This is a genomic window from Ochrobactrum sp. Marseille-Q0166, assembly GCF_014397025.1.
Taxonomy (GTDB): domain Bacteria; phylum Pseudomonadota; class Alphaproteobacteria; order Rhizobiales; family Rhizobiaceae; genus Brucella.
Map to the genome: position 1 here is coordinate 914,999 of NZ_JACJUO010000002.1, position 57,671 is coordinate 972,669.

A 57,671-nucleotide genomic window follows, 5' to 3' on the forward strand; every position below is an offset into this window, starting at 1 on the left:
AGCCATAATGCCGATAATTCCGGTCAAATATAGTACCAAGATGCAGCCGAAAATTGATGCAAATGCAAAGCCAAACAGTTGTATTAAACTAGACTGGGATCGCTTTATAAGGCGTTGAGCTAGAAAGCCGGTAGTCAACACAGCAGGAAGCCAACCGATAAAAAAGCCAACAGTAGGACCCGCATAAACGGCTAGTCCGCCTCTGCCGCCGGATAGTACAGGCATCCCGATCGTTACGAGAGCCACCACAAGCAACACGGCGACCACACCACGCTTTGCCCCAAGTACCATCCCTGCGAGCATAACGCCAAATGACTGTGCGGTGATTGGCACCGGAACAAAGCCAAGTGTTATGGGTGGTATTAAGCCTAAGGCCACTATAATGGCAGCAAATAAAGAAACAAAAACAAGATCTTTGGTATTCATAGGTTCATTTTCCGCTTCGATAATTTTAAGGCGTTATCGCAAGTTTCTTGCATCAATAGCCTGTGCTATCTGATCGGCTTGCTGCAAAGTTAATATGATAAGCGATGGCAGTATTGTGAACATTCGCAATTTCAAGCCGCGCGCTTTGTGTGCGTCTCGTATTGCTTCATACCGTGTCAAGATTTCTGGTACAAATCGTAAAACCAATCCCAGCGCAAGACCAATATCTTCCGCATTTCCTAAGCCCATGCGTTCGATAGGCTTTGAAAAATCTGTAATCGCTTGAACAAAATCGCCTATTTTGGTCGTTGCAGTTATCGTTGCAGCGAGCAGCATTAAACTTGTTAGCCGCAGTAATTGAAGAGCTGCCTGTTCAAAGGTTCCAACCAAAAAACTAAAAAAGGCAACCAGAACAATGGTTAAAAATATAGGAATTAAGCGCTGTATAGCCTGTATAAATGATTGCGAAATTGAGAAATATAAAATTCCACCGAAAATAAAGACTATAGTTAGTATTAAAATACTTTTGGAAATAAATATAGCGGCTCCTATCGCAAAAAGCGAAACTAATTTCAGTTTGATATTTGTACGGTATAGAAATCCGGTGCCATCAATGTAAAGAGAGCGGATCAATTTGCTATTTCCAAGTATTTAGCTATCGCGATAGAGGGATGGGCATCCTCAACTATCCGACCTTCATGAAAGACCAGCACACGATCATATGATTCAACGAGCGACAGATCGTGAGTTATGACAATCGTTTGTTGCGGTAGTGCATTAATTATTCGCTCGACCTTTCCACGGTTTCTTAAATCAAGCTGATTGGTTGGCTCATCAAAAATAATCAACTCCGGTTCCGTCACGAGGACTGATGCTAATGCTGCGAGTTGTAGCTCACCACCAGAAAGCTCATGCACCCGACGGGAGGCGAGATATTCTGAATTTAACCTTGAAAGTACAGTTTTACACATCTCCGCACGTAAACTTTTATCAACTACAAGCTTTCTGAGACCAAATTCAATATCATCTTGTACGATAGGCATTATGATCTGGTTCGCAGGGGTTTGAAAGATATAGCCTACGCAGCGATGCGAACGCGTATCTTCGAGCGTGATTTTTCCGGATGATGCCTTTTCGAGGCCTGCTATAAGGCGTGAAAAGGTGGATTTTCCGGATCCGTTTAGGCCAACAATACCTATTCGCTTTTCAGATATGGATAGAGTTACCGGGTGAAGCGCAGTATGTTCTTGATACTTAACGCATGCCTTTTCGAAACGAATAATCACCCTTTGTGCCTCTTCGCGATCTTGTAATCCACTGAATAGAAAATGCACTATTCACTGGCTGGTTGAGTATCGCGACATGAACTGAATGGCAATAAGCAGGTTTTTGCTATTACCATTCATGCTTTATACAAAATCTATACATATGAGATTTGACGTCGAAAATCTGCCTTATGAAGTATATTTATATATAAAATTAATAAAAATAGAATATATTCATGCATAATTGAATGCGCATTATTATATATTTTTTTATTTACCATTTTACTCGAATTCCTATGTTTCCGATAATATTATAATTATTGCCAAATCTTCTAATACCGGAATTTATTTATCCTTCACCATAAAGCGAATACTTATTATTATCCCAGTTATAAGATCCACCTATTTCAATTCCTCCCCAAGAAGATTGTTGCGCACTTGAAATTCGAATTCCGGAAACATCGAGAGAGCTTTCTTTGATAAAATCATAGTATATATTGAAAATACCATAAATATTCATGCGGTTCATCATGCCGAATTTATTCTACCAGAAAATTTCATTGTTAAGTGATAAACCAAATCGGCTCTGCAACCTGTCTCCTTTATTGAGGGAAACATTTGATCCAAAGCCATCTACAAAGTCGTCGAAGGCAATATTGGAATAAACGAGCTGAGTTTGCGGGTTGACAGACCAGCTAGATGACATTTCGATGTACTGACCAGCTTCGATGGATAACGTATATCCAAAGCCATTGTTTCCGTTTTGCAATGACGGAGCACCAATTGCTTGTGTAGTCAAATCGCTTTTATACCATGTTGTTTGAACTTGGCCATCGATATAGAAACCGCCGTTGCTATACCAAGTCAACGTTCCGCCTAAGCCATAGCCATCCGTAGATATGTCACCGTTTGCATAATTGCGGGATTTTACATCCGCTTTGCTGTGAACATATTGCAGTATCACGCCGCCTAAAAGACTGCCACCAGCTGGTTCGGTCAGAAGGCCTTCGATCCCGGTTTGTAGTTTTATATAATTTTGGCGGTAATCTGCGCCTGTCGTAGACGAGTGGGAGTTAACATGATTAAGAGCTCCTTCCATACGTGCCCAGATGCCATTCGTCTCGATTGCTATGTTGGAGTTTCTTGGCGTGGCGTAGGTCGGGTTAATATTGTCAGGTTCATTCGAGATCGAACGATTTCCGTTGTTGAACCAGACGCGTTTACTTATGCGCTGTTGCAACGAGGAAGCTTGGTTCAAGCCTTGAAGGATTTGCGGGTATGCCTCATAGATCACTACACCTGGCTGATACTCCGGAATATTGGTATCAACGCCAGGGACTTCTGGTGAAGTCGGTATCTCTTTTAGTGCGGAGCGCAAGTACCAATCATTGGCGTTCGTCGTGGTGCCATTGCCCTGATGAAGACGATAAGCATATGCGCCAGCTACAACCGCCTGCGCGCCATCTTGTGTGGTGAAATTACCTTCCAATGAAAATGCATCATCTGATGCACCTCCCACTTTGATGATTTTAATGCCTTCTGTCGTTGCGGCTAACCCATTTAAGTTGGTTACGTGGACGGTTGTTTTCGCTGCGCCGAGATAAGCATTTCCTGTGATGATCAGTTGATCTGCTGGCGAATTATCGTTGCCGAGTTCTGCATCAATTGCGAGTGCGCCGCCTTCACTGTGATAATCACCGTTGATAGTCAGTGCGCCAATTGAAGCGCCGGGCGCAATAGTGCCGTCGGAGAAGTTCGTCGTAGTGCCGACAGTTCCGCTACCTTGTAGTAAGCCGCCGAACACATTCATGGTGCCGCCAACCACTCCATCAACAGTCAAGGCTCCTCCGCTTATGTTTATCTCCCCAGCGTAAGTGGTACTATTTCCATCTAATATTTGAGACCCGGAAAGAAGCTTGAATGTACCTGTCCCTGAAAGAGATCCAGAATATGTATCGTTGGCATGTGATACTGTGAGGGAATTTACGTTGACCTCTACGAGGCCATCGCCTGTCAAACTGCGAATACTAACATCGGTTGCTTCTGATATATCGAAAGCTCCCCAAACATTTAATCGGCTGGACTGAGAAATGTCTCCGTCACCCGAAAGCGATAGCGTTCCGTCGGCAATTATTGTCTCACCGGTATAGGTGCTCGCACCAGACAATGTGAGTTTTCCTGTACCTGTTTTATTTAATGAACCGAATCCGAAAAAAACGCCCGCCGATGAAAATTCGGTTCCAACGGCGGTTTCAATCGTTCCTCCCCCCCCCGTCAAAATGACGTCACGGCCCGTTGTTTTATCAGCAGTGGTTTGCAGTGTGCCACCGTTGAGCGTCAGAATACCTGTAAGGTCACCCAGGCTATGATCGCTTGATATTGACAAAGTTCCTTGGCTAATAAACCAAGGGGTTACTTCATTGGTCGAATTATTCAGGTTCCATACCGAGGAGTCGGATTTCTCAAAAGATTCAAAGCCAATATATTGCTGTCCAACTCCGAGAAGACTGGTATCAAATATTCCATCTGTGATGCCGGCCAAAATGAGACGATCACTATCTCCATTCGCCAGGATGCCACCGCTGATTGTAGAGGTAGACCACAGTGCCAGAGTATTTTCACCGCTGGTGAAATGAATGGCCGGATCTGATATCGGTGTCCACCCTGTAGCTGTTCCTCCTGCACCGGCACCAATAAATCCGGCGTTGACGATTGTTATATTCACGCCGTTTATTCCAGCTCCTCCGGTGCCAGGTGTAAGAGGTGTTACTGCTGATAAACCAGCCCGGCCTATCCCTCCATCGCCGCCTTGAATAATGCCTGTTTCAGAATTGAAGATTCTTCCGCCAGCCAGCATTTCAATGGCAGCGCTGCCGTCCCCTCCACCAGAATTGAGCCCTCCGCGCCCTCCTGCGCCACCTTTTATCGTGCCGCTATTTTCAATCGTTGATTTGGATGAAAGCATGATTCCTGCAGCGCCTTGCCCGCCGGCAGAGCTAAGCGCGGTGCCGCCTCCGTTGCCGCCGATGATTATGCCACCAGCTTCAATGGAAACGTCTGCAGATGAGAATATGCCGACACCCCCGCCTCCGCCAGCTACTAAGCTGCCGGCTGTTCCGTTCCCCCCAAAAACACTGCCTGTTCCTAAAATTATAATTGCTGCGGAACTCTGAATGCCAGCACCACCACCACCGCCGCCGCCAGTAGAGTTGACGTTCGTGATGCCCGTTTCGCCAGTATCGCCGTTGCCGCCATGGATTGAGGTGAATACTTGAGTGGCTGTATCAATTACACTGCCAACTGAACCCGTCGCGCCTTTTCCGCCAATAGACATCGTCCCTGCGACACCGCGGGACCCTCCGGCAGCGCCGTTGCCAGTGGTCGTGTCTGTTGCTCCGCCACCTCCAGTTCCTGCACGAGTTGAAACGCTGGCATTGCCACCATCTTTGCCCATTGCTTCCGTTAATGAACCGTTAATGAACCGTTAATGCCTCCCAGTCCGCCAGCGCCACCGTCGACGATGCTGGTGCCGTTTCCGCCAGCAGCGCAGACCTGGTCAATTGGTGCCGATAGGCCAATCATAACGGCAAGAGCAAAAGTAGAAACATTCGACATTGCAAAACGCCAGTGGTAGCGAATATTTATGATTCCCTCTTAATGAAAATAAGTATTTTAGTATCTAAAAGTTGCTACATATAAATACATTATGTAATTATTAATAATAATTTATTTAAAATTTCAAATTTACATTAAATAATAATATATATAGATTATATCGTGTATATTTAATATTAATTAGAAGGCTGGATATGGTCATTATGTAAAATTGTTGCCGTAGATTTTTGTGGGTCTTGCGTATTGTTATATTTACCCGGTTCTTCCCTCGGCTGTTTAGCTCGTAAAATAAGCAGAATTCGATCAGCTTTCGCAAGTTTCCGATCTGTCATAATGGAATGCCTTTCATCAATTTCATAAACTGCGGAGGCTACGACTTTTTATTAAAATGCGGCATCTTGTCAGTCGGCCTTGATTGACGTATGCGAAACCCATAATAAACCGCCAAAATAGTATCTTGTTTGTTGGCGCTATGCTTCAGCGCCCTTCACATCATAAAGTTGGGATTGCGATGACCCTTTACCTGGATTACCTGGCTGAAATTAAAAGCAGAGAAACACAAGGGCTCGCTCCGAAGCCGATTGATGACGGGGCTTTGACTGCAGAAATTACTGCCTTGATCGACGATAGCGCGAGCGAACACCGCGCAGGCGCTTTGAATTTTTTCATCTATAACACATTGCCGGGTACAACCAGTGCTGCGGGTGTCAAAGCCGCATATTTGAAAAAAATCATTCTCGGTGAAACAGTCGTTCCCGAAATTACACCGGATTTCGCTCTTGAGTTGCTCTCGCACATGAAGGGCGGGCCATCCGTGGAAGTGCTGCTGGATATTGCGCTTGGCGACAATCCTTCGATTGCTGCGAAGGCTGGCGATGTCCTGAAAACGCAGGTTTTCCTTTATGATGCGGATATGTTTCGCCTCCGGGATGCCTACAAGGCCGGCAATACTGTCGCCAAAGACGTTCTTGAGAGCTATGCCAAAGCAGAGTTCTTCACCAAACTTCCTGACGTAGACCATGAAATCGAGGTCGTGACCTTCATCGCTGCTGAAGGCGATATTTCAACGGATCTTTTATCGCCTGGCAATCAGGCGCATTCTCGCTCTGATCGTCAGTTGCATGGTCAATGCATGATCTCCCCGCAAGCACAGCAGGAAATCGTGGCACTGCAAAAGCAGCACCCTGACAAGCGCGTGATGATGATTGCCGAAAAGGGAACGATGGGTGTTGGCTCGTCGCGTATGTCGGGCGTCAATAACGTCGCTTTGTGGACCGGTAAACAGGCAAGCCCTTATGTGCCTTTTGTCAATTTCGCGCCGATTGTTGCGGGTACCAATGGTATTTCACCTATTTTCGCAACCACTGTTGATGTCACGGGTGGGATTGGCATTAACCTGAAAAACTGGGTCAAAAAGACGGGTGAAGATGGTAAGCCGATCCTCAACAATGACGGTAATCCTGTTCTTGAGCAGAAATTCTCGGTCGAGACAGGCACCATTCTGAAGATCGACTCGAAAAACAAGAAACTGCGCGATGAAAACGGCAATGAACTTGTTGATGTTGCCTCTTCATTTACGCCGCAGAAAATGGAGTTCATGAAGGCTGGCAGCTCCTATGCTATTGTCTTCGGCAAAAAGCTCCAGACATTCGCGGCGCAGACACTTGGCGTGGAACCAATACAGGTTTTCGCGCCAAATAAGGAAATCACTGTTGAAGGCCAGGGCTTGACCGCTGTTGAAAAGATTTTCAACCGCAATGCTGTCGGCGTCGCACCGGGCAAAGTCCTGCATGCAGGTTCTGACGTGCGTGTAAAAGTGAACATTGTCGGATCCCAGGACACAACCGGTCTTATGACTGCGCAGGAACTGGAAGCAATGGCTGCGACGGTGATTTCACCGCTGGTCGATGGTGCCTATCAGTCGGGTTGTCATACGGCATCGGTCTGGGACAAGAAGGCTCAGGTCAATATTCCGAAGCTGATGAGCTTCATGAATAATTTCGGCGTTATCACGGGCCGCGATCCGAAGGGTGTTTACCACTCTATGACCGACGTGATTCACAAGGTCCTGAATGATATCACCGTGGACGACTGGGATATCATCATCGGTGGTGACAGTCACACACGCATGTCGAAAGGCGTCGCTTTTGGTGCAGACTCCGGCACTGTTGCGCTTGCACTTGCAACCGGTGAAGCCACTATGCCGATCCCTCAGTCGGTAAAAGTGACTTTCAAAGGCACGATGCAGCCTTACATGGATTTCCGCGACGTTGTTCATGCAACGCAGGCACAGATGCTTAAGCAGCATGGCGACAACGTTTTCCAGGGCCGTATTATCGAAGTTCATCTCGGGACGTTGCTGGCTGATCAGGCCTTCACTTTCACCGACTGGACAGCAGAAATGAAGGCCAAAGCGTCGATTTGTATTTCCGAAGATGAAACACTGATCGAATCGCTTGAAATTGCCAAGTCGCGCATCCAGATCATGATCGACAAGGGCATGGATAATGCCGCACAGACCTTGCAGGGTCTGATCAATAAAGCTGATGCTCGCATTTTCGAAATTCGCTCGGGTGAAAAGCCTGCATTGAAGCCGGACGATAATGCAAAATATGCTGCAGAAGTTGTTGTTGATCTCGATGAAATCAATGAACCGATGATCGCCGATCCAGACGTCAACAATGCTGATGTTTCACGCCGTTATACTCACGATACCATTCGTCCGGTTTCCTATTATGGTGGAAATAAAAAGGTCGATCTTGGGTTTGTAGGTTCGTGCATGGTTCACAAGGGCGATATTAAAATCGTCGCCCAGATGTTGAAAAACATCGAAAAGAAACAGAGTAAAGTCGAATTCAAGGCGCCGCTTGTTGTTGCGGCACCGACCTACAACATCATTGATGAACTGAAGGAAGAGGGCGACTGGGAAATACTCCAGAAATACTCAGGCTTTGAATTTGATGATGCGAAGCCGAAAACAACGAACCGCACGGAATATGAAAATATTCTCTATCTGGAGCGTCCGGGCTGTAACCTGTGCATGGGCAATCAGGAAAAGGCTGCGAAAGGCGATACGGTCCTTGCAACATCAACCCGTCTTTTCCAGGGACGTGTCGTTGAAGATACGGCTGAGAAGAAGGGGGAATCCCTCCTGGCATCCACGCCGTTGGTCGTTTTATCTGCAATTCTTGGCCGCACGCCAAGCATTGAAGAATATCGTTCGGCGGTCGAGGGTATTAACCTGACAAAGTTTGCGCCACCAAAGACGACACCTATCGATTCCTTGTCTGTTCATTATTAGAGCGCAGCTAGAAAATCTTGAAATGCCTGCGCGGGGAAATCAGCTCACTGAACTGATCTCTGATCCCGTATGATCAGAAAAAGACGCCGGTTAAAAGAAAATTTGGAGCGCCGGCCTGACCCCGTCAGGTCGGCGCTCTAACGTTTTGCGTTGCCCGAAGCTTCTCGCGCGATGAGAGAATGCGGGAGAAGCTTTGAAGTTAATCACACGATTGAATGCATTTGATGTTCCCGAGATTTTTCGGGAATTAAATTCTTATTATTACTGTTATATCTTTTTACTTAAGTATATCAGACAAAGGTTTATGCGATTTTTCTGCTTTGTTAAGATTTAATCCATCTAAAAGGTCGAGGATATGGGCTTTCATTAGAAATGAAGCTTCATTGGGCCTGTGTTTTTCTATAGAGTCGACAAGCGCATTATGGGCATGGCTTTCACATGTTGTTTCTCTGCGTTGCCAATATAGAGCGATAATCAGTGACGAGCGTGGGAGGAGTTCAGTGACAAAGCCCCGCAAAATTGAATGGCCAGCTATCTCGGCGAGATCAAGATGGAAGCGTGCTGATAGTCTTATTGCATCACTATCACGTCCAGCATGAAGCGCTTCATGTTCGTCTTGTAAATGCTTGCGAAGCTTTGCAATGTCACTGGGAGTTGCGACCTTTGCGGCAATAGCCGCAACCTCCGGCTCAATCAGTGTACGCGCTTCGAAAACTTCCCGAGCTTCGTCGCGCGATGGTTCGGCAACAAAGGCGCCGCGATTGGGTTCAAGTCTGACAAGGCGATCATGGGCGAGGGCCTGCAAAGCGGAACGTACGACCGCGCGGCTCACCGAATAGATCGTTGCCAGCTCATCCTCCGGAAGTTTGGTTCCTGGAAGCAACTGGTGGCTGACAACAGCATCACGCAGGCCCTGATAAACCGGATGCCATCGTGCGCCTCCGTTTCCGGCCTTTGTTTCGCTATTGTCGATTGGTTGATTATCAAGAAAGTGCATTTGCATCCGGATAGAAACTGGGCGGAGCGGTTAACGCTTGCGATCAGAGTACTTTTAGAGTTGGCCTAATTACATATCTAAGCCTGTTTATCGTGTGTCAATAAACGCAGCGATCAGATCCATATAATAAAGCCTAAGATTTGCAGTTTTTTTCGAGGACTGTCCTTTCATTTGCCGGGTGAATACGGTTCAAAAACGCCTTGGAATAACTTGGAAATGGGGGGCACATAGCCTCCGCGCTTGGAGGTTTTGAGGCCGAGTGCCACAAGGCTCTCACAGAGTTTAACAGCGGCTGTCACGCCATCGATAACTGGCAAGCCGTGCTCTTCTGACAAAGATGCCGCCAGATCAGCCATTCCTGCGCAGCCGAGAACTATAGCCTCTGCATGATCTTCGTGGATTGCACGCGCAATTTCTTCAGAAACTCGCTTGCGTGCATCAGAGCCTGGTACTTCAAGCTCCAACACGGCGACATCACTCGCGCGAACACGTACACAACGTGTCGCCAAGCCGTAGCGCACAAGATTATGTTCAATTGCCGGAACAGAGCGAGAGAGGGTCGTTACCACACTGAACTTTCCAGAAATTAGGCTCGCTATGTGAAACGCTGCCTCGCCAATTCCGATCACTGGCATGGTTTCCGCACAACGAGCCGCATCAAGGCCGGTATCATCGAAGCAGGCTATAATGCAGGCATCGGCGGTTGCATGTTTCTGTATTTCACCAATCATTCCAGGGATTGCAAAAACCTCATCAAAATAGCCCTCAATGCTGGGGGGGCCATCTTTGGGATTGACGGCAATAATATTGGTACCGGGCTGCGCAATGCTGCGCGCTGCCTCGCCGATCTTCCTTGTCATAGAAGCAGTCGTATTCGGGTTGACGACAAGTATGTCCATTTCCTCAAACCATCGTTCTTATCATTGTTGATGGCTTGAAGCGCGCTGCGTTTTAGATGGCCTTGTCGCGCTTCAAGTTATTATTTTAAAACGAAAGCCTTGATTACCGGCTTCCTGAATACCCCAAGCATGCAAAAGGCCTGAAGCAGAATTCAAGCAGCTGTGCCTTGCCCCCACGACACAGCTGCTGACCTGGTCGGCGACTAGATTTCGCCGCCCAGATAGAGCTTTTTGACGCGTTCATCCGAAATGAGTTCTTCGGAATTTCCAGAAAGTACAATCTTGCCAGTAGTGAGAGCATAGGCTCGTTGAGAGATACGAAGCGCCATACGCGAGTTTTGCTCTACAAGTAGAACGCTCACCTTTTCGTCGCGATTGATTGCAACAATGGAACGTGCGATGTCCTGCACAAGCTTTGGCGCGACACCCAACGAGGGCTCATCAAGAAGCAGCAATTTGGGCTTGGCCATCAGCGCGCGCCCGATGACAAGCATCTGCTGTTCGCCGCCACTCATCGTTCCCGCGGCCTGCGAGTAGCGTTCTTTTAGACGAGGAAAGCGCTCCATAACCATTTCGAGTGTGCTGGCAATTTCCGCTTTGCTTGAACGGGTGAAGGCCCCCATAAGAAGATTATCGCGCACACTCATATACGGAAATACGCGTCGTCCTTCCGGCACCATGGCGATGCCCATTTCGACAATCGCGTCCGAGCGTGTGCCGTCAAGTCGGCGGCCCTCGAAATAGATTTCACCCTTGCGCAGCTTGTTTAATCCGGTTATCGCCCGCAAAATCGAGGATTTTCCCGCGCCGTTTGCACCAATCAACGCGACTGTTTCCCCCTCTTTGACCGTCAGCGAAACGCCTTTAAGGGCATAAACATGATCATAATAGAGTTCGGCATCAGTGATTTTCAGAAGCTCTGTCATGATCAGTATCCAATCGTTTCATCTTCTGCGCCGAGATATGCTTCTATGACTTTCTCATTCTCCTGAATTTCTTTTGGCGTGCCTTCCGCAATCTTTTGGCCAAAGTTAATCACGACAATTCGGTCCGAAATATTCATGACGGCTGGCATGTCGTGTTCAACGAGAAGAACGGTAACGCCACGATCACGCACAGCGCGCACCATTTCCACTGCCTTGACGGTTTCATCATGGTTCATGCCTGCAAAAGGTTCATCAAGCAGAAGAATTTTGGGTTTCGTCGCCAAGCCGATGGCAATGCCGAGTGCTCGCAAGTGACCATGTGGAAGGTTCTGCGCAACTTCATTGCGTTGATGTCCAAGCCCCAGAAAATCAAGGATTTCATCAGCAGAATGGCCAAATTCTTCCTGATCCTGTCGTGCAAGGCTTGTTCCAATGTAGCAACCGAGGAAACTTGCCTTCGCGCGCAGGTGATGAGCGACAATAACGTTCTCGCGCACTGTCATACCCTTGAAAATTGTTGTTTCCTGAAACGTGCGCACCACGCCCTTTCTGGCAACAATATGTGGAGCAAGGCCGGATATGCGTTCTCCACCAAACAGGACTTCTCCGGTCGTGGGAGTGATAAAGGATGCAATCAACTTGAAAAGGGTCGATTTGCCTGCACCATTTGGTCCAATTACCGAGAGGATTTCCTTTGACTGAACTGAAAATGAAACATCATTGACAGCAACAAGACCACCGAAACGTTTGGTCAAACCTTTGACTTCAAGAAGCGCACTCATGATTTTGTTCCTTTCTTGCCGGACAGTCGAAGGCTGAGCAGTCCATTTGGCAGGAACAGCATCAGAATGATCAACAGGCTCGAAAAGATGAGGAGCTGAAATTTGCCGGTTTGGAAGAGAAAATCCCAACCGAAATAGAGAACAAAGGTGCCAATGATTGGCCCGAAAACATAGCCAAGGCCGCCAAGGAAGCAGTTGAGCATGAAGTTGACCGAGTCGGTCACCGTGAAGCTCGAAGGATAGATCGACTGCGAGATGGCCACGAACATAGCGCCGCCAAGCCCGCCCAGGAAGGAGGAAATGGCATAAGCCAAGACTCTGAGATAGGTAATGTTGACACCGATGGAGGAGGCAAGTTCCTCATTCTGCTGCAATGATTGGCAAAGCCCACCAATTCGCGAATGGATCAGGCGATAAAGACCCGCAAAACATAGAACCATCAACACAACCGAAACAAAATAAAAGGCAGCGCGCGGGTTCTGCAGCGTTGCAAAATCGGGCAGAATGGTAAACCCGAAGATGGATATGCCGCCTGGCATCGGAATGCTGACGATACCCTTTGCACCGTTGGTAATCGGCAGAGCCATTGCGAGTAGACGGGCAACTTCTGTCAACACAAGTGTAACCATCGCGAAATAGACGCCACGAAGGCGTAAGATCGGAATACCGATGAGAATACTTGCGAAAGCGCAGAACAGTCCGGCCAAAGGCAGCGTCAACCAGAATGATACGCCATACTTGACCATAAGAATGGCCGAGACATAACCGCCCATCAATGCGTAGGCGCCCTGACCGATATTGATCCGGCCTATATAGAATGTGAGCCAGACACCACCGCTGACGATAGATAGCAGGGCGACCGAAGTGAGCGTATAATAGAGGTCGTTACGGCCTGTGGCTTCAATCAATAGCGGAATAGCTATCAGTACCAGTGCGAGGAAGGCGACGACGCCAAGAATCTTTGTTGTCTTTGTCATAGTCGCCCCCATCAGCCCCAAGGTTTGCCCATTAGCCCGTTCGGGCGAAGGCTGAGGAAGACCATCAACCCGGCAAATATGACGAGATAAGTAATATCGCCATATGGTCGCAGGATTGTCAGGCCTACGGATTCAAGCATGCCGAGGATGAAGCCACCGGCAATCGCACCGCTGACAACGCCCGCACCGCCAATCATCACCATCATGAAGGCCTTGATGGAAATTGCTCCACCAATGCCGGAGTTGACACCAGTAATGGCAACCAACAAGCCACCGACCAAACCTGCCAGCATTGCCCCCAATGCGAAGCCGATCATGGAATAACGGTCGACATTCACGCCCATCAACTGCGCGGCAACGCGATCCTGGGCGAGCGCGCGCATGGCGCGACCGGGTTTCGTAAACTGCATGAAAAGAACAAAGGACGCGATGAAGATTACTGCGAGCGCACCAATTAACATGCGATCATAAGGCATGATGAGCCAATCGGAAACGTACACACCATTTATGATTTTGGGTACGCCACGCTGTTTTTCTCCAAACAAAAGCAGAATGATTGCATCGAGAAAGAATGCAACGGCCGCCGCAAGCAGCATCGTACTTTCATCACGTAAACTTCGCTTGATAACGGGCCTGAACAAAAGCTTTTCTATCAAAGCTCCGACAATCATCAACGTGACGGCAGAAGCAATCAATGCCACAACAAACGGCAAGCCAAGCTGGCCATAAACAGTGTAAGTCACAAAGCCGCCGAGCACATACATTTGTCCGTGCGCGAAGTTAAGAACGTTCATCAGTGCGAAGATCAGCGTCAAACCCAACGCGATCAGTGCATATTGCGCACCGAGATACAGCCCATTGGCTATGATTTGTTCCATGAAGGCAGACTCCCTCTGTGGAGACAGGGCAATGCCAAAGTCTCCATGACAGATATTTACGGCGGGGAGGCCTGACGCACTTTTAAAGACGTTGCGTCAGGTTATTCAGACAGTGCGTTTAATGAGCGCGCGTTTCAATCTGATTGAATCAAATCGCCGCTCTAAATTATTGTTTAAACGCACATCTTTATCCGAAAACCGTTTCACACTTTTCGGGATACGCGCTAGTCCACCTGAGCCACAAACAGTGTCTCAAACTTACCGTCCTTGTATTCAGTAACGACCATAGGAATGCCTATCTGGCGCTTCTGGCCAAAAGAAGCCGTTCCGACGTAGGTCAGCTTTGCATCGTCACCCTTCACAAAGGGATTTGGTGCAGAGAACGTATCCATGGTTTTCTTGAATTCTTCGACATTCGCGATTGCGGCGGGATTGGCCTTCATCGTCTCAACAATGTAATCGAGCGCATAAACCTTGGTATTGGACTCGTCATTATACTCACCATAAGCCTTGGTATAGCGGTCAACGAATTCCTTCATTGTGTCTGATGCGATTTCCGGCGTTGATGCACCACCGACGGAAATAAAACCGTTTGCCAGTTCGCCAGCACCCTCCTCGAGCACTTTAGCATCCTGTGCAGTTTCGGTGGAAATGAAACCTTCATAACCCAGTTCTCGTGCAGCACGGATCAAAAGCGGAGCATTGCCAGGCGCAACACCTGAAAGAACGAGCAAGTCAGGCTTCTGCATGACGATCGGCGTCAGAACCGGCGTGAAATCGCGGGTGTCGTTCTGATAAGCGTCGCTTGTTGAAATCACTTCAAGGCCGAGCGCTTTGGCAGCTTCGATACCGCTGTCGCGCTGGCTGAGTGGATCGGACTCATTGGCCGCCACGAAAGCAACGCGTTTCACCCCTTTGTTTTCTTTGAGGTATTTGTAAATGGCTGGGCCAGACTGATAATTGGCAATCATGCCAAGAACGGCATTGGATGCAGGTGGGGTGTAAAGCTCTTTCGGGAATGAATAAGGGAAGTAGATGATCCCTTTGGATTCAGCCACAGGGCGCACGGCAGCTGCTCCGTCATCCACATTCGGGCCAACCACATAGTGGATGCCTTCCTGGGCCATTTTTTCCATTCCGGCAATTGCGCGTTTAGGGTCTTTCTGATCATCAAAAGTGACGATCTTAATCTTGTAGGTGTCGTCACCTATCTTCACACCACCAAGCTCATTCAGCCAGTCGGCACGTACCTGCATGGAGCGTACGTTTGAAGTCCCCCACGCTGCAGCTGGACCACTGGTTACGCCCACAAATCCAATTTTGAGTTCTTTGTCTGCCGCTTGAGAAGCATTGGCGGAAATGAGCGCAAAAAGCGAGACAGCGCCCAGCGCCACAGTTTTTATAACTGCGCGTCTGTTAAACATTGATATTCCCCTTATTTAGATAATTCTTCTCTCGTTTTGTGGAGAAGAACATGCGCAATTGAACGTCACTCCTAATAAATTGTCAACAATATTTATTAAGATCATGAACAATTTCATGGGAATGTGGCGACGATTATAAAGCATGTGCTTTTATATGGCGCCGATTGTGCCGGAGGGTAATCCGACCGCAGTGAAAGGAGGATCGATAAGATTATGCTTAAAGTAAAATGGTTTAGCGCGTGCCGTATGTGATCGTATCTGCTGCGATCACTGCATCTCTTTGTTTTCACGCGTGTCGTTATAGGGTCTGTGCGGGAACGGAAATCAGTCCAGTGAACTGATTTAGTTGCCAAGGCGGTTCCCAGTTTCGGGACGCGCTCTATTCGTATTCACCTTCGTTGCCTTATCAAAATCCCAAAATGGGCGGCGTTGGCAATTTCAATGAGTTTTAATAGCCAGCGTTCAATAGAAAAGCGCAGCCTGAAAACTGCGCTTTTTGTATTCAAAGGTTGTTAGTGAGCGCTTGCGCCAAGTCGTTTTCGAGATCAACTGGATCTTCGAGACCTATTGAAATGCGAATTAAGTTGGGGCTGATACCAAGATCGATTTTCTGATCGTCGGGTACAACGGCATGGGTTAAAGTATATGGATGCTGAATGAGGCTTTCTACGCTTCCGAGGCTGACGGCGAAATGAAAATAGCTTGTACTGTTGAGAATACGCTCGACTCTCGTCAGATCTCCATCGACTTCAATAGAAACGACGCAGCCGAAATTAATCATCTGGCTTGCCGCAAGTTTATGCTGAGGATGGCTTGTCAATCCGGGATAAATAACCTTACGAATTCCGAACTCTTGAGCGCGGTTTTCTAAGGTTTGAGCGATTTTCAGTGCAGATGTCGATTGTCTGATGCTTCTGATTTCAAGCGTTTTAAGCGACCGTTGAAGTAAAGCACAATCCATCGGGGACATGACTGATCCCAGTGCATTTTGTAAGTATTTAATACGTTCCGCCAGATTAGCTGGAGACTGCTCAGAAACAGCAATGACACCACCTAAAAGATCGGAATGTCCGTTCAACATTTTGGTTGCCGAATGGACGACGACGTTGATTCCATGCTCAATTGGTCGCTGTCCGGCAGGAGACGAAAACGTACTGTCGCATACAGTTATAGCTTCCGCTTCTCTTCCAAGCTTTGCCACCAACGAAAGATCAACAATACGCAAGGTCGGGTTGGAAGGCGTTTCAAACCAGAGCAAGTCTGGTTTGTGATCAGATATTGCCCGTCTAAGCGCATTCTCATCTGAAAAATCTACAAAGTTAACTTTGTGACCCGCTGTTGTCGGCCGTACGTCAGCTAAAAGTCTGTAGACGCCGCCATAAAGATCATTATGCGCTAAGATTGATGAGCCTGCAGGCAGGGTTTCAAGCAAAGTGGCCGCTGCGGCCAATCCAGAAGGAAAGGCAAAAGCTGCCTTTGCACTTTCAAGATCTGCAAGACAAGCTTCCAGGGAATTTCGTGTTGGATTGCCGCTACGGCTATAATCGAACCCCTTGCTTTTACCAATGCCGTCCTGCACGAACGTTGTTGCATGATAGATCGGAGGGATGACCGCACCCGTTAATGGATCAGGTGACTGGCCGGTGTGAACCGCACGCGTTGCAAAGCCAGCTTGATTGCGGAGGAGTTTTTCTGTCAACGATCTTGCTTTCCGTCGTCTGAAGTGTTGCAGATATAGCAATAATGGTCAGTGTATGTTTTGGAATTGGTAATTGTATCTTTCGCTGTCAAACGGTCTTAATATTCAATTAATTCACTGGTGTCCTTAAGATACAAAGGATGCCCCGGTGAGCCATTATTGGTGATTTTAAGCGCATGGAGACGAATTCCGGCGGCTCTAAGTGCATCCGTGACTGCTTTGCCATGATGTGCAAGTTTCTTATGCAGTGAACCATAAGCCATAACAACAACCGCAGCATCTTTCGCTTGATCCACAATGGTTTGCAGATTTTCCTCTGTGCAGGGAACAATGCCGCTTTCCAGCAACATCTTGGGATCGGTTGCTCGATAATCCATGACATTGCATTTCACGTAGCGGCCATAGCCCCAACGTCTCGTGAACTTCTGTTCTTTAAATACAGTGGGATCATCTACATTGAAGTCCGCGGTGCTGGGATTCATGCCTATCCAAAGGATATAGCCCGGATTATCAGCTCCATCCCATTCGCGGATCAACAAACGTCGATATCGACCGCACTTGGAAAATATAGCATCACTTCGAATATCGGGTTTGACTTTGAGGCGAACCTTCCCCCCCGGATCGTGAGAGGCGTGATTTTCTATATTTTTCATTTTCTCTACCATGTGGCTGAGATTGCAGTTTTTGTTGCCAATTTCAATGCTTGGCATTTTGATTAAAGGGCATTTCGATCTGATCCAATCATATCGAAATGCCCTTTAAACGGGCTTTCCAGTTGGGCCACCTGGTTCCTATCTCATCTTGAGGCCTTCTGTAGTCCAGCGAGATCGGAGACAATGGCTGCCGCTTCATTCTGCAACACATCGTCTGCATTTTTTCGAGCTTTTTCGAGAGCAATGTCCGCAGTCAGGCTTCGTTCGTTTGACTGCAATCCATCGTCGCTGCGCGAATTGACTTCGTCAGCATCTTCGCCTTGAGACTTTAAGCGCTTGGCTTGATTTTCCATCTCTGCTCTTCGTTCATTTTCGTTGAGCGATACAGTTGATTTTTCACGTTGAGCTTTCAGCACTGCGAGATCATCAACAAATTTCTGGAAACCGCTGTTGTCTTTGGTACGTTTATCGTGAAGCTCTTGTAGCTGCGGAAGCAAAGCTTTGGCTTTATTAAAAGATTTGTATTTGGCGGATTTTATTTCCGTCCATGGCAATGCGTTGTCGAAACTGGATTCACCCACTGTATTCAAATCAAAAAGTCCAGGTAATTCGATGTCCGGCGTTACTCCGCGCAACTGAGTTGTTCCGCCATTGACCCGGAAAAATTGGGCTATCGTCAACTTCAGTTCGCCAAATTTAGGCTCAGAGTTGCGTGCCACTTCGTCAAGGTCCACAACCGTTTGCACGGTACCTTTGCCAAAACTTGGTTCGCCAATAATGACGCCGCGATCATAGTCTTGTATTGCGGCAGCAAAAATTTCTGAAGCAGAGGCTGAGCCACGGTTGATTAATACACCCAGTGGGCCGTTCCAGGCAGGAGCTGGAAGCTTGTCGCTCTCCACTCTGATTTCGCCATTTGCATTGCGTTGCTGGACGACTGGGCCTTTGCCGATGAAAAGTCCGGTCAGGTCGATGGCTTCACTTAATGATCCGCCGCCATTGTTTCGCAGGTCGACCAACACGCCATCCACTTTTTCTTCGGACAGTTCTTTGAGAAGTTTGGCAACGTCGCGGCTTGCGCTTCGATAGTTCTTGTCGCCTTTTCTTCGTGCTTCGATGTCTTCGTAAAAAGCTGGAAGTGTAATCACTCCAATTTTTCGTGTCACATCACCATCTTTGACAGATAGCGTTTTTTTCTGCGCAGCTTGTTTGTCGAGACTGATCTTGTCTCGGACAAGACTGATGATACGGTGCGGCGCATCAGGCCCAGCGTCGGCAGGCAATATTTCCAGACGAACGACAGAACCCTTGTCACCTCGGATGAGTTTTACAACTTCATCAAGGCGCATCCCGACTACTTCCTTGATCGGGCCATTTTCGCCTTGTCCCACACCGAAGATGCGATCACCGACAGCAAGCTTCCCCGAAAGCTGTGCCGGGCCGCCAGCTGTTAGTTCTCTGATCGTTGTAAAATCGTCGCGCTCCTGAAGAACGGCACCAATACCGACAAGCGAAAGCTTCATTGAAATATCAAATTCAGCTGAAGCATTTGCCCCAAAATAATCTGTGTGAGGATCTACCGAGGTTGTATATGCAGCCATGAAAAGCTGAAAAACGTCGTCGGCTTTGGACTTGTTCGCACGAGACAAAGCATTTTCGTAGCGCTTTGACAGGGTTTCACGGATGGATGCATCGTCTCTGCCTGCGAGTTTAAGACGCAACCAATCATTTTTCACGCGCTTGCGCCAAAGATCGTCACGTTCTTTTTCCGACTCTGGCCACGGGCCTTTATCCCGTTTGGTCGAATAGTTTTCTTGTTTAGTAAAATCAAAATCTTCTTTGAGGAGATTTTCTGCGTAAGCCATACGATCAGCAATACGCTGACTGTAGATATTATAGATAGCGAAGGGGATACTTAGGTCTTGCTGTTGGATAGCATCATCGATTTTTGTGCTCTCAGTCTTAAAACTATCAACATCAGACTGCAGGAAAATTAGCCTGTCTGGATCGAGAGCATCTATATATCGATCCATTATTTTGGCGGATAATTTATCGTCTAATGCAACGGGCTTATAGTGAAAGCGCTGAAGGAACTCTGCTGTTAAATGAGCAGCTTCTGCCTGTTGCGGCGATGGTTCAAGTGCTGATGGCGAGCTCGCTTCTAAAGCATTGGCTGAGGAGGCGAACGCCAGCATCAGGCAAAAGAAAACAGACTTGATACGTATCACCTTATATCCCGCTTCTTGTGATTTTACTTTTCTGTAGCAAACTTATTTGCAGGAATTGAGACGCTTTGGCAATCTGTCTATTGAAATGTTAACTCGCAGTTCCTTGCGCTAGGCTTATAAAAAGCGACGTGGATTGGCTGCAAGATAGAACGTGTTGATCAGCGTGTTGATATCAAACACTGGCAAACCGGATTCCGCCGCAACATAAGATGAAAACGGACACATATTGGTGCATTCAAACAGAATAGCGCCCGGATTTTCACAGCTCGCCATGAAATCCCGGGTCATCTCCAGCATTTCTTCCTTCAACACTTCTGTGTCAAGATAATCTCGACCCTCAATATAGGTCTGCGGAAACTCGGCATTCTGCTTCATTCCCTGCACATGCACGGGGATTACATCAGACGACCAGCCAACGCCTTTGAAATGTGCATCATTCATGTGCTGCGCTCGCTCGGTGAAGACACCGATGACTTTTCCCGCTGGCAGCATGGCGTGAATAATCGGCGCCTGCATCAGTGATGACGTGAGGACCGGAATATTGACCGCTGCGGCAATATCTTTCTGGAACGGCCCCAAAAAACCACAGCTCGTAGTAATGGCGCGTACTCCCTCCGCCTCAAGTTCGCGTGCTGCATCGATGAATGGTTCGATCAGTTTTGGATCAGGATTGTTGCCCATAATGCGGGTGGCATGTGCACCTTTTACTGTCTTGTAACGCACAGGAAAATCATAGGACAGCGCATTGCCGATATCCCCAGCAGGACGAGGGAAAATCGTGTCCAGCATCAGCACACCTATCTGCTGGCCATAATTGGTGAAGCCACCTTTGAGCATCATAGTTTCAGTCCTTCGAGTACGGGATAATTAACAGCCGAAGCGCGCTGGCGAAAAGGCACGAACATTGTCAGACGGGGGCACGTTGTTGATTTCATCGAGAACGATCTCAGCGGTTTTGGGGGCTGCAGCGATCCCGATATGACCGTGACCGAAAGCAGCAACGATCCCTTGATGGTGCAAGAGTTTCCCAATCACTGGAACGCCATCTGCAGGCGATGGGCGATGCCCCATCCAAAGCTTGAGGTTCTGCAGATCCAGCTTTGCCAGATTGGGATAGCTCGCCAATGCGTGCTTGAGCAGCACCTCCGAACGTCGCCAGTCGGGCGCTTTCTCCACCGTTGCCAGCTCCACCTGACCAGATAGACGCAAACCCATATTGGTCGGTGTATTGCCCATCCGCCCGGTGCTCGGCATGATCGGGATATCAAAGGGAAGCTCGGCCATCGGCAATGTTACATGATAGCCGCGCTCGCTTTGCATCGGCACGTATAAGCCGAGATCACGCATGATGCGCCCGGAATGAATGCCCGCCGCAAGTACGATATGATCGGCGGCAATACTTTCATTGTTCTCGAAGACGACGCGCGGCGAAACACCGGTAAGCACCCTGACGACATTCTTGCGGATCCGATGAACGCCCGCTTTTTCTGCCTGTGTCGCGATACCCGCTACATAGGTTCCGGTATCCAGACAATGGGCGCCTTCGCGCACATGAATGGCAAAGCGAAAATTGCCTCCAAGCGCCGGAATACGTTCACGCAGTTCCGCTTCCTGCCATTCGTCGAACAGAACGCCGTTATCACGGCGCAGCTGCCAGCTAAGCGCTTCAGCTTCAAAGGCTACACGATCAGGATAGGCGTAAAGTAAGCCTTTCTGCACGATGAGATGTTCCTGCCCAGTCTTGCTAGCCAACTCAAGGTGGCGTTTCGGTCCATCATTAAGCAGCCAGTTGAGCTTGGCCGCAGTTTTTGTCACCCGCGATTTTGTGGCCCCTGCGAGCAAGAAACGCATGAGCCATGGTGTCAGCCTTGGAACCGATTTCCAGTCAAGGGTCAGTGGCCCGTTGCGATCAAGCAGAAATCCGGGAACCTGTCGCCACAGGCCGGGCATACTCATGGGAATGATCGAGGCCGGACTGATCCAGCCACCGTTTCCGTAGCTTGCACTTTGCTCGCCGCCCGGTTCTGAGCCATCGCACAGCGTTACTTTCAAACCGGCTTCAGCGAGCCGCAAAGCGGTGGTGGAGCCGATAATGCCAGCCCCGACGACAATAACTTTGCCTGTCATGACATTTATCCGTTCTGCGCGTGCATTTATGCGAGACCGCCGTGGAAATGGCTCAGAAACTCTTGGGTTGCGGCTTCATGCGGCTCATTGATCACCTGACGGGCATCACCGGTCTCAACGACGTAACCGTCCTGCATGAAGATGACCTTGTCAGCGACATCACGAGCAAAGGCCATTTCATGGGTCACAAGGATCATCGTCATGCCCTGCTCGGCCAATTGCCGAATGACTGCCAGAACTTCACCGACCAATGCCGGATCGAGAGCCGATGTTGCCTCGTCAAACAGCATCACATCGGGGCGCATGGCGAGCGCCCTTGCAATCGCAACACGCTGCTTCTGGCCGCCAGAGAGCTGTTCTGGTCTGGCGTCAGCACGGGCCGCAAGGCCGACCTTTCCCAGCAGTTTCATGGCCAGTTCGTGGGCGGCCTTTTTATCCTGTTTGAGAACAGTGACGGGTCCGATCATGACGTTATTAAGAACGCTCATATGCGGAAACAGATTGAAGTTCTGGAACACCATCCCGGTATTGGCGCGGAATGTCGCGAGATATTTGTCCTTAAGCGACACATTCCCAGAAGAGAAATCAATCTTCTGCTCACCAATTGCGATATAACCCGCATCTGGCAGCGAGAGCAGATTGAGACTGCGGAGCAATGTCGATTTGCCGGACCCGCTTGGCCCGATAAGCGCAACTACTTGCCCACGTTCGACCGTGAGGCTGATATTGCGCAGCACCTCGATGTCGCCGAAAGATTTTTTCAGCCCACGCACTTCGATCATCGGTTCAGCATTCATGGCTTATCTCCACAAGGCTTGCTTGCTTCACTCGGCTCATCATTTTAGCCTGCCTTCCAGCCCATGGGCGAGCCGTGTCAGAGGGAAGAGAACTGCGAGATAAAGCACTGCAATCAGGGTGTAGGTTTCAAGCGGCCGATAGGTAGCCGAGGTTACAAGCTGGCCCTGATAAAGAAGATCAGGCACAGCAAGGACCGACAAAAGAGATGTGTTTTTCAGTTGAAGCACGGACTGGTTGACCAGTGGCGGCACCATGCGGCGAAGTGCTTGCGGCAAGATGATCTTACCCATGAGCTGGCCGCGGCGCATACCGATTGCACGCCCTGCATCCCATTGGCCCGCATCAATGGAAACAATGCCACCACGAATGATTTCCGCATAAAATGCAGCACCATAGAAGGTAAGCGTGATGAAAGCCGCCATCGCCGGCGAAATTTCAAAACCAATCAACATGGGAAGTGCGTAATAGCACCAGACCAACTGAACGAGCACCGGTGTACAGCGAAATATCTCAACAACCGTCATAATGGGCACGGTGATGATTTTCTTGCCGGAAAGCCTGCCAAGAGCAAAGACTGTTCCAACGAATATGCCCGAGAGTACGGTTACAATTGTAAAACCGACTGTATAGGCCAGGCCCTGGAGGAATAATCCTCGATATTGCCAAAGGCCGGAAAAGTCCCATTGATAGTCCATTAATTCACTCTTTCTGACATACCGGCGAAGGCACGGGAAGACGTTGAGCTGAACAGCCAATGCCCCAGCGACAGGACATCGAACACCGGCAATCCACATGCTTTTGCGACCACTTGTGCAAATGGCGGCATGTTTGTGCACTCAAGAACAACGGCACCAAGATCCGGTTCGAGTAGTTTCAGCTCTTTTGCGGCCTTTATAATCTCGGTTTCGAGAGCCGAGCGATCATAAGTTCCGCTGCCTTCAATCAACTCGTGAAAGGCTCCACCGCTTGGCATGCCAATCCTTGGAGTGCCGATGCTCGCGCCACAAGCGGCGAAAATTGCATCGTCAAGGCTTGCTTCATCATAGGTGATGACTCCCACCGTGCGCCGCGGGCCAACCAATGCGCTGACCATCGGCAACTGAAGCAGGCTGGAGGTTGCAATCGGCACCGACAGTTTTCCGCTCAAAGTGCTCTGGTGGCGTGCCATGAAGCCGCAAGAGGTAACGAGCGCCCTGCATCCTTCAGCAATCAGAGCCTCGCCAGCAATGACAAAATCTTCGATCAGCCCGGCGCCACCCTGACGAATGATCTTGTCGGGCGATGCTCCGCTAACCTTCTTGAACCTTACCGGCATCTCCCATGATGTCGGGTTGCCGACATCTCCAGGCGGACGCGGAAAGCCGGTGTCAAGCATGATGACACCGAGTGATCCTTGCTGATGCTGCATGATGGTTGACGCGTCAGAACTTTAAAGTCGGCGGTAAGTCTGATGGCTGAACACCCACGAGCGAAAGGCTGTTGACAATCCATTCATTGACCTTGCCCTCTTCACGACGCTTCTTAAGCCAGACATCGACGTAGTCGCGAAACTCGCCATTTGCATCCTTGCGCACCCCAATCGTGGTTGGCTGGCTATCGAGTGGCTCAGGAACAAATACTTTAAACTTGTCACCGAGCTTATGCGCGGTCACCACAGACATCAGGGCAACCTGCACGATCGCATCTGCCCGGCCAGACTGTAGTGCAATGACAGTTTCGTCTGCACCTTTGAGGGCAACAAGCGTACAATTGGGCAAGGTTTTGCGAGCGAACAGGTCTTGCGTAGAGCCGAGATCAACCGTCACACGGATTTCAGGCTTGTTTAACTCTTCCCAAGTTTTGACGTCGCGGTCTTTGTTTGTGATGACAGTAAAGACATTGTCCATCATAGCTTCGGTGAAGTCGACAGATTTGGCGCGCTCAGGATTATTGCTGAGAGCAAACATTATGTCGATCTTGTCCCCCTGAAGATCCATGACGGAATTGCCCCAGGTAGTTTCGACCATTTCCAGTGGCACGCCAATATATTCGGCAAGGTCTTTGCCCATGGAGACGCAGAAACCATCCCATTCGCTGGTGGCAAGATTTTTCTGATAGTAAGGTGGAGTGCCATTAAATACACCAATACGCAACGCACCACGATCCTTGATCCTTTGCAGCGTCGCACCTCCCTCAACAGCCCAAGAAAGTCCAGGTGCCAGCATAACCGCTGTACCACCCAAAAGCGTTGTCTGGATAAACTCTCGTCTATTCATTGTTGTTTCCCTCGTTTTGGAATCGGCTTGACTATGCACCTAAGAATGCAATGCTGCCTTCCCTATTAATTTTATTTGATAGAACGACTGAATAACTGATGTTGTCGACACCCTCGATTTGTGCGAGTTCCTCGATAAGGGCCTCCAAATCTTCAAGAAATCCGACATGCACATGGCAGAAAATATTTGCGGGTCCGCTAACCGCGTCAGCAGTTAAAATTTCAGGATAGGATCGCAAGGTTTTAAACAGCTTCTGCAGTACGCGTTGCGAAGCATCAATAAACATATAAGCCGAAATACTGCCATCATCTCGCGTGCGTCGTACGATAGCGCGATATCCTAAAATAATTCCGCGACGCTCAAGACGACCAATGCGCTCCTGCACGCTCGACCGAGCGAGGCCTACGCGTCGCGCCAGTTCACTTGCTGGCATGCGCGCATTTTCTTCAAGGATACTGACCAGATTTCGGTCGATACTATCACCGTAGTCCATCGTGGCCCCTTATATTTCTTTTTCATGAGAATGCGGCCCTTTCTCATCAAATAAAAGCATTGAAAATTGGATTAAGCATGACTTAAACTCATGATCAAATCTTAAGGAACCCCGATGCGCCGCTTTCTTCCGTCGCTTTCAGCACTCCACGCGTTCGATGCTTCCGTGCGCTACTTGAGCTTTACGCGTGCATCCGAAAATCTCGGCATGACGCAAAGCGGTGTTAGTCGCCAGATTCAGAATCTTGAATCGTTTCTTGGGCTTAAACTGTTTGAGCGCGCAGGTCCGCGTCTGGTTCTGACAGAAGAAGGGCAGAGTTATCACGAGGAAGTCTCGCGCATTCTTGCAAAGCTTGAAGAAGTGTCGATGGATGCGGTGCGCGGCTATAAAACGCAAAGCCTGCTTAAGATCGGGCTGTCACCAACTCTGATGCGGAAATGGGCGCCGGGCATAATCAGCACCATCGCCAGAACACATCCGCAAATTTGGTTTGAAGTGTTTCCCTGCTCCCATGATCTTGACTGGAGCAAGTCTGATCTCGATCTTGCAGTACTGCGTGGTATCGGCAATTGGGCCAATGTTCGCAGCCATCTGCTTTTCCCGGAAGAACTCGTGGTGATAGGCTCCCCCGATATTGTGCCTGAAAATGGCCTGGTCGGAGATGTCGAGTTACTCGATTTTCCGCTGATTCAGAATTCGAACAGGCCGAGCCTTTGGCTGCATTGGCTGCGCGGTGCAGGTATTCATTACAACAAGCGCATTTTTGGTCCGCGTCTTCCAACGCAAGACGTTATCATCGAATGCGCTGTGGCGGGTATGGGGCTCGCCATTGCGCCCAGAATTTTCGTACAGGCGGAGTTACGCTCAGGAAAACTCAAGCTTGCACTTGATCGCGTGCAAACATCGGGAGAAAGCTATTTTCTGTGTGCAGCGCAGGCGCGTCAGGGATCAAAAAATGTGCGCCTGTTCCGCGATGGGTTTATTGCAGAAGCAAAACGCCACAGACATTCTCTGTCTGCGGCGTCGCAGGTTCAGGTGTAAGAACGCTCAACGGGCTTGAGATTGAGCGGGTCTTCGCCGCGTTTTAAAAGCCACGAATAGACCGGCGGCACACGGTCGGCAATCGATTCGACATGGACATCGATAAAGCAGGGTCCGTCTTTCCAAGCAAACGCTTCCGCCATCGCAGTGTCGAGCTGATCAGCGGTCTTTGCAGTCCAGGCTTTTAGTCCATAAGCCTCTGCAATTGCCTGTCCTTTTGGCGCCAGAAAATCCACGCCGAAACATTGATTGTGCCCTTTGAGACGATGCAGACCTTTGATCCAGCCAAATGTCCCGTTGTTAAAAAGTACAAGGATTGCAGGTACTTGCAGTCGTACCAATGTTTCAAGCTCTCCAACCGTCATGCCGAATGAACCATCGCCAAACAATCCAATCGGTCGCTTGTTGGGGTCGGCGCGCCACGCACCGACGGTCGCGGGCAGAGCTGAGCCTAAGCCCCCGAAAGCGCGGGGAATGGCGAAGCGGGTTTCACTATCGTTGATCTTGAGAAAACGGGTCATATAAGGTGTCGGCGTACCAGCATCGGAATAGATCAGTGCCGGTTTTCCCGACTGGCGCAATGCTTCGTTAAAGGAACGCACGGCACGCTCAGGGCGCAACGGAATACGCTCGTCGATGAGAGCTCCTTCGGCATGTTCCCAGAATTCGCGGCGACGCTCATTGAGCTGCTCAACCCAACTTTCGTGTTTCTGGGGCTCAATTGTTGGCTCAATCTGCAACAGCTCATTCAGAACCAAGAACGCATCGCCTTGAATGGAGAGCAGATTTTCATAATTATTGGCCATTATTTCAGGCGAAATATCAATCTGCGCGAGGCGTCTGTTGAGCGTGATCTTGGGGAAAGTCCAGCCGATTGTAACAACAGAACCAATGCGGGAACCAACAAACAATGTGAAGTCAGCATTTTCCAGCGCCCAGTTTGCATGAGGATGATAACCATTATCCCCGATCACCCCAATCGCCAGTCTATGGTCGTCATCAATCGCGCCTTGCCCTGTCATCGTTGTACACATGGGAATGTTATAAAGTTCAGCAAGCTTGGTCATCAGCTCACCAGCATGCGCACGGTTGACCCCACCACCTGCGACAATCAATGGCCGTTCGGCCTTTGCAACAAGCTCCAGTAACTCATGGAGCTTTTGTCTAGGTGGAAGAGTCGGGAAAGCAGGGAATGTTTTGCACTCTTCTTCAACATGCAAAGATATCCGCGCCGGATCGACCTCGGCTAGCAACATATCCTCAGGTATCTGCAGATGCACAGCACCCGGTTTCCCAGAACAGGCGACACGAAACGCGCGGCGGATGATTTCTGGTAGTTTCTCCGCAGATTTCACTTGCACTGAAAGCTTGGTTACTGGTTCAAAGAGCTTTGCGCAATCAATCTCGGTCAGAACACCGCGCCCTTCGCCCGGCAGCGGAATATCAATCGTCAGCAAGATAACAGGGATGGAAGAGCCGTTGGATTCAGCCACGGGCGGCAGCGAATACATGGCGCCAGCGCCTGACGGGCATTCGAATACACCCGGCTTATTGGAAAAGCGTCCATAGGCGTCAGCCATGTAACCCGCAGAGCGTTCATCACGCGCCATGACATGGCAGATTTGGCCTTCCTGCTGCTGCAGTGCTTCATAGAGTGGCACATTTGTATCGCCCGGTACACCGAAAATCGTCTCAACGCCGTAGCCAATCAACATCCGCACCAATATATCCGCGCCGCGCATTCTCTACTCCTTTAGAATCGTATTGGTTAAGCTTAGGAGTAAAGCTGTTCGGGCTGGACCGGCGTTGCGTCGGTTGGTGTATGATATCTCCGGCGATATGCCGATCGATTTCGCCGCTTTGCAGGAACTTTAACTTCGTAGGATTGCTTGAGACATAATGGCTCATAGCCGGGTTCCACTTCGGGCGTGTGAGTGCTTACGTATCGCATGACGGTCAAGGGGGCTGAGGTGTTTCTTGAAACACATTTGCTCGACGTGAAGCGACATAAAGTATATCGGAGAATGGACAGAATGGCTGACTTTGTTTAGCCAGTCTACTTCAGATGTTACGCTAGTAAGCCTTACATCGCTCATCGTGACATTGGTTGGTAAATGTTAAATAACAGCGACTTCTTAAAGGTGTGGTTTTGAAGCAGCGTTTGCGTGCCGTTCTTGATGATATAGAAGCAGAATTTCGAAAGGTCGAGATACGTGGTAAAGTAGCTGACTACATTCCTCCTCTTGCAAAGATCGACCCTGAAAAGTTTGGCATAGCAATTATGTTGCATGACGGAACGTTGATTTCTGCGGGAGATGCAAAGGAAAAGTTTTCAATACAAAGTATTTCTAAGGTCTTCGCACTTGCGCTTGCTTTAGGTAAAAGAGGCGACAGCATCTGGGGACGCGTAAATCGTGAGCCATCAGGGGATCCATTTAATTCGAGCGTCTTGTTAGAACTTGAAAAAGGCATCCCTAGAAATCCTTTTATCAATGCTGGTGCGATTGTTATTTCAGATATTTTGTTGGGATCGCATAAGCCACGTGAGACAATCGCAGAAATAGTGCGTTTTGTTCAGTCCGTAGCCGATGATGATAATATTTATATCGACCGGTTTGTCGCAGAGGCCGAGAACGAAACAGGCTTCAACAACGCAGCACTTGCCAATCTACTCAAGGCAAATCAGAATCTGGACAACGTTCCGCCACATGTACTTGGTGTATATCATCATCAATGTGCATTAGCGATGTCGTGCGAACAGCTTGCGCGGGCTGGTCTTTTTCTTTCTGCCTCCGGTCGTAATCCGGTCAGCAATCATCGTATTGTAAGTATGGAGCGTGCGTTACGGATTAATGCACTTATGATGACTTGTGGTCATTATGATGGATCGGGTGATTTCGCTTTTCGTGTGGGTGTGCCAGCAAAGAGCGGTGTTGGTGGCGGCATACTGGCAGTCGTACCGGGTATTGCGTCAATCGCGGTTTGGTCTCCTGGCCTGAATCAGCATGGAAATTCTCTCTTGGGTACTTATGCCTTGGAGAAGCTTTGCAGGCAGATGAACTGGTCGGTTTTTGGATAGTAAATAGTCGACTTCTTGACCTTTAAGTACCTTCTAAATGCATTATTTTTCGAGTTCCGCATAGACCAAGTAGCGCAGTGGCCCTTGTGTAACAGCGTCAAAGGGATAACAAGTCGCCAGAACCACATGCGAACCGGACGCGTGAATGTCAATCTGGGCTTCATCCCAGCGGGTGATAGTCATATGAGTGGCGCGATAAGTGAATATCTGGCCATCATCCCGGGTGATGCGAATGAGATCGCCTTTCTCGATATCTTTGAGAAAAGCAAAATGTGTATCGCGGTGTGCTGCATAGACCGCCGTTCCTTCTTCACCAGCCTTAGGTGTATTTTGTAAATGGCCCGGACCGAAAGCAAGAGCCTGTCCGCTTGCGCCGTTGAGAGCAATTGCAGATGCAGCCAGTCGTGGCGCTTCGATACGGGCTACCGGCCAGGTATCGGCCCAGCTCCACGGTTTGATTTTGTCTCCTGATGCAATGCTTTGTGTGAAAGACCGTTCCAGAAGGATTTGTGCTGCATAGGCTTTTGCGTGAATCCAGAGACCTTGGCCGAAAAGCACAAGACCGCAGAGCATTATGGCAACAGACAGAAGGGTTAGGGGGGAGCGCAACCAAGCGCGCTCCTTTGACTTCTTATTCTGGGTAATAACAATACTCATTATGCATTCCTCCTGCGGCGCGAGAACCAGAAGATCAGGAAACCGATGAAAACGACGCCCAGACCCTGCAGCATGTTAAGTGTGGCTGGTGTTGCGGTTTGTGGCAGAGGTGTTGAGGGCGATGGAAGGCTCGGCATGCTGGCACGTTCTTTACCGCGCATCTTGATCGTCTCCTGATCAGTATCAACATTGCTAGGCACGCTTCGTTCTGCACGAATGCCAAACAAAGTCTCGAAATCCCATCCGGCAGGAAGTTCCAATGGAATATCAGCTCGGGTGAGGGGCGTGTTCGCAGGACGTGCTGGTGTCTGGTCGACAGCGACAAGGCTTGTGAGGCGCGTCACCAGATGGTGTTCCAATGCGAGATTGAGGATACGCGTGTCGGCTGCCAATGCTGAAATCTTGCCGAGCTTCACGTCCACTTCTGCATCATCGATTTTGCGACGAGCCCAAATTTTCGAAATGCCTTCCGCAGGGCTTGCTGCATCAAGCGACAGGGTGATCATCCAGGGCCGGCTTCCAACTGTACCTTGAACGGTGATGGTGCCAGTTGCATTTTTTGTGCGAGCAGCAATCACCAATGGTTCGCCATGATAGATATCTGGTAAAATGCCGGGTGTCAGGTTTGCGCCTTCTTGTGAGAAGTTGACCTTTAGATCAGTGACAGCGGGATTCTGCAGCTTATCAAAGAGCTCGCGCATACGCTGTTCCAACTCTTCAGAAGAACCGATATGAGTGAAGGTGCCGCGACCAAGTTCCGAAGCCTTGCTCATCAGGTAAGTATTGGGTGCTGACCCGATGCCGACCATGAAGAGGCGCGAGCGGTCACGGCGCGATGCGATGACATCGAACATCTGCTGTTCGTTGCTGACTTCGCCATCAGTCAGGAACACGATCTGGCGCAAACCATCTTTCTGGTGGCTGTCATCAAGAGCCGCGTGCAGTGCGGGCAGCATTTCTGTTCCGCCGACAGCTTCGAGGCTGGCAACATACTGGCGGGTATCATTGATATTCTGCTGTGTGGCATCGACGGAATCCTCAAAGAATTTGGTCAGCGTGTCGTCAAAGCGGATGACGTTGAAACGGTCGCCGGGATTGAGATGCGAGAGGCCATAATCGAGACTGGCTTTGGCCTGTGTCATCGATGTTCCTCCCATCGAACCTGAATTATCGATGACGAAGACGATCTCACGCGATTGCGCTGCATTGGTTTTGGTAAGCGGAGGGGTCACATAGGCAAGCAGATAGTCCTCATTGCCGACCCGTTCACGAAACAGCCCGACATTCGGCATATCCGTTTGGGCTGCTTGCCATTCGAGGACGAAGTCACGATCGGCTGTGGCTTTTCCATCGAGAACGATTTTGGCGGTCTGCTCGTTCTGTCGGTCAATTCGCACAGGATGATAAAGGCTTTTGATATCGGTTGCGGGGAAACCGGGTTTGAGATCGACCGTGATGGTTACCGGATTGATGCGCTCCTCACTCGGCTCCTCACTGGGCATGATGAGCGGTGTTTCAATTGCGCTGTTGTCCGGGCCGGGCGCTGGTCGCGTTTTAGGCTGTCCCCAACCAGCGGAAAGATCGGCGCTTTGTTCGATGGGATCGCTATTTTCAGGATTATAGCGCGGCGCCACAACAAGCGGCAGGCGCAGAGAAAAGCGATTGTCGCTGAGACGCACGGCCTGCTGATATTCGATCTGGATGACGACTTTCTCGTGCGGACCCAGATTGGCGACAGCATTGGTGAAGATGTTTGGCCGCTGCTGCTCGATGAGCGCAGCCTTCTTGCCTTCGCTCTTGGCTTTTTCGTAGATTTCGCGTGCAGCCTCCTTTTCCTTGATGTCGGCAACGATAACCCGGTCACCTACGATCATTTTCAGGGAATAGACTGCGCTGTCTTCTGGCAGCGGGAAAACATAGAGCCCCTCGACCCAGCCATCGGTCGGATTTTCAAAAATCTGGCTGAGGCGGGCGCGGGCGGTTGGACCGCTGACATTGATATTGTAATCAGTGCTGAGGCGGGGGGCCTCGACGTACTGACCCTCTTCGCTGCTTTGCAGCAAAAGGCTTCCGCTTTGTACTGCATTCGGCGTCAGATAGGCCGGCTTCTCAGCGCGGGCCGAAGCCACGTTGAGAAGCGAAAAAACAACAGCAAGGATTGGCAGTATCAGCATGTTTACAAACCAGATGAGTTTGCAGAACTGCGAGAGGCTGATTGCCCTTTCGCTGCGATAAGAGTTTCTGATGGCAGGCGACATGATGCGCTCCTGTATCTATTGGATAACTGGAGACAATTTTTGCCAGAGCGGTGTTTTAGTGCCAGCGTAAGCTTTCCCAAGTTTTATCCGGACTTTGCCGCAAGCCACCTTGCCGGCTCCGCTTATGTGTGGAATTGTGAAGGAAAGTACGGATTCAGGAAGTTCTCATGTCTCAGCAAGATGCGGTTTTGCCCGATCAAATGAATAGTCGTGTCGCTGAACGTGTGCGTGAAGAGATCGCGCGGCGCAGGATTTCCCGTCAGCAACTGGCAGATGAGGCGCGCATCAGCCTATCGACACTTGAAAAGGCATTGTCCGGGCATCGACCTTTCACGCTTGCCACCATCATCCGGCTTGAGCAGGCCATGGGGTTTGAATTGCGCGATCAGCCGGGAGCGGAAAAGCCTAACCCCGTCGCGCCGCATGGACATGCCGCAGAAGAACTGGGCGCCTATTCGCGTGCTGCCGTCTCATGGCTAGAAGGGACCTTCCTCACGCTTCGCCCTTCCTTCGGAAATCGATCCGATATTTTCGCTTATTGTACGGAGATTAGCTGGGATGTGGAGAACACGCATCTGAAATTCGAAGAGCGCGAGCGTACAGACACATCTTTTTCGCAGCATGGACGTGTTTCAGTACCAAATCTCTCAGGCCATGTTTATCTTGTAACCAATACGTCTGGCCAATATCGAATGGCTGTTCTGTCGCGCCCAAGCATCGCCGGTGAAATGTACGGCATTCTTACGACATTGCGGTCAGGGCAGGGCGCTCAACTGACACCTGTGTCCGTGCCTCTTGCACTTATTCCGATCCGGGTTTTTGAAATGCCCGTTTTCGGACGCGTCACGCCGGACCACGCAGCATATGGCCAATATTCAGGCTTTATCAGCAAGACACTGGGCGATGGATATGCAAGTTTCGTGTCATCAGAATAGTCCGAACTTTTCGCCTCAGTTACTGAGATAAATCAGCCCATTGTCCTCGAATTTTCGTACATCTGTCGGACGACTGTAAAGTTGAGTGCGCAGAGGCTTACGCGCTTCAGTGAAGAAGCGCGAAGCAATACCTCAATCAATTGAACTTACCAAAATCAGAAAATCCTTTGGTGGCAATGATGTTCTCAAAGGAAACTTTCGTTAAGCTGCCTAAATAAGTCTGGCTAGAACATTCCGCAGTGACGATTGCCAATGTGGCGCAGACCAATTGAATACGTCCTGAAATTTTGTAGTCGACAGACGCGAATTGGCAGGGCGCGCAGCTTTGGTTGGATAGTCAATTGTGGCGATATCAGCAACAGTTGCAGTTGGCCCTCCAAGCTCAGCACTTTCACTGAATATTGCTCGTGCAAAGCTGCTCCAGTTCGTATCGCCAGTACCAGCAAGGTGGTAAATACCATAATCGGAAAAGTTAGGCGTATCTGCCAAATGATCCGCCACCTTAATAATTGCGTCAGCGATGTCGAATGCACTTGTCGGGTTGCCCCATTGGTCAGAAACGACAGAGAGAGTGTCGCGCGTCTCAGCCAGCTTTAGCATTGTCTTGACGAAGTTCTTGCCGAACGGACTATAGACCCAAGCCGTTCTTAGAATGACATGCTTAGGATTGGCTTTGATAACGAGTCCTTCGCCTTCTAACTTCGAGCTACCATAAACACTTCTAGGACCGGTAACATCGGTTTCAACGTAAGGGACATCGGCGTCGCCGACAAACACATAGTCCGTCGAGATGTGAATGACGGGAACACCGCAAGCCTTTGCTGCTTCGGCAACCGCCTTGGCACCTAAAGCATTTACTGCAAAAGCCAATTCCGGTTCGTCCTCAGCAAGATCGACCGTTGTATAGGCGGCAGCGGAAACGACGAGGTCCGGCTTTAACATCTCAATCGCAGTTCTTACCGTTTCAGGCTTAGCCAGATCCAGTTCTGGACGACCCAGAGCAATCACCTGCAAATCGGGTCGTTGCGATGTTCTTTCCAGCAAGCTCTGAACGACTTGTCCTTGGCGCCCAGTGACAACGATCTTCATGCGCTGGTCTCTTTCGCAGCGTTGCCCAAACGCTCGCCGGAATAACTACCGCTGCGAATTGGCTCCCACCACCAGCCATTATCGAGATACCACTGAATGGTTTTCTCTAAGCCAGTTTCAAATGTTTCTCGCGGTTTCCAGCTCAATTCACGTTCGATCTTTGAAGCATCAATCGCATAGCGACGATCGTGGCCAGGGCGATCGGTAACGAAATTAATAAGGTCTGCATAGCTTTTGCCGTTTGAACGGGGACGCTTCTTATCGAGAATGTCGCAGATAGTTTCGACCACGTTTAAGTTGGTGCGTTCTGCCCGGCCACCGATATTATAGCTTTCGCCCAGCTTACCTTTTGTCGCAACCAGTGCCAAGGCGCGGGCATGATCCTCGACATAGAGCCAATCGCGCACATTTGCGCCTGCGCCATAAACAGGAAGAGGTTTCTCATCGAGTGCGTTTAGAATGACCAGAGGGATAAGCTTCTCTGGAAAATGAAACGGTCCATAATTGTTCGAACAATTGGACAGAACGACCGGTAGCCCGTAAGTTTCATGCCAAGCACGCACCAGATGATCGGATGCTGCTTTTGAGGCTGAATAAGGCGACGATGGTTGGTATGGTGTGTCTTCCGTGAAAATACCGCTATCAAACGGTAGGTCACCGAACACTTCATCCGTTGAGATATGATGAAAGCGGAAAGCTGATTTTCGCGGTTCTGGCAGCTCACGCCAATAAGCAAGCGCGGCATTCAAGAGGCGGAACGTGCCGACAATATTCGTTTCGATGAAAGCTCCAGGACCATCAATTGAACGGTCAACGTGACTTTCGGCTGCCAGATGCATGACAACGTCGATTTCATTGGCGCGCAAAGCTTCCAGTACACCAGTGTCATCGCAGATGTCCGCTTGGAGAAACCGGTAGTTTGGATGATTTTCAATCTGTCGCAGAGACGCGAGATTGCCCGCATAGGTAAGTTTGTCGAGATTGATTACATTGACGTTCGAATCGCCCGCAAGATGTCGACATACCGCAGAGCCAATGAAGCCAGCACCACCCGTAACAAGAAAGTTCATTTTATTCCTCAATCGAAAACTTCAGCATCTGTGAGATGTGGCGCATTTTGATCTTTGTCTGAAAGCTGCACACCAGATGAAGGAATTGGCCAATCGATATCAATCGTCGGATCATCGAAACGGATCGATCGATCATGCTCCGGAGAGTAATAATCGGTCACTTTATAAATTACTTCGGTATCTTCAGTGAGCGTTATGAAACCGTGAGCAAAACCTTTTGGCACCAGAATTTGGTTCCACTTTTCAGCAGAAACTTCCAATGATACCCATTTGCCGAAAGTTGGGGATTTTTTACGAATATCAACCGCGACATCAAGAATTGCACCACGAATGACACGCACCAGCTTATCCTGGGCAAAAGGTGGAAGCTGATAATGCAAACCACGAAGCACACCCTTTGCAGCGGAATAAGAATGATTATCCTGAACGAAGTTAAAGTCGATGCCGGCCTCTGCCAGCGCTTTGACCTTGTATGTTTCGGAAAAGAAACCGCGATCATCACCAAACTTTCGCGGAATTATTTCAAAAACGCCATCTAAACCTAAAGGGCGAACTTCCATTAATCTTTTCCTAGTTCTTCAACACGTCGACGTAAATAAGCTGCATACTCAGTTTTGCCAAGCTTGCTGGCGCGTTCCAATACAGCGTCACTGCTCAGCCAGCCTTTATCAAGGCCGATCTCTTCCGGACACGCTATCTTAATGCCCTGGCGTTTTTCAATGGTTTGAACAAATGACGATGCTTCGTGAAGGCTGTCGTGTGTGCCGGTATCCAGCCAAGCATACCCGCGTCCAAAACGTTGAACGGTTAACTGACCTCTTTCGAGGTAAACATTATTGACCGTCGTGATTTCAAGCTCACCACGAGCGGAAGGTTTGATGGACCGCGCAATATCAACCACTTGATTATCGTAGAAATAGAGTCCTGTTACAGCCCAGTGTGATTTTGGCTTTTCAGGCTTCTCTTCGATTGAGATCGCCTGACCAGTATGGTTGTCAAATTCTACGACGCCATAACGCTGCGGATCATCCACGCGATAAGCAAATACAGTGCCGCCTTGCATTGGTTTTGAAGAGAGCTGCGAGAGTTCCGAAAGTCCATCACCGAAATAGATATTATCACCGAGGATCATAGCAACACTGTCATTGCCAATAAATTCTCTGCCAATGATGAAAGCTTCCGCTAGGCCATTTGGATGTGTCTGTTCAGCGTATGAGAACTCCAAACCAAAATAGCTTCCATCGCCGAGCAGCTTTTGGAAGAGAGGCAAGTCGTGCGGTGTTGAAATGATCAAAATCTCCTGAATGCCTGCTAACATGAGGACACTCAGCGGATAATAGATCATCGGTTTATCATAGATCGGCAAAATCTGCTTGGAAACAGCTAGCGTAAGCGGGTAGAGCCTCGTTCCGCTACCCCCTGCGAGTATAATGCCCTTCATATGGTGTCACTTCCGTGCATCTTGTTTCCCTATTTTCAAAATTTGAAGCTTTGCATTAGCATCAACGTTTGATTGTGACTACGTGGAGATACAGAATTCGTCCATAAAAATAAGTGTTAGCCTGTGAATAGGGCAAAAAGCATTCATGTTTTTAGTCATATCAGTATTTTATTTAGAATATCTTACAACCAAAACATGTTCTTGCAATTCATCTCAGAAAGTAGAGCATTTAAATAATGTAGCCTCACGCCTTGAAATAAGCATTGATTGCCTCAATATTTAAGCTTTTGCTCTTTATAAACGAAAAAGTACCCCAAATTTCGCTCATCGATACACCTTAATTGCAGTGAGTAACCTCTCTTAAACTTGTTCGACGCGATTGACGATTAGAATGACGAGTTTACAAAGCTACCAAATATCTATTACACCAAGATCATTCTTGGTGCACGGCCAGTTTTTGAAGAATGGTTGTTAAGCCTGACATACTATCGAGTATCGCGAGAACGATGCGGCACTAAGTCCATTTATCTTATGGTTGGCATCACAGACCGGTTTTCATCTATCTTTCACCGCGTTAAAAATTGCCTCTCGGTCTGTTCTTATGCGATCGTCATGAGTATGTTGGTGGGTTCTAACTTGAAGTGCGACTTGCAAATGATAACAAAGAGTTATCCAATGCAAGGAACCTGTCATGGACCGTACCTATTCGCATATTGATTTGGATGAACGTCGCAGAATAGCACGCTGGCGCACTGCAAAGCTTTCCGTTGACGTTATTGCTGAGAAGCTTGGAAGGCATCGCTCGACGATTTTTCGTGAACTGAAACGCAATCAGTTTAACGATGACGAGATCAAGGATTTAAACGGCTATTATTGTACGATTGCTGACCAGAAATGCCGTGAGCGTCGCTCGAAGCAACGAAAACTTATTCGTTATGATCAGCTCCGGCAGTCCGTGATCCAGCACATCAGCGATGGGTGGTCACCGCAACAGATTGCCGGGAGAATGCGGTTGGAGCGGCATCCCGTTTCTGTCAGTCATGAAACGATCTATCAGTTTGTGTATTCCACCGACGGTCGAAAAAAAGAGCTTTGGAAATATCTGCCCGAACGCCGTGCCAAACGACGCCCACGTCATGCCCGACGTCATCAAGGACGCCGCTTTCCACCGGAATTGAGCATTCTTTATCGTCCAGACATGGTCGCCAGACGCAAGCAGTTCGGACACTGGGAATGCGACCTAATCCAGTTTCGCAAGAGGTTTGGCAAGGCCAATGTGACGTCTCTGGTTGAGCGGGTGAGCCGCTTTACGGTGTTGCTACGCAACAATGATCGTCAGTCAAGGCCGGTTATGGATGGGGTGATTAGGGTACTCCAGCCCCTGCCCCAAATGGCCCGCCGATCGATAACTTTTGATCGTGGTACCGAGTTTACAGAATGGTCCTATCTGCAGAATGGGATAGGGTCTCAAACATGGTTCTGTGATCCGCAGTCACCCTGGCAGAAAGGCACTGTTGAGAACTCCAATAGGCGCACAAGACGCTGGCTTCCCCGAGACTTTAATCCGCTCACCCTCAGTGATCGCGACCTCGCATTCATCTGTCATCGCCTCAACAATACACCGCGCAAATGTTTGGGGTACAAAACACCTGCAGAAGTCTTTCGGCAGAAACTCTTCGCAAACAGACATCGTTTTGCGTAAACTCAAACCGAAAAGTCGCGCTTCAGCCTGACCTCACAGAGGGAGTATTCAGCACTTCAGTCAGATCTCTTTGAATGGGATGGACGAGTAAAAACGGTTGACGCAAAATAGGCTTGTTCACAAACTATTCGGCGTCGGTTAAATCACTTGCCGATCGCTTGTCGTGTCGTCCATATTATTGGTGAAGGACTTCAGACCAAGGCATCGTGATCTCCACCTATATCACAAAATTGATCCAGTCATACTTTTTTGGAATCACTCAGTTTATACTGGTGCAAACCTTCGAAAGGTTTTTATAGCAAGGAATGCTTATGAGTAATTATGATTCCAAAGTGAATCAACAAAAGTTGCTAACGATTTCAGTCGTTACATACCGCCCTGATCTAAAGCAACTTCAGAATACATTGGACAGTCTCATCTTAGCAGTTAATAGTTTTGATATCGACGATTATTCAATAACTATTGTTGATAATTCTGATAAGGATTCCGTTTCTTCATTTTTGATGGCAAATTATGCAGATTTGCCATGGCGTCTTATTCATGGGCAAGGAAATATCGGCTTCGGTCGAGGGCACAACCTCGTACTCGAGACAATGGGAAAATTTCACCTTATTCTCAATCCCGATGTCGAGTTGTATTCAGACACTATACTTAAGGCCATTTCATTCATGAATGTTAATCAGGATTGTGGGCTAATTACTCCTCATGCAAGTTGGCCAGATGGAGAAAGGCAATATCTCTGCAAGCGTTTTCCTGCAATTTTTGACCTCCTGCTGCGAGGCTTTGCACCAAAACCATTACAATTCCTCTTTCGCGATCGACTGCAATTTTATGAAATGCAGTCAGAAACCCAATGCGACATATATTGGAACCCTCCTATCGTAAGCGGTTGTTTCATGTTTTTTAGGAGTGACATTTTAAGGGAGGCAAAAGGATTCGATGAGAGGTATTTTCTTTACTTCGAAGATTTCGACTTGTCTCTCAGAGTGAATAAACTCACAAAAATTGCCTACGTTCCGCAGATATCCGTTGTCCATGCAGGAGGTAAAGCTTCAAAGAAAGGACTGTTGCATATTCAAATGTTTGTTAAGTCAGCACTTAAATTCTACTGGAAACATGGGTTTAAATTATTATAAATTATAATGCAATATTCTTTAAAATGCTATGAATTGTCCGTCGTGGAATGATTTGAGACTTTTTGTGCTCTTGAAGATTGGAGTTTCCGGCTTGTTTTGCGGGTTGATTTAAGCTGCTTTGGCCTGGTGGTTTAAGCGGCGTTTTCTGATGGTGTCTCGTTTGATCCTTTCGCGTTCGATTAGGATGGTCTGTCCACGTCGGAAGTCAACGTCAGCCGGGGTGAGATTGTCGAGGCTCTCGTGGTATCTGCGATGATTGTAGTGATCGACGAAGGCTGCGATCTGGGCTTCGAGGTCCTGCTTGAAGAAGTAGTTTTCGAGCAGGATGCGGTTCTTGAGCGTCTGGTGCCAGCGTTCGATCTTGCCCTGCGTTTGCGGATGACCGGGAGCGCCATGGCCTTGGCTGATTTTGTATTTGTCCAGCCAGTCACCAAGGTCGGAAGCGACGTAACATGAAGCGTTGTCCGACAGCAGGCGGGGACGGTGTTCGACCTTGACCTTATCGCAGCCTGAAGTTGCCAGTGCCAGGTCGAGTGTATCGGTGACATCCTCGACTTTCATGCTGGTGCACAGTTTCCAGGCGATGATGTAGCGGGAATAGTCATCAAGGATGGTCGACAAATAAAACCAGCCCCAACCGACAACTTTCAGATAGGTGAAGTCGGTCTGCCACATTTTATTCGGCCGCGTGGTCTTGTCCTTGAACTCATCATTGGCCTTGATGACAATAGAGGCTGGTGACGTGATCAGGTCGTGGACCTTGAGCAGACGATAGACCGAAGCCTCTGATACAAAATAACTTTCCGTATCGGTGAACTTCACCGCCCGCTCTCGTGGTGACAGGTCGGCGTGGTCCAGCGCCATTTCGATGATGCGATCCCGGATGTCATCAGGAATGCGGTTCCATACCCGTGACGGTGCGGACGTCTGGTCTTCCAGCCCCTCGAAACCGTGGGTCTGGAAACGATCATACCATCGATAGAAGGTCGGTCTTGGAATGCCCAGCTTGTCGAGGGGGGGCCTAGCTGACAAATGCGACTGCTCCACAAGCCGGATGATCCCAAGCTTTTCGGTGGCGGGATATCTCATTCGTCGTCGCCCCCATCCCCGATCATGCTTTTTTGAGCAGGCGGTTTTCCAGTATGACGTCGGCCAATGCCTCTTTCAGGTCACGGCTTTCACGACCCAGTGACCGAACCTCGTCACTGGTCGCCGAGCGGGCCGTATCGCCAGCAAGGCGTTTCTTGCCAGCTTCGAGAAACTCCTTCGACCAGCTATAATACAGGCTCTCGCCGATCCCCTCACGGCGACAAATCCCGGCAATGCTGTCCTCGCCACGCAGGCCTTCCAACACAATACGGATTTTATCCTCTGCAAAATAATGCTTGCGCGTCGCGCGCCGTATATCCGGTAGACGTTTGCGGAACGGGTTTCTGTCTCATCTTTGCTTCCTTTAATTGAGCTATGATGAGCCGAAAGTCCTCTCTGCTCAATTAACCCGTTTGGTCTCAAAGGCGTTGATGTCGGACAGTTGTAATGTAACAAGTCGACCTCCTGTGACTATCAACAGTTTTGGTATTAAACGAAATCCTCAGAGCAAATCAAGCGTCACTTGAAACAGCTTTCTCTGCCCCCAAAAGCTGTCTGCAACATGGGCAAGCGCGGGTTAAGCATTATTGACGCATTGGCACGAGCGACCATATTCACAACTTTGGCAGTCAGCTCTATTGAAGGTCGAGGAAGCCTTGGATTTATATTATAAAAACGGTTGAAGTATCTCCGGGACAAAAAAGTCCACCTGCTATATTTAATGTCAATTTATCCTTCTGAGACGATTAACAAGATTCCATGAAAAAATAGCGATCTTGCGAATAGCAGAGTATATTAAAGGAGTTTTTTCTAGGCGTGCAGAAAGAGCATTAGTTATTTTGATCACTTTCCTGTTTTCTAAAGCATTAACCCGTTTCTGTAATTCACGCGTTTCCCTAATGTCTGAGGACATTCGTGATAAGCGTTGAAGTTGAAGCGTCTCAAATCGAGATAGACCACTTGTAGTTTGATAAAGCCTCGCTTGGCCTGGCCATTCGGAATATGTCCTGGCCATCGAATTTTTCCGCACCCGGTAAAGGCAGGTCACCGTCGGGATAATTGCGATGCGAAGGCCATTGGCGATAACATTAAGATAAAATGCCCAATCTTCGTACTTGGCTTTGGAGGCTGAGTTCCACCCTCCCATACCCCTTGCGTGAGAAACCCTGTAACCAGCGTTTGCATGCCCCAATTCGTTTTGAACTTGAGATGTAACAAACCCGTCTCCAAGAGGGCGATAAGTATATTGGCCCATCGAATGGTATTGATTAAAATCAGTACCAGCATCAAAAGCGGTCAAATATGGAACGGCAGCGGCAGCAGTTGGATCACGACTTAACGCGATAACGATTGTTTTGACCCAATCATTTAATGGAACATCATCCGAGTCAGCGTTTAATATTAGTTCCGTAGTGCAAGCTGCTAGCGCTGTATTTCGGGCATAAGCAAGGCCACAGTTGTACGCATGGTCAATAATTCTGAACGGTATATCGAGGTACTTTTGGGCAGCTTCTGCCATCTCTATACGGCTCATATAATTGGATGCATCATTTACAATAATAATTTCATTCGGTCTTAGAGATTGTTGATTTAAAGATTTAATTAGGTCGATAAATTCGGAAATTGCAGTGTTATAGAATGGAATCATTACTGTTGAGGATAGATTTTCAAAATCCTGTGCGTCGATCTTTTCGTACTTAATACTGTTTGCCTTAATATTGGTCTCTCGAAGATCGTTAATAAGTTCGCCGATAATTCGTATCTTCTTTTCATTGTCCCAATCGACCAGCTCACGAATTTTGTACCGGAGAGATTCGACAGAGAGGTCGGTCAAACATTCCTTCCACGCGGCAACTTGGAACATTTCCGGGATTCCGCCCGCGTTTCCGGTTAAGAGTAAGCCGCCATTACCGACGACATCATATACTGCCAGTGGAAAATTATCGCCTCTATATGGCTCTACAAATATCCCATCGGATCTGTTCTTTCTAATATATGAAACGAGTTTTGCATGATCAAAATCATTATGAACCGTCAATCTGAAATGACGTCTTATCACCAACTCGTTGACATAGCCGCCATCATGGCCACGACCAATAAATACGACCTCCTCAATCCCTTTTGCTTTAAGTTCTTTGCAAAAGCTGTCGTCAAAGGATTCACAAATGAGGTCGAACCCTTTCATAGACATGAATTTTCCAATGAAAACGACGCGCTTAATATTTGAGAACTCTAAATTATCAGCATCTAAGTTTATGTATCTATATGGGCAAATCAACGTTTTATCACTATCAACCCGAATACCTGCTTGAACATAAAGGTTGCGCAGAAACAATGATGGGAAAACGACTAAATCACTAAGCTCGATGCAAATCTTTTCTTTTACTGCACATACCTGTGCATCCCCGTCCGACCAAGCTTGGTTAGCATTTTCCAGATAGTGCTGGTTCCCATGGCAATGGACGACAATTGTAAGTGTATCTGGAAGAATTCCCGCATTCTTTGCCTGAGAAATGCGTGTTCCGATACCTAAATACTCTTGAAAATGAATTTCCTTCAGGTCTGGGCATATAAAAAGCAGTTGTGTGACAGTTTGAAGCAATATGTCGTCAGCGCCGATATCATCAATTCTAGAAATATCTATTATATCAGATGGGCTGAAAACTATATCGCTATCAAGCTTCTTTTTTTTATCGAAATCAAAAGCAGCGAGCACCGCGGATCCGTCATTGGAACGGTGCCAGTCTGCGACAAAAGTACCAATACCACCGCTCGCCACTAATCCAGGGTACTCTGACGTTATCATGATAGATGATAAATTTTGTGACGTAATCCCGTAGCGCTCCAACACATTGTTGTATGATCCAGCGTCAAATAAACACTCCACGAGTACGGTGCTAGCTTGCTCGTCATGGATATTTGCCCGGATATTACCAATCTCTGCAACGTATAAACCTGATGCCATCAACAGGTTTCTAAGTTCTCCGGTCGTCCACTCGCGAATATGGGCGAAATTAGCAGGCGCGCTCGTTACACTCTTATATCCCAACCTAGAACGATCCGGCGTTGACAAGAAGCATCGGCTGTCGACCGAACCAGCCAATATTAATCTAATAAGTGCTAACAATGGACGAGGGTCAGTTATATGTTCAATAACGTCGGCGCACAAAATGACCGTTGGGACGCTATCCCGAAATCTTTCGGCCACTGTCAGTACTTCATTCCACGATGTCAAATCACATTCGATGTGTGTTGCAGCTGGATAGTTCTCCTTTGCGCCGACTAGAGATCCCGCAAAATCTACAGCTACAACATCGAGATCGCAGTTTTCGAAGAGGCTTTTAAGTTTAAGAGCGCTGCCACAACCAATATCAATTATGCGCTTTACGCCGGAAATATCTGTATATCTCTTGGCCGAATGGTATGTATCTGGTTGCCAAACTATATCTGAGGTTAAACTATCATTAAAAATATCGTTCAGCACACGTGCTTTAGCATTTACACCGAAATTCCACTGAGGCGTTGATATATACTGATGTGCAATATTGAAATTATCATAAGGCTTCTTTCTAATTTCTGTTGGCTCAGGCATCAAAAAATTATTTGATATCACAGTATTATCCTATAAACTGTTTACGGTAAAATTTATTCCGCTTTTCAAGTCAGTATTAGGAACCAAATTAAGTTCACTTTTTGCCAAAGATATGTCTAAAACGCTTTTCCTGACATCAAAATTTCTATCAGGAAGTATTTTTTTGTTTACTCTAACTTTCATTACTTGCTCTACAAGGGTAATAACTTCATTAATACTTTTTCCTTCTCCGCTTCCTATATTAAATATCTTATGAGTTCCTTTGTAAGACATGGCGGTCTCCATCGCCCGAACTGCATCTTCAATATAAATATAATCCCGCTGTGTTTCACCGTCGCCATATATATTGACCGGGCGATTATTTCTTACGGCATCTATTACGGCGCGTATAAGTCCGATCCCTTTACTTGTAGACTGCAATGGTCCATATGGATTGGATAATCTAAAAATTAAATAGTCTAGTTGTTTTGTGGCGAAGAATACTCTGAGATAATTCTCAATAAGAAGTTTATGAGCTCCATATGCGCCTATTGGCATCGTCGGGTCGTCTTCCCTTGAGGCAACTATTCCATTATTGCCATAGACCGTGCCACCAGAGCTAATAAATATGATCTTTTTAAATCTATATTCTGAGCATTGGCTAAGTAATGATATTGTTGGATTGATTGATCTTAGAATGTCTCCCGTAATATCGTTGTTTACGTTCGGTGGATTCGTGCCATGAATCAAGTGATAAACACAATCCTGCCCTATAAGAGCTGCCCTTACCTCATCTGTATTCTCAAAATTCCCATATATAAACTCAACATTTTTGCTTAGTAATTTTGATCTGCTTCTACCAAACGCGCGAACTGTATAGCCAGAAAATGCCAATTGGTTGCAAAGGTGTGTACCCAGAAAGCCACCGCCTCCCATCACTAATATTCGTTGATTAGACAAGGCTTAACTCCATTAATTAATTAAATAACTAATTAAAAACGCGCTATTTTAGAAAAATAAGTAAGACAGTTCTCAGACAAGACTTCAGCGATATAAATATAAGTGGGTAGTTTCAATTCATCTGGGAATGAGTGCGTTGCCACTCGTGAACTAATGCTTCAATTGTGTGCTGGGCGTCAGCAATCAGTGGTTTATACCGCTCGTTTCCAAAGCCCCAAAGTGTGGATGTTGCATTTTCTTTATGACCAACAATAAATGGCAGAGCCACGACAACGCGAAAATTTTCCTGTCTCTCCAAATACCTATCAATAGTATTTTTAACGGAATTTGTATCAAGTGGATTCCATTGCGATAAAATTTTCAACGCGCTTATATTATATATATTAAATACTGTGCTCGTCATCTTGTCTATAGTCGCATAGGTGCGACCATGAAAATGATCGACAGAAGTAACCTTGGCACTCGAATTAACATCGGCCATAACACCAGAAAAAACGTCCCAACTTGTTTTACGGTTATCAAGATAGGTATTAATATCATCAAGTATATTATTAAAATTTTCCGGCAAATCGACGTCGTCTTCAATAACTGTTAGTCTTTTTATATCGTTCGCGATGGCATAGCGAGATAAGGCATTAAAGCTGGCTCCACAACCGACCCATCCCAAACTATGTCGAATGCCGTCAAAAAGCTCACAACCGTCTGGCAGCGATTGAGCCATTTGGAGTCGCCGCTCTATCGTTTCTGGCAAAGAGAGGGCAAAGAATTGACTTTTTTTAGTCACATATATTGGTTGATCTAGGACACTATTGGCTGGAATAACCCCGTTGGCTAAGAGAAAACGGTCAACCATAAAGTTAAAACGAGATGAACTTTCCGTGCAGATAGCATTAATATTTTCTTTAATTATATTGACGTCGCTGAGCATGGCTTTGGCATTTGCCATCATACTTTCTATCGAACCCTCTTCGAAAAATCGTATGGCGCCTAATAGCTCAGGATAATCGCCTTGATCAGCCGTACCTTCTGATAAAATGGGAATTCCTAATGAAATACATTCACATATTCGAGGTGTTTCTAGCAATGCGCCCTCATAGTAGTGAATATTTATGACAGCATGGGCCTCGATTAAAGTGTTGTAGAGATCCATTCCAAATAAATTGCTACATACTTTTACCCGATATTTCTCTTGAAGCTTTAATATAAATCGACGCCGTCTTTCACTGCTATTAATATCGCCGTAAAATACAAAATCATACTTTTTTGACCTTTTCGTTATTCGAAAATTATTGTTATTAACGGCGCCAATAGGCAAATAATTGACCTTAGGATATTTTATACCATTGTTAGATAAAAACTCAATATTCGATAAAGAATAATCAATTACTCCAATGGATTTATTTAGTATATCAAAGTATTTTTTTGTGAACCATCTTGAGTTTACTGATTGTTCAAGTTGAAATACAAATCTTTTATTTGCAGGTGGAAGTTTTCTAAACATTTGCGCGCAAAGGACAATATAAAAATCGTGTTTAAAACGCTTCACTGGACCAACTAAAATTTCATTCTGGATGCCATGAAACGCTAATCTATCAGATATATTACGTGCTATAAATACCGTGTGTGGAGTGCAAAGAATTCCCCATGCAACATTGCTTCCGGTCGCGAAACGTTGCCCCAATTTCACATGAGAATATTCACGACCATGCCATTTTAGACGATTTATGAGCCCCGTGAAATCTCCTCGCACTAAATAGCGAAATGCATTCCTCAGTTGATTAAAACGGTCACCCAATTTTGGCATTATCTTAGGATACCCTATTTAAGTATAATGGAAACCTTAAAACTAGCAATTTTACAACGCTAGCTTGGTATACACTTAACCGCCTCAAAACGGTAGAGCTTATTAATTATTGAAAAATAGGATTTTTTCTCATCATTGATAGTATCAGGATTGGTGGTTTTTGATTTAGAACGCGTCCACTTTACTCGGGGTCATCTCCGCAGGATTTGAAGTAGTTGGCACATTCTTGTGGTTCAAACAGCGTGACGATCTGGCCGACAGTATTCCATAAGCCCTCGACGGTTCGCTCGGCTTTGGCGCGCAAGACGGCCTTGAGCTTGGCGAAGGCCTTCTCGATGGGGTTGAAGTCTGGACTGTATGGAGGAAGGTAGAGCAAGCTGCAGCCCGCACCTTCGATTGCGAGACGCACGCCCTTCGCCTTATGTGACGGCAGGTTGTCCATGATGACGATGTCGCCGGTCACCAAGGTTGGAATGAGAACCTGTTCGACATAGGCCTGGAATGCGACGCCGTTCATCGCACCGTCGAGGACCATGGGCGCGGTCATGCCAGATAGTCTGAGTGCACCGGTAAATGTCGTTGTCTTCCAATGGCCGTGTGGGACCGGTGAATGGCATCGATCTCCGCAAGGGGCTCGTCCGCGAAGCCGGGACATCTTCGTGCTCAGGCCGGTTTCATCAATGAATACGAGGTGCGCTGGATCGAGATCGAGCTGGCCGTCGAACCAGTCCTGGCGACGCTTCAGCAGGTCAGGACGGTCCTGCTCCAGTGCATGTGCGGTCTTTTTTTGAAAGTCCAGCCGCGCTTTCGCAGCCAGACGTCAAGCGCACTGCGGCCGATCAATACGGCTCTCTCCTCATGCAATCGCCGGACCATTTCGTTGAGCGTGATATCCTTCGCCTCTTCGATCATGCCGAAGATGAAGTCCTCGTGAGGATCCAGGCGTGAGCCGCCGCGTCGGCCCTGCTTCGCCGGGGTCAACAGACCTGCTCGCGCACTCGCAATCCAGGCGATGGCTGTTGAAATCCCAATCCCAAATCGGGCTGCCGCTGAACGTGCCGACATGCCATCCCGTGACGCAGCCAGAACGCGGCTACGCAGATCATCACTGAAAGCCGGGTCATATTGCCTCCAACCAAATCACCAGTCGGAGCGATGGAATCAGAATTCGGCGACCAAGGGAATCCTCAACGCGATTCCGCGTTCAATGGACGCGCTCTAGTTAGAGTGATTAACATGAATAGAAAATCATATATGGATGCTATCATGTGTAATTGTGCTACGTAAGAAAGCATGGAAAGCATCTCTGGTCGAGCTATATTATTGAATATATCGCTCATAGAAGCATCCGATGATCTCCAAATTCCTTATCCAATACTTACAATCATATATGTACTATCAGATTCTCAAATAAATGGTGCTCTGATTTCACTACAGCGACAAACGTGAACAAACAAGGGCACATCTGTCTTACCATCTGTAGTTAGGGCTATCGGTGCGTCTCAAGCGCGGCAGCCCGACCATTAATTCAAAACGCTCCTATCGTCTTGACGACGAAATGGGACTTTAGCTGCTTAATAAGTCTGTCTAAAGGCATGTAAAGACCTTGTTAGGAGCTCATCTAAATTGGCGGCGACCTTTTGTATCTCGGTCTTGGTACAGTAGGTCATTCATGAGTATTTGGCGACTGTACGAAAGCCCAAACATTCAACATGTTTTATGCTTACTCATGTTTTTAAACCGTAGCTGCGTCCGCTTCTATAGCTCTGTCGAAGATGCTTTATTGCCCTATTAAGATAACCCATCACCTCGACTATAACCTGTTACGGTCGAAGAAATTGGCGTCGTTTTATCCTACGGTCCTGTTTATGTCGACTACCAAAACAAGAGAGCCTCTATCGACTGATAAACTGATTGATAATAGCTAAATTTAGTGTTCCAATTGAATATTCTGAGCCAAATGTTTGAAGGCTCATTGGTGTATGAGCTTTGACGTGCATTAGATGGAGGATTGGCGCAGAGACCATAATGAAGTCAGGTGATACATTGCAATCTATCATAAAATACCTATTGCGCTTCTGATGAGGTCATTGGCTTATCAGTCATTTAGTATGGGCTCTAAAAAATAGCGTTTCTTATGTATAAAGGAGAGTCAGTTATTTATAATATCAATCCTATGAAGGATAAATAGGGTAAAATGTAAAAATAGCAATAATTATATATTCAGTATAAAGATAAATTAGATGGAAATGTGCTAGTTTTCAGAAATATCCCGACAAATTAGATAGGGTTCATTGTAGTGCGAAAAATAGCTATCATAAACCATGACTTTTCTGGTTTTACCGGTTCCGAGATTGTTACGATGGAGGTTGCAAATTACTTTGCTTCCAGAGGAGATGAAGTAGTAATCCGCGCCGAGCGTTTCTCTGATTTATTCGAAAAATATTTGCACGACCGAGTTAGTATATCTCCACGCCGTATCGAAATTTCAAAATTTGATATTGTCTGGTCCCAGCATGGACATTTCGCGCTTAATACGGAGAATCTTCAAGAGATAAAAGACTGGAAAGGAATTTTTATTGGCAGTCATTTGTCATCCTCAACTCCAGCGGAGGTTTATCACTATCCTTTTTCCGCAAAATATGCGGGTGGAGTAGTTTTTAATGCTGAAGGCGTTGAAAAGGAGCTAACGGCGAAGGTTCCGGTGAATGGCATTACCTGTAACTTTAGAAATGCAGCGCCTAAGAAATTTCATAAGCTAAACGTCGCCAAGTCTAAATCTTTGAAAAAAGTTCTTGTTGTATCCAATCACCTCCCGGAAGAGGTTGAGGAAGCTCTCTTGATTTTAAAAAAAATGGGTATTGGGATTGAACACCTTGGAAAGGGAGGGGTGAGCAAACTTGTCGATCCTGAAGATATATATGCCGTAGATGCCGTTATTTCTATAGGAAAATCCGTACAATATAGTTTAGTAGGGGGGTGCCCTGTTTACTGTTACGATCATTTTGGCGGCCCCGGGTGGCTTTCGGAAACTAATTTTGAAGCTGCAGAAAAAAGGAATTTTTCAGGTCGATGCTCTCGAGTAAAGAAAAGTTCTGAAGATATCGCAAAGGAATTATTGAGTGGGTATTCAGTTGCAAAAGAATTCACTAGTAGTAGACTGCTATTCTTTCATGAGAGGTATAATTTAGAGTCTATTCTAGACAAATTTCTAGATCAGATAAAAATTCGTGGAATCGGAAATATATTTAACTCACAAGATTGCATAGATCATATAGATCTAATGCGGGGTGCACTTCTTCATGTAAGTTGGATATGGAAAGATGTATATGGAAAAGAACAGTTTCATCTCGCCCAATTTAGGGAACGAGAGCTAGAAGCAATGAGGGTGCGAGAGCTAACCAAGTTGAGTAGAGAATTAGAAGATTCCCGTCTAGATGCGATTCGGGTGCTTTCTAAATCGTGGTTGGCTGGCTTTTTACTACAGCCATGGTATGCTAAAAAGTGGATATATTTAAGAAAAAAGCAAAAGAATTACAAAAGTGAGTTGAATTAGTTAAAGTAATAAATAAAGATAATTTATAGTAAATCACAGTTTTTCCGTTATGTAATTAATTTAAATAGAGCGTATTCGTATTAATCTGAATCATAACTGCAAGCTGCAAAGTAGTTATCGCACGCGGTTGCTTCGAACAATGTTATGACTAGGCCGACGGTATTCTGCAGGATGATCCCCCGCCAAATAGCGGTCTTCAACGGTAGAATATATGATCGATGGGATTTGATGAAGGCGAGCAGATTCAGCGGGCCGCAAGTCCTTGCCATCCTTCGCCAGGCGGAAGGCGACTTTTGTGTACCAGAGTTATGTTGGGAACATGGAATAAGCACTACGTCATACTACAAATGGTGATCCAAATACGGAGGCTTGGATGCCTCGATGATCAGTCAGATGAAGGCTCCGGAAGGCGAGAACCGTCGCTTGAAGAAGATGTATGCGGAGATGAGCATGCAGGCGGAACTGCTTAAAGAGGCTCTTGGAAAAAATTGACGCGGCCATCTCAACGCCGAGAGATGACCGGGAAAGCAGTGGCGTTGCGAGGGGTGAGCGTTGCGCTTGCCTGCCGCACTTTCGAGGTCAGCGAGACATGTTATCGTTACAGCGCCAAGCTGAACGACGAGAACGAGCAGGTTGCCGATCTCCTGATTGGACTGACGCGGGCAAAGAAGACTTGGGGCTTCGGCCTGTGTTTCCTTTATCTACGCAATGTCCGGGGGACATCACTGGAATTATAAAAGCGTTTACCGCATCTATCGTGAATTTGAATTGAACCTTAGGATCAAGCCACGCAAGCGTTGGAAGTGGGACAAGCCCGATGCTCTGACAGTGCCAGATGCACCGAATATGGTCTGGTCCATGGATTTTATGGCCGACCGGCTGCAGGACGGAAGGCAAGTCCGACTGCTGAACGTCCTGGATGACTTCAACCGCGAAGGTTTGGGCATTGAGGTAGACTTCTCGCTGCCTGCTGAACGCGTCATCCGCAGCCTCAACCAGATCATCGAATGGCGCGGCAAACCATTCGCAATTCGTGTTGATAATGGGCCGGAATACGTCAGTGGCAAACTGATGGAATGGGCTGCCAACCAAGGCGGCGCCTTGAGCCATATCCAATCCGGCAAGCCACAACAAAATGCGTATGTCGAGCGCTACAATCGCACCGTTCGGAATGAATGGCTCGACCAATACATCATCAAAAGCATTGAGGAGCCGCAGGAATTTGCCAAGCAGTGGCTATGGACCTACAACAACGAACGTCCCAAGATGGGCATCGGCGGCGTAACGCCCGCACAGAAACTGAAAATGGCCGCGTGAATTATACTGACGAGCCTCGTTAAAAACGCGGGGATTACCTTTCGGCGACGCAAATGATCCAAATATCATTTCTGCATTACTGCAATTTATAGATCTGGATAGAAACCCATTGGCTCATCTAGAGGTCTCTATACCCTCTGAGGAAGCTATTTTTATAATAAGTGTGTCCTAAAGTATTATAACTTTCATACTGAAGGAAATACCAGACTTCCAAAAGCCGTTTATGCCAATTCCGAATTATGAGACGTAACTGTAAGCTGTCGGTTTATCCACAGGCAGAATCTGTACGCGTCTTTTTGGTTGTGTAGGACATTTAGAGGCGACAATTTGCCGTTAACTTCTAATACGACACGTTTAATGCAGCAGGATTTTTATCGTGACTTGCTCTTACAACTCGGTGGGAGCAGGATATTTGCATATGTATAGTACGCGCGCGTGGAGAATTAAAATGTTCACCATTAAGAAGTTTTTGTCAGCGGCCTCGATAGGTCTGCTTTCTATTACGCTCATGGGCTGCGTCGGAGACCCGTATAGTGGTGGCGGCTATGACGGTTATTACGGCGGCTCAACCGTAGTTTACAGCTCTGGTCCTCGATATGATCCACGCCAGTATCGAAGGGATCGTTATTACCGCGACAACTATTACAGGGATAATTACCATCGCAGAGGTGAGCATAATCAGGGGCCATCGCGTCGCCCAGATTATCAGAGACCTCGCCCAGACAATCGACTTGGTACGCGCCCTGACGGCCCCGAGTAGTCCACCAGTCGTTCGCCCGACCAATAATAGCCGTAGGGCTAACTTGATTGAATCCGAACGCTTTATACCTCTCAAGAGGGGGCCTCGGTAACAGGAGTGCCAATTCTAAATGATTAAATCCGCTGCAAGCTGATTGTGGCGGGTATTTTTGCAGATATTTGTAAAGGCAAAAAGGGCTTTCGTGAGTCTTTGCCTTTGGTGGGGTATTAGATGTCGTTCTTTCCTTTTGAAAAGTAAACTTCACGCGTTAAGGTGTGAAATATTTAGCTAGCCCAGCGATATTCAAGACGGTAATTCCCCCCGCAACCGTAATGTTCTTAGCAAGGTGATGATCTTTCGGTCTAAACGTACAAGGTCAACTTCGATCTTACCAAGCTTTTCATCCGCTCTTTTAACACTTGCGTCTACGGCTGATACGCGAGCTTCTATAGTGTCGAATGTGTCGCCTCCATCCCCTTCTTTCAAGGAGACACGTTTGTTTGGGTGATCATAAAGGCTTGTTATCTTGCTCATTTTGGATTTACCTCAACCCAATCGGCTATCTGATCATAAGCAGGTTCGGTTAGCCGTGTGACATGGTACACATAGAACCTGCAGATTGCTTTCTGCATGGCGACCGCCGTCAGCAAGCGTATTCTATGGTCGAAGTGCTTTTTCTCACCGGCCATAATCTTGCGTGCGCAATCTTCGCAGTGACCTTTGTACTCGTCCCAAAGGCGAAGCATGACTTTCTCAGGGATAGCGGCGTCATCGGTCTTGCCGACCCACTCAGGAATCTTACGCATGGTTCACCTCCGAGAAGTCGGCTTGAGCAAACACGCGTTCTAGTTCAGCCAAGCATTCACGATTGATACGTACTGGCTCTGTTTCGCGTATTAGGTCGATATGCTTTTTGATATATTCAGGCTTGGGTAAAATGGTTCGAAAATGGCTGCTAACTTTCACTCTACGAAAATCGGAAAGAGATTGGAGCGACATGGTTTTCATGCTGCATTCCTTCCAAGTTCTTCCTGAAGAAGGCCTTCGGGATCGGTTAAGACAACACCTTGTTTGGAAAAATGACGCTCCACAGCATCAAGATAACGGGTCTGCTGTTTGACGGTCATCAGTCGGGTGACGCCAAAATCAAACGGCACCATCATCAGCTTGATTTTGTGCTCATAAGGAAGTGGCCTGACAAGCGCGTCGTATTCCCGGCAGAATGCCTTTTCTTCATTTCGTAGGATTGAAATGTCGAAATGCAGCTTGCAATATCCGCGAGCGTATTCCGTGCTCCAGCCGTCAACCTGATCGGCAATGTCGAGCATCCACTTTCGATTAAGCCGGTTTTGTTTGCTGCTTCTTTTCCCTGACACGGTTACATTCACCGTTAATGGAAGTTTTTGCCCTTGAATAAACTTAATGGCTTGGCGAAGCTCGAACTCAGTTTCTATGAAACGGGTTGCCATTAATCTACTCCCTTGCTGGAGTTGATTTGGCCAAGACGACGCGCTTTTATTTTGTGGGCAATCTCAAGATTAATGTCGTCACCGTCGAAGGTTCCTTCGGGGTCTAGTTCCATCCAAACTTCTTCGACTGTTTCAATGTCGTTCGCGGTAGAGAGCTGTGTTTCCAAATCTGTGAAGTAAGCAGCGGTGTCGATTAGCTCAGCCGTTTCAGCTTCAACTGCAGCTTCTTGTTCGTGAGCGATCTGCTTGATTTGCTGATTTTCAACAGGCGGCGGCGCCACAACAGTTGCGTGGGTGATAACTTCGGGGCTGCGTTCTGCTTCATCAGGATCAATGATGCCAGCAAAGCCAAAGGCATAACATGCGCACTGAGATGCTGCCTTGTGGCGCAACATGCGCTTTGGCCATTTCTGCCAAGGCTCAGTCGTGCGTTTGCACTCGTCCATGTATTCCGTGACAACGGTAGGGCGTTTCCTATCCTTGCGATAGATCGAGCATTTCACTGATTCGAGGTTCTTCTTCTCGTCAAATTCGTCAATGAAATCTATGCCGTTACACTGCGGGTGTGAGTTGATAAGATTGAACCATCCATCAACGCCAACAATAGGCTGAATACCACCACCCTTTTTAGGGAAAGCATAAATTTCACGAGTAATCGGGTTAAGGCCGTACTCTTTCGCGACCATGAGGAAAGCCGCAAATTCTTCATTGCTGGCGGTGTTTGGCAAGCATATTGCGCGAACCGTATCAGCAAAAGCTTTTGGCTCCATATTGTAAGCTGACGCCATGGTACCGATAAGAGTTGGGCGCGGCTGTTCGATTTTTGCTACCTTATTCATGCTGCTTTCTCCGGCCATTTCTCGGTTCGATGCCAAGTTTCGTAATCAGCGTAGGGGATTGGATATTTAGCGACTTCAGCTCGAAGCTCACCGGCTTCGGTTCTCCAGATAGCAGTCGCAACCCAAGGGCGCTTGATTGGCGCAAGGTTCTTGTTCAGCCCGCGACGGTCACGAAGCTTGAAGTACCCACATTGCGGTCCGCTTTCATGGCTCGCATAGCTCAGCTGGATAGAGCGTTGGACTTAGGTTCACAGGTCGTAGGTTCAAATCCTGCTGCGAGCCTGCCACTCGGACAGAATGCGAGGCGACCGAAAGGCGTCAATTCAAGCCGGATATAACGGCGGGCTAGGTAGTGTTTCCGGCAATCCTAGGTATATGTAATCCAGTACATACCCGCCTTGCATACTAATCAGAACGGCGGCGCTGAACCTATCGTGACACGCCCTTCTATGTTTGATAAATGTTTCCCTGTTAAATTCTGGGAGACTTGAGATGGCATGCGGACGATGTGGAAACGAAAGCTGTAATGAGGGTATGAAATGTGCAAGCTGCGGCGCTGAATATCGTCGTAAGCGGTTTCTTCTGTTCTCAACCGTTCTGTTGAGTTTGATTATTTCCGCTGGCTTCTTAGCGAACTGGTCAGGGTACGTTTCATTCTTGTTTTGGCTAGCCTTACAGTTACCTCTGACTGCATTGATGTATCGCGCGTCTCGCAAATCTTGGCGCGTAAGACCAGTTATCTAAGGTTTAAATTCTTCGTGTATCAGCCCCGCCTAGTGCGGGGGGGGGGCTTTGGCGAACAGTTTTTAATTTATGCTTTCAGCGTGTCGAATTATCCGAGCAATCTCATAAGGGCCTTCAATTCCACTATCTTATATCTTGTACACCTGTTTCGCGATCTTCAGGGCTTCTGCTGCTGTAGGCGAAGAAACATTAAGCAACACAGGTTTCGACATACGCACGCTGCTCTGGCTTATATGTTCCAACAAACTGGTCTGTACGAAATGGCATTCAATATGTCCTCAAATCAATTGAATTAACGCTCTTACATTACCCATCAGGAATAAACAGTGGCTCTCGCAGGAAATCAAACATGGCTCGCGGAGGTAAGCGCGATGATGCTAGCCGTCTTGTCGAGGGTAACGTTACCGACAGGGTACATCTAATCATTGCTTGGAACGGCGCAGGTTAAATCCCCTTCGGGACAATTGAGATAGTTTATGAGCTGCTTATTACGCTCTGTCGTTAGTTGGGCTCTGCATGATGCAAGCATCATAGGGTGTATGCTTCCACCAGCTGTTGACGAGGATGAGAAATTACATTCAGCATCTCGAAATTTAATCCATGCCCGTTGGGAGGATATTAATAGCTGCTTTGCATCTGGATCGTCAGAGAGCCGTCTTTCGATTTCCTTGTAACTGACGTTAAGCAACTTGTCCGCCTCATGTAATTTATCATTAGCGCATTGGTTCATCGTTGCTTGATCGTCGGCCTTGTCGCATTCGACTGCTGCAAATGCTGGTGATGACAATAGTGCTGCCGTCATAACAGTTAAAGTAAATAGCTTCATTCCCGCCTCCCATAACTTGTGTTGAGATTAAACCGTGGCTTTCACAGTAAAGCAAGAGGGGTAGATGTCGCTGCACGAGGCACTTTAGGTGCAACCGGGAACTTTCATAAAATTACGTACGTCACTGCTTCCGGCACGTTTAATTATGATGCTGAAACAAAGCTCACTGAAATCATTCTTATTGGCGGCGGCGGTGGTGGAACGGTCTATAAATTGATTAGCAATCCCACTTCTGCCTCTATCACGATTGGCGCAGGTGGAGCGCTTTCCAGTTCTTCAGGAGGTTTACCTGTAGCTGGAAACAACGGAGGAAATTCCACCTATACCGCTTCTGGCATTTCGTTGACTGCGGGTGGTGGTGCGGGAGCGCCACAAACCTTTGCGTCTGCAAATGCTGTTGCTGGTAACGGGGGTGCCGGAGGAACGGCAACGGGAGGCGATAGAAATATTCCGGGTGAAAATGGGAAAGGATCACTGTCATTAGGCTTGTCCGCTGTGGGTGGCGGGGTAGCGGTTGGTCTGGCTGGTGACGGAGGAAGTTCTGCTTATGGTGTCGGCGGATTAGCGCCAAGGATTTCATCAAATGCCGCAGCCCAAGGGATCGGG

At 47.8% G+C, this 57,671-nt stretch carries 50 protein-coding genes, 1 tRNA gene and 1 pseudogene (2 of these 52 running past the window's edge); 11 read left to right on the forward strand and 41 right to left on the reverse strand.

Annotated elements, in window-relative coordinates:
- From H5024_RS15540 to H5024_RS15565, 6 genes are all read right to left on the reverse strand, one after another.
- Positions 1-426, reverse strand: the 5' portion of a protein-coding gene (locus H5024_RS15540; protein WP_187548042.1) for a biotin transporter BioY. It extends 138 nt beyond the left edge of the window; 426 of the gene's 564 nt are visible here — the first part of the coding sequence; the start codon lies at positions 424-426; its stop codon lies off the left edge, out of view.
- A 33-nt stretch (positions 427-459) separates the two neighbouring features.
- Positions 460-1,056, reverse strand: coding sequence for an energy-coupling factor transporter transmembrane protein EcfT (locus tag H5024_RS15545; RefSeq protein WP_187548648.1), 597 nt, complete (start codon positions 1,054-1,056; stop codon positions 460-462).
- Positions 1,056-1,712 (reverse strand): ABC transporter ATP-binding protein, encoded by a 657-nt coding sequence (locus H5024_RS15550; RefSeq protein ID WP_187548043.1) that lies wholly within the window; start codon positions 1,710-1,712, stop codon positions 1,056-1,058. Before H5024_RS15550 ends, H5024_RS15545 begins: the two co-directional genes overlap by 1 nt.
- A gap of 328 nt (positions 1,713-2,040) precedes the next feature.
- A complete protein-coding gene (locus tag H5024_RS15555; RefSeq protein WP_187548044.1) occupies positions 2,041-2,211 on the reverse strand; it encodes a hypothetical protein in 171 nt (56 codons plus the stop codon).
- A gap of 24 nt (positions 2,212-2,235) precedes the next feature.
- Entirely contained in the window at positions 2,236-5,025 is a 2,790-nt protein-coding gene (locus H5024_RS15560; protein ID WP_187548045.1) for an autotransporter outer membrane beta-barrel domain-containing protein, read from the reverse strand.
- A 128-nt stretch (positions 5,026-5,153) separates the two neighbouring features.
- A complete protein-coding gene (locus H5024_RS15565) occupies positions 5,154-5,306 on the reverse strand; it encodes a hypothetical protein (protein WP_187548046.1) in 153 nt (50 codons plus the stop codon).
- A 511-nt stretch (positions 5,307-5,817) separates the two neighbouring features.
- Between H5024_RS15565 and H5024_RS15570 the strand changes: the two genes are divergently transcribed.
- The gene (locus tag H5024_RS15570; protein ID WP_187548047.1) at positions 5,818-8,607 is read left to right on the forward strand and encodes a bifunctional aconitate hydratase 2/2-methylisocitrate dehydratase; all 2,790 of its coding nucleotides are present in this window, start codon (positions 5,818-5,820) and stop codon (positions 8,605-8,607) included.
- A gap of 277 nt (positions 8,608-8,884) precedes the next feature.
- Here the strand turns inward: H5024_RS15570 and H5024_RS15575 are convergent, their stop codons facing one another.
- From H5024_RS15575 to H5024_RS15655, 17 genes are all read right to left on the reverse strand, one after another.
- Positions 8,885-9,604, reverse strand: coding sequence for a GntR family transcriptional regulator (locus H5024_RS15575; RefSeq protein WP_187548048.1), 720 nt, complete (start codon positions 9,602-9,604; stop codon positions 8,885-8,887).
- 167 nt (positions 9,605-9,771) lie between these two features.
- Positions 9,772-10,503, reverse strand: coding sequence for an aspartate/glutamate racemase family protein (locus H5024_RS15580; RefSeq protein WP_187548049.1), 732 nt, complete (start codon positions 10,501-10,503; stop codon positions 9,772-9,774).
- Positions 10,504-10,706: 203 nt separating this feature from the next.
- Complete coding sequence (locus H5024_RS15585; RefSeq protein WP_187548050.1) at positions 10,707-11,429, reverse strand: ABC transporter ATP-binding protein; 723 nt, start codon at positions 11,427-11,429, stop codon at positions 10,707-10,709.
- Positions 11,430-11,431: 2 nt separating this feature from the next.
- A complete protein-coding gene (locus tag H5024_RS15590) occupies positions 11,432-12,211 on the reverse strand; it encodes an ABC transporter ATP-binding protein (RefSeq protein WP_187548051.1) in 780 nt (259 codons plus the stop codon).
- Positions 12,208-13,188 (reverse strand): branched-chain amino acid ABC transporter permease, encoded by a 981-nt coding sequence (locus tag H5024_RS15595; RefSeq protein WP_187548052.1) that lies wholly within the window; start codon positions 13,186-13,188, stop codon positions 12,208-12,210. The genes H5024_RS15590 and H5024_RS15595 overlap by 4 nt, the downstream gene beginning before the upstream one ends.
- Before the next feature lie 11 nt (positions 13,189-13,199).
- The gene (locus H5024_RS15600; RefSeq protein ID WP_187548053.1) at positions 13,200-14,066 is read right to left on the reverse strand and encodes a branched-chain amino acid ABC transporter permease; all 867 of its coding nucleotides are present in this window, start codon (positions 14,064-14,066) and stop codon (positions 13,200-13,202) included.
- Between the two features lie 224 nt (positions 14,067-14,290).
- Entirely contained in the window at positions 14,291-15,490 is a 1,200-nt protein-coding gene (locus tag H5024_RS15605; protein WP_187548054.1) for an ABC transporter substrate-binding protein, read from the reverse strand.
- Between the two features lie 502 nt (positions 15,491-15,992).
- Positions 15,993-17,189 carry a PLP-dependent aspartate aminotransferase family protein gene (locus H5024_RS15610; protein ID WP_187548055.1) on the reverse strand — a complete coding sequence of 399 codons (1,197 nt, stop codon included), beginning with the start codon at positions 17,187-17,189 and terminating at the stop codon, positions 15,993-15,995.
- 98 nt (positions 17,190-17,287) lie between these two features.
- Positions 17,288-17,842, reverse strand: coding sequence for a DUF1643 domain-containing protein (locus H5024_RS15615; RefSeq protein ID WP_187548056.1), 555 nt, complete (start codon positions 17,840-17,842; stop codon positions 17,288-17,290).
- 143 nt (positions 17,843-17,985) lie between these two features.
- The gene (locus H5024_RS15620) at positions 17,986-20,037 is read right to left on the reverse strand and encodes a carboxy terminal-processing peptidase (protein ID WP_187548649.1); all 2,052 of its coding nucleotides are present in this window, start codon (positions 20,035-20,037) and stop codon (positions 17,986-17,988) included.
- Between the two features lie 147 nt (positions 20,038-20,184).
- A complete protein-coding gene (locus H5024_RS15625; protein ID WP_187548057.1) occupies positions 20,185-20,910 on the reverse strand; it encodes an aspartate/glutamate racemase family protein in 726 nt (241 codons plus the stop codon).
- Between the two features lie 27 nt (positions 20,911-20,937).
- The gene (locus H5024_RS15630; RefSeq protein ID WP_187548058.1) at positions 20,938-22,197 is read right to left on the reverse strand and encodes an FAD-binding oxidoreductase; all 1,260 of its coding nucleotides are present in this window, start codon (positions 22,195-22,197) and stop codon (positions 20,938-20,940) included.
- A 26-nt stretch (positions 22,198-22,223) separates the two neighbouring features.
- On the reverse strand, positions 22,224-22,994 hold the full coding sequence (locus tag H5024_RS15635) for an amino acid ABC transporter ATP-binding protein (protein ID WP_282186068.1): 771 nt from the start codon (positions 22,992-22,994) through the stop codon (positions 22,224-22,226).
- Between the two features lie 39 nt (positions 22,995-23,033).
- Positions 23,034-23,690, reverse strand: a complete 657-nt coding sequence (locus H5024_RS15640; RefSeq protein WP_187548059.1) for an amino acid ABC transporter permease — start codon at positions 23,688-23,690, stop codon at positions 23,034-23,036.
- Positions 23,690-24,403 (reverse strand): aspartate/glutamate racemase family protein, encoded by a 714-nt coding sequence (locus tag H5024_RS15645; RefSeq protein ID WP_187548060.1) that lies wholly within the window; start codon positions 24,401-24,403, stop codon positions 23,690-23,692. The genes H5024_RS15640 and H5024_RS15645 overlap by 1 nt, the downstream gene beginning before the upstream one ends.
- 13 nt (positions 24,404-24,416) lie before the next feature.
- Positions 24,417-25,250, reverse strand: a complete 834-nt coding sequence (locus H5024_RS15650) for a transporter substrate-binding domain-containing protein (RefSeq protein ID WP_187548061.1) — start codon at positions 25,248-25,250, stop codon at positions 24,417-24,419.
- 31 nt (positions 25,251-25,281) lie between these two features.
- Entirely contained in the window at positions 25,282-25,743 is a 462-nt protein-coding gene (locus tag H5024_RS15655; protein WP_187548062.1) for an Lrp/AsnC family transcriptional regulator, read from the reverse strand.
- Positions 25,744-25,857: 114 nt separating this feature from the next.
- Between H5024_RS15655 and H5024_RS15660 the strand changes: the two genes are divergently transcribed.
- Positions 25,858-26,784, forward strand: coding sequence for a LysR substrate-binding domain-containing protein (locus H5024_RS15660; protein ID WP_187548063.1), 927 nt, complete (start codon positions 25,858-25,860; stop codon positions 26,782-26,784).
- Here the strand turns inward: H5024_RS15660 and H5024_RS15665 are convergent.
- Positions 26,775-28,526 (reverse strand): thiamine pyrophosphate-binding protein, encoded by a 1,752-nt coding sequence (locus H5024_RS15665; protein WP_187548064.1) that lies wholly within the window; start codon positions 28,524-28,526, stop codon positions 26,775-26,777. The genes H5024_RS15660 and H5024_RS15665 overlap by 10 nt on opposite strands.
- A gap of 419 nt (positions 28,527-28,945) precedes the next feature.
- Here H5024_RS15665 and H5024_RS15670 point away from each other — a divergent pair, with 419 nt between their 5' ends.
- A complete protein-coding gene (locus H5024_RS15670; RefSeq protein WP_187548651.1) occupies positions 28,946-29,863 on the forward strand; it encodes a glutaminase in 918 nt (305 codons plus the stop codon).
- Positions 29,864-29,905: 42 nt separating this feature from the next.
- Here the strand turns inward: H5024_RS15670 and H5024_RS15675 are convergent, their stop codons facing one another.
- Both H5024_RS15675 and H5024_RS15680 read right to left on the reverse strand, forming a co-directional pair.
- Positions 29,906-30,520 carry a class GN sortase gene (locus H5024_RS15675; protein ID WP_187548065.1) on the reverse strand — a complete coding sequence of 205 codons (615 nt, stop codon included), beginning with the start codon at positions 30,518-30,520 and terminating at the stop codon, positions 29,906-29,908.
- The gene (locus H5024_RS15680) at positions 30,520-32,778 is read right to left on the reverse strand and encodes a marine proteobacterial sortase target protein (protein WP_187548066.1); all 2,259 of its coding nucleotides are present in this window, start codon (positions 32,776-32,778) and stop codon (positions 30,520-30,522) included. Before H5024_RS15680 ends, H5024_RS15675 begins: the two co-directional genes overlap by 1 nt.
- Positions 32,779-32,945: 167 nt before the next feature.
- On the opposite strand from H5024_RS15680, the gene H5024_RS15685 reads away from it, so the two are divergent.
- Positions 32,946-33,713: a helix-turn-helix transcriptional regulator gene (locus H5024_RS15685; RefSeq protein ID WP_187548067.1), complete on the forward strand. Its 768-nt coding sequence runs from the start codon at positions 32,946-32,948 to the stop codon at positions 33,711-33,713.
- 210 nt (positions 33,714-33,923) lie between these two features.
- Here the strand turns inward: H5024_RS15685 and rfbD are convergent, their stop codons facing one another.
- The 4 genes from rfbD to rfbA are packed head-to-tail and all read right to left on the reverse strand — an operon-like array spanning position 33,924 to position 37,313.
- Entirely contained in the window at positions 33,924-34,802 is an 879-nt protein-coding gene (gene rfbD, locus H5024_RS15690) for a dTDP-4-dehydrorhamnose reductase (protein WP_187548068.1), read from the reverse strand.
- Entirely contained in the window at positions 34,799-35,872 is a 1,074-nt protein-coding gene (gene rfbB, locus H5024_RS15695) for a dTDP-glucose 4,6-dehydratase (RefSeq protein ID WP_187548069.1), read from the reverse strand. Before rfbB ends, rfbD begins: the two co-directional genes overlap by 4 nt.
- 8 nt (positions 35,873-35,880) lie before the next feature.
- Positions 35,881-36,432: a dTDP-4-dehydrorhamnose 3,5-epimerase gene (rfbC, locus tag H5024_RS15700; RefSeq protein WP_187548070.1), complete on the reverse strand. Its 552-nt coding sequence runs from the start codon at positions 36,430-36,432 to the stop codon at positions 35,881-35,883.
- The gene (rfbA, locus tag H5024_RS15705; RefSeq protein WP_187548071.1) at positions 36,432-37,313 is read right to left on the reverse strand and encodes a glucose-1-phosphate thymidylyltransferase RfbA; all 882 of its coding nucleotides are present in this window, start codon (positions 37,311-37,313) and stop codon (positions 36,432-36,434) included. The genes rfbC and rfbA overlap by 1 nt, the downstream gene beginning before the upstream one ends.
- 691 nt (positions 37,314-38,004) lie before the next feature.
- Between rfbA and H5024_RS15710 the strand changes: the two genes are divergently transcribed.
- Together H5024_RS15710 and H5024_RS15715 are read left to right on the forward strand one after the other, a co-directional pair.
- A complete protein-coding gene (locus H5024_RS15710; protein WP_187548072.1) occupies positions 38,005-39,015 on the forward strand; it encodes an IS30 family transposase in 1,011 nt (336 codons plus the stop codon).
- Between the two features lie 311 nt (positions 39,016-39,326).
- Positions 39,327-40,151 (forward strand): glycosyltransferase, encoded by an 825-nt coding sequence (locus H5024_RS15715; protein WP_247875303.1) that lies wholly within the window; start codon positions 39,327-39,329, stop codon positions 40,149-40,151.
- A 108-nt stretch (positions 40,152-40,259) separates the two neighbouring features.
- Here the strand turns inward: H5024_RS15715 and H5024_RS15720 are convergent.
- From H5024_RS15720 to H5024_RS15740, 5 genes are all read right to left on the reverse strand, one after another.
- Positions 40,260-41,556, reverse strand: a protein-coding gene (locus H5024_RS15720) for an IS3 family transposase (protein WP_187548652.1) whose coding sequence is annotated in 2 segments (ribosomal slippage) — positions 40,260-41,274 and positions 41,273-41,556 — 1,299 coding nt in all. Because the reading frame shifts where the segments join, the coding sequence is not laid out codon by codon here.
- Between the two features lie 408 nt (positions 41,557-41,964).
- Entirely contained in the window at positions 41,965-44,853 is a 2,889-nt protein-coding gene (locus tag H5024_RS15725; RefSeq protein WP_187548074.1) for a glycosyltransferase, read from the reverse strand.
- A 9-nt stretch (positions 44,854-44,862) separates the two neighbouring features.
- Positions 44,863-45,771 (reverse strand): NAD-dependent epimerase/dehydratase family protein, encoded by a 909-nt coding sequence (locus H5024_RS15730; protein ID WP_187548075.1) that lies wholly within the window; start codon positions 45,769-45,771, stop codon positions 44,863-44,865.
- Between the two features lie 112 nt (positions 45,772-45,883).
- The gene (locus H5024_RS15735) at positions 45,884-47,575 is read right to left on the reverse strand and encodes a glycosyltransferase family 25 protein (protein WP_187548076.1); all 1,692 of its coding nucleotides are present in this window, start codon (positions 47,573-47,575) and stop codon (positions 45,884-45,886) included.
- Between the two features lie 181 nt (positions 47,576-47,756).
- Positions 47,757-48,640 (reverse strand): IS630 family transposase gene (locus tag H5024_RS15740; RefSeq protein WP_247875276.1). Its coding sequence is split into 2 segments (ribosomal slippage): positions 47,757-48,376 and positions 48,376-48,640, totalling 885 coding nucleotides; the frame shifts between segments, so codons are not numbered across the junction.
- Positions 48,641-49,874: 1,234 nt separating this feature from the next.
- Between H5024_RS15740 and H5024_RS15745 the strand changes: the two genes are divergently transcribed.
- The 3 genes and pseudogenes from H5024_RS15745 to H5024_RS15755 all read left to right on the forward strand — a co-directional run bounded on the left by H5024_RS15745 (position 49,875) and on the right by H5024_RS15755 (position 53,208).
- Complete coding sequence (locus tag H5024_RS15745) at positions 49,875-51,131, forward strand: hypothetical protein (protein ID WP_187548077.1); 1,257 nt, start codon at positions 49,875-49,877, stop codon at positions 51,129-51,131.
- 228 nt (positions 51,132-51,359) lie between these two features.
- A pseudogene (locus H5024_RS15750) lies at positions 51,360-52,448 on the forward strand (IS3 family transposase).
- A 448-nt stretch (positions 52,449-52,896) separates the two neighbouring features.
- On the forward strand, positions 52,897-53,208 hold the full coding sequence (locus tag H5024_RS15755) for a hypothetical protein (protein ID WP_187548078.1): 312 nt from the start codon (positions 52,897-52,899) through the stop codon (positions 53,206-53,208).
- Between the two features lie 282 nt (positions 53,209-53,490).
- Here the strand turns inward: H5024_RS15755 and H5024_RS15760 are convergent, their stop codons facing one another.
- The 5 genes from H5024_RS15760 to H5024_RS15780 are packed head-to-tail and all read right to left on the reverse strand — an operon-like array spanning position 53,491 to position 55,426.
- The gene (locus H5024_RS15760; RefSeq protein WP_187548079.1) at positions 53,491-53,721 is read right to left on the reverse strand and encodes a hypothetical protein; all 231 of its coding nucleotides are present in this window, start codon (positions 53,719-53,721) and stop codon (positions 53,491-53,493) included.
- The gene (locus tag H5024_RS21305) at positions 53,718-53,993 is read right to left on the reverse strand and encodes a hypothetical protein (protein WP_247875304.1); all 276 of its coding nucleotides are present in this window, start codon (positions 53,991-53,993) and stop codon (positions 53,718-53,720) included. Before H5024_RS21305 ends, H5024_RS15760 begins: the two co-directional genes overlap by 4 nt.
- Positions 53,986-54,195 carry a hypothetical protein gene (locus H5024_RS15770; RefSeq protein WP_187548080.1) on the reverse strand — a complete coding sequence of 70 codons (210 nt, stop codon included), beginning with the start codon at positions 54,193-54,195 and terminating at the stop codon, positions 53,986-53,988. Before H5024_RS15770 ends, H5024_RS21305 begins: the two co-directional genes overlap by 8 nt.
- Entirely contained in the window at positions 54,192-54,656 is a 465-nt protein-coding gene (locus tag H5024_RS15775; protein ID WP_187548081.1) for a hypothetical protein, read from the reverse strand. Before H5024_RS15775 ends, H5024_RS15770 begins: the two co-directional genes overlap by 4 nt.
- Entirely contained in the window at positions 54,656-55,426 is a 771-nt protein-coding gene (locus H5024_RS15780; protein ID WP_247875365.1) for a RecT family recombinase, read from the reverse strand. Before H5024_RS15780 ends, H5024_RS15775 begins: the two co-directional genes overlap by 1 nt.
- 278 nt (positions 55,427-55,704) lie before the next feature.
- Here H5024_RS15780 and H5024_RS15785 point away from each other — a divergent pair.
- Positions 55,705-55,777 (forward strand) — tRNA-Leu (locus H5024_RS15785).
- Between the two features lie 880 nt (positions 55,778-56,657).
- Here H5024_RS15785 and H5024_RS15790 read toward each other — a convergent pair.
- Positions 56,658-57,065 carry a lysozyme inhibitor LprI family protein gene (locus H5024_RS15790; protein WP_187548082.1) on the reverse strand — a complete coding sequence of 136 codons (408 nt, stop codon included), beginning with the start codon at positions 57,063-57,065 and terminating at the stop codon, positions 56,658-56,660.
- Between the two features lie 18 nt (positions 57,066-57,083).
- Here H5024_RS15790 and H5024_RS15795 point away from each other — a divergent pair, with 18 nt between their 5' ends.
- A protein-coding gene (locus H5024_RS15795) for a glycine-rich domain-containing protein (RefSeq protein ID WP_187548083.1) crosses the window boundary here: on the forward strand, positions 57,084-57,671 show its 5' portion. The gene runs 117 nt beyond the window's last position; only the first 588 of its 705 coding nucleotides appear in the window; the start codon lies at positions 57,084-57,086; its stop codon lies beyond the right edge, outside the window.

Coding starts and splice junctions, on each gene's coding strand:
- H5024_RS15555 (WP_187548044.1), bottom strand. CDS start 2,211: ATGAATATTTATGGTATTTTCAATATATACTATGATTTTATCAAAGAA.
- H5024_RS15560 (WP_187548045.1), bottom strand. CDS start 5,025: ATGTCTATTGGCGGAAAAGGCGCGACGGGTTCAGTTGGCAGTGTAATT.
- H5024_RS15565 (WP_187548046.1), bottom strand. CDS start 5,306: ATGTCGAATGTTTCTACTTTTGCTCTTGCCGTTATGATTGGCCTATCG.
- H5024_RS15570 (WP_187548047.1), top strand. CDS start 5,818: ATGACCCTTTACCTGGATTACCTGGCTGAAATTAAAAGCAGAGAAACA.
- H5024_RS15575 (WP_187548048.1), bottom strand. CDS start 9,604: ATGCACTTTCTTGATAATCAACCAATCGACAATAGCGAAACAAAGGCC.
- H5024_RS15580 (WP_187548049.1), bottom strand. CDS start 10,503: ATGGACATACTTGTCGTCAACCCGAATACGACTGCTTCTATGACAAGG.
- H5024_RS15585 (WP_187548050.1), bottom strand. CDS start 11,429: ATGACAGAGCTTCTGAAAATCACTGATGCCGAACTCTATTATGATCAT.
- H5024_RS15590 (WP_187548051.1), bottom strand. CDS start 12,211: ATGAGTGCGCTTCTTGAAGTCAAAGGTTTGACCAAACGTTTCGGTGGT.
- H5024_RS15595 (WP_187548052.1), bottom strand. CDS start 13,188: ATGACAAAGACAACAAAGATTCTTGGCGTCGTCGCCTTCCTCGCACTG.
- H5024_RS15600 (WP_187548053.1), bottom strand. CDS start 14,066: ATGGAACAAATCATAGCCAATGGGCTGTATCTCGGTGCGCAATATGCA.
- H5024_RS15605 (WP_187548054.1), bottom strand. CDS start 15,490: ATGTTTAACAGACGCGCAGTTATAAAAACTGTGGCGCTGGGCGCTGTC.
- H5024_RS15615 (WP_187548056.1), bottom strand. CDS start 17,842: ATGAAAAATATAGAAAATCACGCCTCTCACGATCCGGGGGGGAAGGTT.
- H5024_RS15620 (WP_187548649.1), bottom strand. CDS start 20,037: ATGCTGGCGTTCGCCTCCTCAGCCAATGCTTTAGAAGCGAGCTCGCCA.
- H5024_RS15625 (WP_187548057.1), bottom strand. CDS start 20,910: ATGATGCTCAAAGGTGGCTTCACCAATTATGGCCAGCAGATAGGTGTG.
- H5024_RS15630 (WP_187548058.1), bottom strand. CDS start 22,197: ATGACAGGCAAAGTTATTGTCGTCGGGGCTGGCATTATCGGCTCCACC.
- H5024_RS15635 (WP_282186068.1), bottom strand. CDS start 22,994: ATGAATGCTGAACCGATGATCGAAGTGCGTGGGCTGAAAAAATCTTTC.
- H5024_RS15640 (WP_187548059.1), bottom strand. CDS start 23,690: ATGGACTATCAATGGGACTTTTCCGGCCTTTGGCAATATCGAGGATTA.
- H5024_RS15645 (WP_187548060.1), bottom strand. CDS start 24,403: ATGCAGCATCAGCAAGGATCACTCGGTGTCATCATGCTTGACACCGGC.
- H5024_RS15650 (WP_187548061.1), bottom strand. CDS start 25,250: ATGAATAGACGAGAGTTTATCCAGACAACGCTTTTGGGTGGTACAGCG.
- H5024_RS15655 (WP_187548062.1), bottom strand. CDS start 25,743: ATGGACTACGGTGATAGTATCGACCGAAATCTGGTCAGTATCCTTGAA.
- H5024_RS15660 (WP_187548063.1), top strand. CDS start 25,858: ATGCGCCGCTTTCTTCCGTCGCTTTCAGCACTCCACGCGTTCGATGCT.
- H5024_RS15665 (WP_187548064.1), bottom strand. CDS start 28,526: ATGCGCGGCGCGGATATATTGGTGCGGATGTTGATTGGCTACGGCGTT.
- H5024_RS15675 (WP_187548065.1), bottom strand. CDS start 30,520: ATGAGTATTGTTATTACCCAGAATAAGAAGTCAAAGGAGCGCGCTTGG.
- H5024_RS15680 (WP_187548066.1), bottom strand. CDS start 32,778: ATGTCGCCTGCCATCAGAAACTCTTATCGCAGCGAAAGGGCAATCAGC.
- H5024_RS15685 (WP_187548067.1), top strand. CDS start 32,946: ATGTCTCAGCAAGATGCGGTTTTGCCCGATCAAATGAATAGTCGTGTC.
- rfbD (WP_187548068.1), bottom strand. CDS start 34,802: ATGAAGATCGTTGTCACTGGGCGCCAAGGACAAGTCGTTCAGAGCTTG.
- rfbB (WP_187548069.1), bottom strand. CDS start 35,872: ATGAACTTTCTTGTTACGGGTGGTGCTGGCTTCATTGGCTCTGCGGTA.
- rfbC (WP_187548070.1), bottom strand. CDS start 36,432: ATGGAAGTTCGCCCTTTAGGTTTAGATGGCGTTTTTGAAATAATTCCG.
- rfbA (WP_187548071.1), bottom strand. CDS start 37,313: ATGAAGGGCATTATACTCGCAGGGGGTAGCGGAACGAGGCTCTACCCG.
- H5024_RS15710 (WP_187548072.1), top strand. CDS start 38,005: ATGGACCGTACCTATTCGCATATTGATTTGGATGAACGTCGCAGAATA.
- H5024_RS15715 (WP_247875303.1), top strand. CDS start 39,327: ATGAGTAATTATGATTCCAAAGTGAATCAACAAAAGTTGCTAACGATT.
- H5024_RS15735 (WP_187548076.1), bottom strand. CDS start 47,575: ATGCCAAAATTGGGTGACCGTTTTAATCAACTGAGGAATGCATTTCGC.
- H5024_RS15755 (WP_187548078.1), top strand. CDS start 52,897: ATGTTCACCATTAAGAAGTTTTTGTCAGCGGCCTCGATAGGTCTGCTT.
- H5024_RS15760 (WP_187548079.1), bottom strand. CDS start 53,721: ATGAGCAAGATAACAAGCCTTTATGATCACCCAAACAAACGTGTCTCC.
- H5024_RS21305 (WP_247875304.1), bottom strand. CDS start 53,993: ATGCGTAAGATTCCTGAGTGGGTCGGCAAGACCGATGACGCCGCTATC.
- H5024_RS15770 (WP_187548080.1), bottom strand. CDS start 54,195: ATGAAAACCATGTCGCTCCAATCTCTTTCCGATTTTCGTAGAGTGAAA.
- H5024_RS15775 (WP_187548081.1), bottom strand. CDS start 54,656: ATGGCAACCCGTTTCATAGAAACTGAGTTCGAGCTTCGCCAAGCCATT.
- H5024_RS15780 (WP_247875365.1), bottom strand. CDS start 55,426: ATGGAGCCAAAAGCTTTTGCTGATACGGTTCGCGCAATATGCTTGCCA.
- H5024_RS15790 (WP_187548082.1), bottom strand. CDS start 57,065: ATGAAGCTATTTACTTTAACTGTTATGACGGCAGCACTATTGTCATCA.